Here is a 56,814-nt window from a genome sequence, read left to right on the forward strand (position 1 = left end):
CGACGTCCCTATCGTGGTCCTGTCCGCCCGGCACGGCTCCGATGACAAGATCCAGGCTCTGGACGCGGGTGCTGACGATTACGTCACCAAGCCCTTCGGGATGGACGAACTCCTGGCCCGTCTCCGGGCTGCCCTGAGAAGGGGATCTTCCGGTGATGTCCCGGTCATCGAAACCGAAGGCTTCACAGTCGATCTCCCCGCCAAGCAGGTGACGCGCCGCGGAGTTCCTGTCCGGCTGACCCCCACGGAGTGGAACATCCTGGAGCTGCTGGTCAGGAACAGCGGCGCCCTGATCACGCACGAGGAGATCCTCCGGCAGGTCTGGGGACCGGCCTACGCCGAGGAAACCGGCTACTTGCGGGTCTACCTCGCACAGTTGCGGCGCAAGCTCGAAGCCGATCCGGCGAATCCGCGGCACCTGCTGACTGAGGCCGGACTGGGATACCGCTTCCGGGAATAGCTGCCGCCCGAAAGACCTGCTGGGGGCGTTAAGAAAGCATTAAAATCCGTGGAAACGCCCCGGATACGGGATGAACCCGGTGCTACGCTCCGGTGGTTATCAGCACAGCGTAGCGCCTGAAACGGGGGCTGTTTGCGCCCGTCCCAGGCAGTATAGAAAGACACGTCCTTGACGGCTTCCACCCGGTTCTCCATCCCCGCCACCGTTCCCAAACCTGAACAAAAATCGGCACCAGGCAGCCCGCTGGTTCGGTGGCTGCTCGAACACCGGGTCAACCAGCCCGTCGGTCCGGAAACCTCGGACGCCCACGCGTCCCGGCAGAGCTGGTGGAAAGTCATGTGCCTGACCGGGGTGGACTACTTCTCCACCCTGTCCTACCTGCCCGGCATTGCAGCCCTGGCGGCGGGGGCGCTGTCCCCGCTGGCCACGCTGCTGATCGTGGCTCTGACGCTGCTCGGGATGCTGCCCATGTACCTGCGCGTAGCCAAGGAAAGCCCGCACGGGCAGGGTTCCGTGGCGATGCTGGAACGGCTCCTGCCATTCTGGCGTGGAAAGATCTTCGTGCTGGTCCTGCTCGGGTTCGTCGCGACGTCGTGGATCATCACCATCACCCTCTCAGCGGCTGACGCGACAGTGCACCTGCTCGAAAACCCTTACCTGCCGCCCTTCCTGGAAGGGCAGGCGGTGGCAATCACCGTTGTCCTGCTCCTGATCCTGGGCGCGGTGTTCCTGCTTGGGTTCTCGGAAGCGGTGGCCATCGCCATCCCCCTCGTCGCCGTCTTCCTCGGCATGAACGCCATCATCATCGGCACCGGTATCGCGGAAATCCTCGCCACACCCGCTGCGCTCACCGGTTGGACCGACGCGCTCACGTCGTCCGGCGGCGGTTTGAGCGGGGTCATTGGGCCGGCGTTGATGGCTTTTCCCCTGCTGGTCCTGGGCCTGTCGGGTTTTGAAACCGGCGTCAGCATGATGCCCCTTGTGTCGGCCCGAGGAGCCACACCCGAGGAAAAGCTGGCCAGCAGGGTCAAAAACACCCGCAAGCTTTTGACGACGGCGGCCGTGATCATGAGCGTGTACCTGCTGGGCAGCAGCTTCGTCACCACCGTGCTGATCCCCGCCGAGGAGTTCCAGGCAGGCGGTGAAGCGAACGGCAGGGCCTTGGCCTACCTGGCCCACGAGCACCTCGGCAACGGCTTCGGATCCGTTTACGACGTCAGCTCCATTTTGATCCTCTGGTTCGCCGGAGCCTCCGCCATGGCCGGACTCATCAACATCGTCCCCCGCTACCTGCCGTCCTACGGGATGGCTCCAGACTGGTCCCGCGCCGTCCGCCCGGTGGTGCTCGTATACACGGCCATCAGCATCCTGATCACCATCGGCTTCAACGCCGACGTCAACGCCCAGGCCGGCGCCTACGCCACCGGCATCCTGGCCATGATGGTCTCCGGTGCAACCGCCGTCACCATCTCCGCCATCCGCCGTAAGCAACGCGCCGCTGCCATTGCCTTCACGGTCCTGACGCTGGTGATGCTCTACGCCCTGGCAGCCAACGTGGTGGCCAAACCGGACGGCATCACCATCTCCGCCTTCTTCATCCTCGGCATCATCGCCGTCTCCCTTGTCTCCCGCGTCAGCCGCACCACCGAACTGCGCGTTGACCGTATCGAGTTGGATGCCGCGGCCCGCCGGTTTATTAGCGACACCCTGGATTTCGACGGCCGGATAAACCTCATCGCCCACCGCCCGGAATCCGGCACTGCAGCAGAATACGCGGGAAAGGAAGCCGCCCAGCGCAAGATGAATCCGGTGCCCGGAACCGCCGACGTCATCTTCCTCGAAGTGGACATCACCGACCCCTCCGAATTCAGCGACACCCTCGAAGTACACGGCATGGAAGTGGGGGGCCACCGGGTGCTCCGGGCCCATAGCCCGGCCGCCCCGAACGCTATCGCCGCGATCCTCCTGGCGCTGCGGGACGCCACCGGTGTCAGGCCGCACGCCTACTTCGAGTGGTCGGAAGGAAACCCCCTCGTCCACCTGATGCGCTACCTGCTCCTGGGCCGGGGTGACACCGCCCCGGTGGTCCGGGAAATCATCCGCAAGAACGAACCGGATCCGGATCGTCGGCCCGGTATCCACGTGGGATGAACGGATACCGCCTCCCTGAAGAACGCCCCATCATCGGCTAGACCGTCTGACCCAGCCTTCTGCTGAAACCGCCCACCTCAACAGGTAGCTCCAGCGCAAAAGACAGGTACCGGCCAACGGTGACCGTGAGTTCGCCGGGTCTATAAACTCCGGCTTACGCCGTCTGTTTCGGCCCGCCGTTATAAGGGGAAATCTGATGCAGCTAATAACTACAGGGTCTCGGTGGCGTGCGGCCGTCGTCGTCACAATCATCGCGGCGCTCACGCTGGTCGGCAATATCCCCGCCACCGCTGCAACCCTGGTGACCTCCACGATCCCGGTCGGGTCGAGCCCAAGCAACGTTGCGTTCACTCCGGACGGGTCCAAAGCCTACGTCGCCAACTGGGAATCCAACACGGTGTCGGTCATCGCTGTAGCCTCGGGCACGGTGACCTCCACGATCCAGGTCGGGCCGCTTCCGATTGGTGTTGCGTTCACCCCGGACGGATCGACGGCCTACGTCACCAGCGTCAGTTCCGACACCGTGTCGGTCATCGATGTGGCCTCCGACATGATGACCTCGTCGGTCCCCGTCGGAGAGTCTCCGACCACCGTCGCGTTCACCCCCGACGGGTCGACGGCCTACGTCAGCAGCGCCAGTACTGACACGGTGTCGGTCATTGAGGTGGGCACGAGCAGGATGACCTCTTCGATCCTGGTCGGGCCGCTTCCGGGCTCCATTGCGTTCACCCCGGACGGAGCGAAGGCCTACGTCACCAACGGGCAGGATTCGAACATGGTGTCGGTCATCGATGTGGCCACGAACATGTGGATCTCCACCATCCCGGTCGGCGCGTCTCCTGGCAGCATTGCGATCACCCCGGACGGGTCCAAGGCCTACGTCGCCAACAACGAAAGTGACACGGTGTCGGTCATCGATGTGGCATCCGAAGATGAGGTCGCCACCATCACGGTCGGGTGGAGCCCGGACAGTGTGGCGATCACCCTTGACGGGTCCATGGCTTACGTCACCAACTCCGGTTCCAACACAGTGTCTGTCATCGACGTGCCGTCGGACACAGTGACGTCCACGATCGCGGTTGAAACGCCTCCGGGCGATGTTGCGGTCACCCCGGATGGGTCGACAGTCTACGTCACCAACACCTTTGACAACACGGTGTCGGTCATCACCGTGAATGCAGCAGCGCCGGTGTTCACCGCGGCGACACCTCCGACAAAGGCGACCACGCGTGCCGCCTACAGCTACACGTTTGCCGCAACAGGTGTCCCTGCCCCGACCTTCCAGGTTTCCTCTGGTGCACTGCCCGCAGGCTTAACCCTGGACGCCGCCACGGGAGTCCTGGCCGGAACACCGACCAAGGCCGGCAGGTTCACGTTCAGTGTGACCGCAACCAACGGTGTCAGCCCCGATGCGGTCACTGGCCCCATCACAATCACCGTGACCAAGGCGAAGGTCCGCTGAACCGAAACCGCGGACAAGCAGCACCGCCAACATCAGCGCAGAACATGCGCGCAGCATGACGCGCAGTTCGTGAAGCACAAGGACAAGTCACGTGTGGACCAAACAGCACCAAACCTTCTGCAGTGTCTGCGGAAGGACAACTAACCACTTCACGCACTACCTCAAGGATGAGGAAAGAGGCGGGATAGTTCCCGACGTGCACTGCGCCGAGCACCGTGAAGACCTAGTGGGTGAACAGTCTCAGACTTAGCAGCAGGGCCGTCGCAATCAGCTCATCTAAGTTCCGGTTGACCCGTTAGTTCACCAGCTCGTCGATCTCTACTTCCTCGACGACTGCTGCGGCGTACCCGCTGGCATGACCTTCGGCAGTTGGGTGGAAGTTGGTGCCGAACAGGGGGTCTGCCGGATCAAAGTTGATCCAGGGCTCGGGCGAGCCAATGCCGTGACCGGCGAAGTCGTCGGTGACTTCAATATAGACAGCGCCGGAGGACTTGGCGGCGTCCCGAATGACTTTGTTGAGGGTGTCAGTACCCGTGTTGAAGATCTCGATATTCTCGACGAGTGCGCCGCCGGCAAACTCCGGAGCGAACAAATACGGATACCCCACTGCGGCAATCGTGGCGTTGGGTGCCTGGGCTCGGATAGCTCCGTAAGCCTGGGCCCTTACCTTCCTGAAGGCTGACCTTCTTAGGCAACCTTTGTTGGCGTTACTGCTGCGTTACCGGCCCCGCAAGTGCCGGAGGAAGGGGGTACGACGGCGGGTGCGCGCCGCCGTCGTACGCTTGCCTTGGCGGATCGGTACGGCGGCGCAGGCTCAGGACGGGAGGTGTCCCAGGTGGCTACACCGGAAGAGTTCTATGACCGCCTGGCATCCGAATACCACCTGCTGTTCGGCGACTGGTGGGCGGCCGCCCAATGGCATGGGCGCGTGATCGCCGACGTCCTGGCGCAGCGGGGAATCACTGCGGGCCGCCTGCTGGACTGCACGTGCGGCATCGGAACCCAGGCCCTGCCGCTTGCGAAACTTGGGTATCTCGTGACGGCCACCGACGTGAGCCGCGCCGCCGTCCACCGGGCCCGGGCGGAGGCAACTGCTAGGGAAACCGACGTCGACTTTGCCTGCTGCGACGTCCGGAACGTGCGTGATCACGTCTCCGGCAAGTTCGACGTCGCTATCTCCTGCGACAACGCCCTGCCGCACCTGCTGACTGACCGGGACCTGCGCCATGCCTTGCGCAGTGTCCGTGCGTGCCTGCGGCCAGGCGGGCTCTTGCTCGCCTCTCTTCGGGACTACGACGCGTTGCGGGCCCGCTCCGGCACCACCCGCTACCGGGCGCTGCGGCGCGGGACACTTGAGGGTCTGCTTGCATCGGCCGGGTTTACCGCCGTCGAATGGCTCATGCCCGACGTCAGCGGCTACTACCAGCCGATGGTGCTGGCGAAAGCCTGATGCCCGTTGGTGCTCCGCCATCTAGAACGTCTCCGGGACGGGACGGCCGGGGAAGAGCGCCGCGTACTGCTTGCGGTACATCCTGCGTCCGATCAGCCGGTAAGCGAGGCGCACCGGGGCGGGCATTTCGTCGAAGAAGATTCTCCGCCGGTCTTCCGGCGGATTCGTGGCCAGGACCAGGCCGAGGAAAGAGACCAGGAACTTCTTGTCGTACTGCCGCACCCCATGCTTGGGTACTGCCATCAGTTCCTCCTCGGTCATCACCCGGTCCACGACGGGCATCACTTCCGTGACCTCACGACGCAGGTGCTCCTTAAGGACCGGCTGCAGGTCTTCGTAGCGCTGCGCGAGTTCCGCCCTGCTTTCTGCGTCCGCCGTCTGCATCCAGCGTTCAAGGACGGGTTCGATGCCCTTCACGTGGTCCCGGATCTGTCCGTGGTGGCTGAGCATCTCCTCTATGTGCGGTGTGCTCGCCGGTGCCCGCTCGGCCAGCTGCGGGTACATCAGCAGGTCCTGGCCCTCCTGGTGGACAAGGAGCACCGTGTGGAAGTTACCCAGCATTTTTCCCACGTAGGCGGCGCGGGCAGTGTCGCCGGGGTTGGCGGAACGCACTAGGCCGGGCGCCTCGTCATAGGCCCAGAGCAGGAAGCGGTGGACCCGCTGGATACCGGTTGACCCGGTAGACAGGACCGGCCCCGGCGGCAGGGGTGCCGCGGTTTCGCCGGGACGCATGGTGAAGAAATCAGTCATGGCTGGCTCCATTGGAAAATCTGGCGATACCCGCCCGGACGCCGCCACGGCGGTTTCCGGGCCGGTCCGGATTAGGTTGTGGCCACGTAGCCAGATTACTACTTTTGTAGTGGGCTGTCACTACTTTTATAGTGGTGCTAGAGGGGTCCCTTGGCAGCGACGAAACGGATCGGCGAAGGCGTTAGAAGCCGAGTAGTTGGGCGGCCAGCGAATACATTCCCCATAGCCCTGCTGCCAGGAGGGCGCCCAGGTAGGCCAGGACCAGCCTCGTATCCCGGAGGTAGCACTTCGACTTCGTCAGGCCCCGCCGACGGGCTTTCCAGTAGCCTGCGAATCCGACGGCGGCGAACACGGCCAGTGCCACCGGGCCGGCTGCCCAGCCCAGCAGGGCGATGGTGGCGAAGATGCAGAGCCGCAATGGATCGAAGGCCGGCGGTGACTGCGGACCGGCGTCGGGCTCTGGCCGGTGACCCTGCGGGGCCGCATGCCAGGCGCGCACCAGATGTGACGGCGGTGGCCCCGCGGCAAGGCGCCGGGCGTCAGAAGCGGAACTCATCATTTTCCCTATTCCTGGCTCAGACCTGGCGGACCGGGAGGAGTCGGGTGCCCGTGGCTGTGCTCATCCGTTGCCTGGCCAGGGCCGGCCAGGCCTGGACAGCGCAGAACGGGGCGCACTGGTGATCGCCGGCGTCGCTCTTGGTGCCCACGTGGACGCAGCATTGGGTGAGCCGTTCCTCGATCATGGTGGAGATGTCCATGAACGGCTTGACCATGATCCGGGTGATCCGTTCGCCGAGGAGCCGGCGCAGGCGCTGCTGCTGCCCTGGGAGCTTGCCGGCAGCCAGCGTGGTGAGGGTGCCGATGCCGAGGTCGCATTGGGTGCAGATGTTCTTCCAAAGATCCATTGTCCGCGGGTGGGATAGGGAGGACTGCTCGCTGAGAAGGTCCAGGAGTGAGGTCTTCATGAGGTTTCGCAGCTCGAGCGGGATGGCGCTGTCGGCGATCCGGTTGGCGATGGTGTCGGGGTTGAGTTCCAGCCAGGCGAGCAGCTGGTCGTGCCCGATGAGGGCTGTCAGTGAACGCCAGACTCCGGCGTCGTCCTTCAGCATGTAACCCACCGAGGCGCAGTGCGGATGAGAGCAGGGGAGTGCCGTCAGGTCGTGCCACGAGACCACCCCGTTCGTTTGCTCCGCGAGCCTGTCCAGGACGCCTGTGTGGGTGAGCCGGTCCAAAGGGTTGATGCCGTGGCCGCGCCCTGAACCGAACACCGGCTGCAGCGCAACCCCGCCTACGAACGGGGTTTCCAGAGCCCGCATGACGACGGCGCCGACCTCTCCGTCGTTGACGCCGAGGGCCGCCGTCATGGTCAGGGTGGTGAACACGCCGCCCTCGGACAGGCGAGCGATGGCCAGGTCTTTGAAGCGGGTCAGGTCTCCGCCGCGGTGGTGGATGGATGCTGCTCTGGACGGGCCGTCGTATTGGAGGTACACCTCCACCCGGTCCCGGTGCCTGGCCAGCAGTGCGAGCAGGTCCTCGTCGGTGGCAATGAGCATGCCGTTGCTGTTCACCATGATCCGGACGATCGGCCGGGCGACGAGCTCATCCAGAAGTTCGGCCAGATGCGGGTAGAGCGTGGGCTCGCCGCCGGAGAGCATCAGCACATCCAGCCGCCCGTTCTCGCGGGCAAGCCGGGTGTCGATATTAGCCAGCACCTCACTGAGCGGCGCAACTCCCTGCAGTTGGGGGCCGGAAGCGGTGAAGCAAGTGGGGCAGCGCAGGTTGCAGTGCTCGATGATGTCCTGCAGGAGGATGCACGTGTGCTGCGTCTGCATAGCGGGAAGCCCGTATGAATACGCCTCCGGGACCTGGCGGTAATTGCCGGCCTGGTCCGGGACGTGTTGCTTGGTAGGGGCCTGCCATCTCTCCAGGTAGCGCAGAATTTCGGGGGACTCGTCGTACAACGTGCTGATGAGTCCGTGGTCCTGGCAGCCGCGTTCAAGCCAGACCCGCCCGTCGCGGATCAGCAGCGCGCCGGAGAGGCGCCGGACCTGCGCAAGCGGGGGGTTCGCCTCGTGGCAGCGGGGACAGAAAGCTGTGACATAGCGGTGGATGCGGTCCCCGCGAAGAGGCTGGCCGGGGCCCGGCAACGGCTGCCGGGATGTGAACGGGTTCATATCCGGCTACTCATCTGCGAGAGGGCCATGACGCAGATCCCGCCCCCGACCAGTATGAAGACCCCCAGGCCAATCAACAGCCCCGCGCCCAACCGGGACGTGCGTGTCCAGATTGCCAGACCACCGGCTACCGCCAGATACACCCCGATTGGTATCAGCGCTGCCGGCCCGGCGAGAGGAGTTTTATAGCCTTCGTCCGGAGCGATACCAGCTGTTGTCCCGAAATAGAGGACATAGAGACCAGCAGCTCCGAGCAGGATTCCAAGCATCATGGAGCCGCGTCTTGGTTCCTGGGGCTCCTTTTCTTGGCGCGATGGCGGGGGGCTCCAGGGTTCTTTGGAATTGTCATCGGTCATGATGCTCGCTCCTTCAACATCGGGCGGAGTGGTTTCATGTCAGGGGCCTCATCTGCGCGAGGAGTCCGACGCAGATCCCGCCGCCGAGCAGGGTGAAGATCCCCAGGCCAATCAGCAGCCCCGTACCCAGCCGGGAGGTGCGCGGCCGGACCGCGAGAACAGCCGCTACCAACAGATAGACGCCGATCGGAATCAATGCTGCGGGCCCGGCGAGGAAATGCATGGAGGAGAGCGCAAAGAAATAGAAGAGATAAAGGGCAGTAGCCCCCACCAGGATTCCCAACCCCATGGGGCCCAGACCTGGTTCGGGGGGATCCTCCTCATCCTCCTCCTCCCTTTCCTGGCGCGGCGGATAGTCCTCACTCATGCTGCTCTTTCCTCCATCCTGGGGTTGAGGGGTTTCCCGAAGACCCGCAGCATCCGCCAGAGCAGCAGGGGGAAAACCACCAGGAGGAACCACTGGGGACGGCTCATCCCCAGCCAGAGCAACTCGTTGCCGCGGACAAATTCGACGCCGAAGCGGAAGAGGGCGTAGGAGGTTACGTAGCAGATAAAGAGGTCGCCGGACCGGGGCAGGCGGTCCCGGTAACGCCACATGAGTGCGAATGCGGCCACATGGAACACGATTTCATAGGCAAAAGAGGGGTGGAGTCCCGCCCCGGGAACTCCACCCAACATTGCAGCCTGCGCGGGCGTGAGAACAATTCCCCACGTCCCCCCGGTGGGGGTGCCAGGCAATTCGGTGAGGAGGCACCCGACGCGCCCGATCATCAAGGCCAAGGCGACAGCGGGCGCAAGCAGATCCCCGGTGGAGTCGCGGTAACCTGTCATCCGCTTGGCCAGATGGACGCCGAACCATGCGCCGACCAGTCCGGCCAGGATGCTGCGGTCGCCGTTGCCCCACCAGTCAACTAGGGAAATCTGCCGGGAAAAATCCCAGGTCAGCAATCTGGAGCCGATGGCACCGAAGGCGATGGCGAAACCTGCAATCGGCCACAGCCGGGGATCGGTAAGGCCTCTGCGGCGCTTCTCGTAAGCGTAGAACAGCAGGGCTGCAAGGATGCCCAGCCCCAATAAGCCGGCGTGCACCAGCCCGTCTCCCGCGAAGGGAAGCCCGATCATGAGCAGAGTGTAACAGCGACCCTTCCTGCCCGCCCCTGCGACTTCGACCGGAACAGGAAGAACGCCGGGCAATTGTGTCCGGGTGAAATTGCCGGGAGACGGGAATGCCATAACGCGGACGATCGAGTCGGCCCGCAGGTTCTGGCTTGGCATTCAAGTGGTGGTGCTCGGGCCGTCGCGCCCAGCCGCTGGCTGAGACGCTCCGCGCCGCGAGCAGCGCCATCCGCGACGGGGCCGCGGCAGCCGCGCTCCATTCATTGACACCACCGAGACCGGCTGGTTCACGGCAGCCAACAGCCCGGAACTGAACTTCGCCTTGAGGTGACTAGGAGGAATTACGACGGCGGGGCGCGCCGCCGTCGTACATATCGCCTACGTGCCTCCGCACTCGCTCACCTAATGACCACGAAACCGGAAATTCCCCGCAAAACAATTTCGGATCAAGGTCTGCCTGGATTCATTGTTTCCCTGCTAGCGCGGAGGTACGATCACGGCAACCTTTCGGCCAGAACGAGACGGCGACGTGATCTTCTGAGGAGTTTTGTTGAAGGTTCTAATAACCGGCGGAGCAGGCTTCATTGGTTCTAATCTCGTGGCCTACTTCAATCATGAAAACCCTGATATCGAGCTGCGGGTCATTGATGATTTGAGTACCGGCAGAATCGAGAACCTTCATGGCCTCGATGTTGCCTTTACGAAAGGATCCATCCTTGACTACGAGCTGCTCCGTGAGGTCGTGAGCGGAGTCGACGCCGTCATTCATCTGGCGGCGATTGGAAGTGTCCCACGTTCCATCGGTGCGCCCCGGCCCAGTCATGACGCGAACGCCACCGGCACCCTCAACGTACTCGAAGCCGCTCGAGAAATGCGGACTGCCCACGTAATTGTGGCGTCCTCAAGTTCGGTGTATGGCAGCAATAAAGCGCTCCCCAAGTCCGAGTTCGACTGGACCCGGCCCATGAGCCCCTACGCAGTGAGTAAGCAGGCAACCGAGGGCTACACGATCGCCTACGGCCACTCCTATGGGATGCGGACCCTGGCGTTCCGTTTCTTCAATGTCTTCGGGCCAAGGCAACCGGCGGACCACGACTATGCGGCAGTCATACCGCGCTTCCTGGACGCAGCGATCAACGGCCAGCCAGTCACTGTGCACGGGGACGGGCTGCAGTCCCGGGACTTCACCTATGTCAAGACGGTATGCGCGACCATTTACGACGCCTTCCGGCGAGGCATCTGCTCCCTGGATCCGGTCAACCTTGCCTTTGGAACGAACACCACGCTCCTGGATTTGATTGGACGAATCGAAGCAGCACTGGGCCATAAGATTGACGTGCAGCACGTTGAGTCCAGAACCGGTGACGTCCGCGCCTCACAGTCTGACGGGTTGCGAGTCAGGGAACTCTTTCCGTCGATTACTCCCGTGGGTCTGGACGAGGGTCTGGCCAGTACCCTTCAATGGTTTCGGGACAAGCAGGTGTGCTAGTGAAGCCGCGCAAACGCAGGATCGTGCTGGGAATTACAGCCGACATGTCCCTCAAACTCATGGAGGGGTTTCCGCAGTATCTCGCCAGCCGTGGTTGGGACGTCCATGTCGTCTGCTCGCCAGGCCCGCTTTTCGACGAGATGGATGACGCGCCAGGAGTCACGTGCCATCGCATCGAGATGGCACGAAGGCCAGCGCCTATTGCGGACCTCGCAGCCTTAGGCCGGTGGGTCCTTCTCTTGCTGCGTCTCCGGCCTGACGTTACGTCTGTGGGAACTCCGAAGGCCGGTCTCCTCGGCGGAATTGCGGCATGGCTGACCCGGGTCCCCGACCGGATCTACCTGCTGCGCGGCCTTCCGTTGGAAACTGCTACTGGGGCCAAATTCCGGGTGCTCATGATCCTGGAGAAACTGGCGTTCGCTACCGCGCACAGGGCATTGGCCGTAAGTCCGAGTCTGCGTGCGCGGGCCGTCGGGCTCGGCATGGTGCGGCCCGAGAAGATCGTCGTGCTGGGCGCAGGAAGCTCCAACGGCGTAGATCTTTCGCACTTTAAGCCTGCAAACCATGATCTCGAGCACCGTGATTGCCAGGCCAGCCACGACCTTGCTGCCGAGCTCGGACTCGCCCCGGACGTGCCGGTTATAGGATTTGTTGGCCGGTTGAACGAGGACAAGGGCCTGAGGCACCTGGCCAGGGCCCGGGAGATGTTGCACAACAGGGGGATAGACCACCAGTTACTGGTCGTCGGAATAATTGACGGTTCCGCCGCTCCCGCCATTATGAAAGAGCTGGAGCGCAGCGGCCGGTTGATTCAGACCGGCCAAGTTCTCGATGCTGCACCCTTCTACCGCCTCATGGACCTGCTGTGTTTACCGACCCGTCGGGAAGGATTCCCGAACGTGGTTTTGGAAGCATCCGCTACCGGCGTCCCGACGGTGACAACGGATGCCACCGGGGCGATCGATTCAGTCGTGGACGGCGAGACAGGGTTTGTAACCAAAGTGGACTCGGCTTCAGCACTGGCTGAGGGCCTGGCCATGTTGGTCGAAGATCCAGGTCTAAGGAGGAGGATGGGAGAAGCCGCCAGGCAACGGGCTCACGACCACTATCGCCGGCCTCTTGTCTGGGGCCTTCTGGAGGAGTTTTATGCCCAGTCGCTGCATCAAGAACACAATTCCGAGGCGGTGACTATCACTGAGGCACGCTGACTATTAAAGGCTCCGATCGCAATCGAGTACATAGACAGGCAGGGTTAGGGCACCGATGTGCGGAATCAGCGGATTCTACGAAAGATACCCAGTCCAACCGCGGGCTGACGTGGCAGCAGCAATGATCGCGCGGATCCGTCACCGGGGCCCGGACGATAGCGGAGTCTGGGTGGATGAGTCGGTTGGCGTCGCACTGGGGCATCAAAGGCTGTCCATCTTGGACCTTAGCGACGCAGGGGCCCAACCCATGGTCTCAGCTGATGGAGACTTCGTAATAGTGTTCAACGGCGAGATCTATAACCATGCTGATTTGCGCACCGCGTTGGACGCACAGAAGCCTATTGCTTGGCGAGGCCACTCGGACACGGAAACGATTCTCGAGTGCTTTGCCGCTTGGGGAATTGAGCGGACACTAAAGGCCTGCGAGGGCATGTTCGCCCTCGCCCTCTGGGACAGAGCAAACGGTGCTTTAACGCTGGCACGCGATCGATTCGGGGAGAAACCTCTCTACTTCGGTTGGCAAAGAGGGGCATTTCTTTTTGGTTCAGAGTTGAAGGCGCTAAAGGCTCACCCCGCTTTCGAAAACGAGGTTAGTCGAGACTCCTTATGCCTCCTGCTTCGGCATGACTGCATCCCTGCTCCCCATTCAATTTTCAAGGGCGTACATAAGCTTCGCCCAGGCCATTATTTTACTTTGACGCGGGCCGCTCTGAATGGGGGGTTGTCGCCCGAACCGGTTCCATACTGGCAGTTAAGGGAACCTGTCGATCAGGGCCGGCTTGAGCCATTCGCTGGCAGTGACGCCGAGGCAGTGGACGCTTTAGAACGCGTTCTGGGGGCCAGCGTGCGTCGGCAGATGGTGGCCGACGTGGCCCTGGGAGCGTTTTTGAGCGGAGGAGTGGATAGCAGCACGGTTGTTGCGCTCATGCAGGCCTCCGCGTCGCAGCCCGTCAAAACATTCACCATCGGCTCGTCCAGCTCGCACTACGACGAATCCGCACATGCCAAGGCCGTGGCCCGGCATTTGGGAACCGACCACACGGAGCTCATTTTGCAGCCCGCGGATGGACTGAACGTTATCCCGGCCCTGCCTACCATGTACTGCGAACCATTCGCCGACAGCTCACAAATTCCGACGTTCTTGGTCAGCAGGCTTGCCAGCAAGGAAGTGAAGGTGGCGCTAACTGGCGACGGCGGGGACGAAGTGTTCGGCGGTTACAACCGTTATCTGGACGCTCGCGCGGTCTGGTCCAGGGTCGCCAAATTCCCTGCGCCACTCCGGCGGGTTGCTGCCGCGGGGCTTATGGCGGTGCCGCCCCACGCGTGGGACTCCCTTTTTGAAACCTCCAGCAAGGTACTGCCCAAACGGCTGCATCTGAACGCCCCGGGCGATAAAGCCCACAAGTTAGCCGGAGTGCTGGATACCGCCAGTGAGACCAACTTCTACCGCCAGCTCACCAGCCACTGGGATGATCCCGCTAGCGTGGTTCTTGGGGGTGTCGAGCCGCCGACGATAATGACCGATCCACGGCAGTGGCCTGAGACCTCAGGCTTCGTGGAGTGGATGATGGCGATGGACACCCTGACCTATTTGACTGACGACATTCTGGTGAAAGTCGATCGGGCGGCCATGGCTGTGAGCCTCGAATCGCGGGTGCCAATGTTGGACCCGTCAGTTATTGAGCTTGCCTGGCGTATGCCCTTGGATAAGAAAGTGAGAGCGGGAGAAGGAAAATGGTTGCTCCGGCAGGTGCTTTACCGGCATGTCCCTAAAAGCCTTATAGAACGTCCCAAGATGGGGTTTGATTTTCCCCTTGACAGCTGGCTCAGGGGCCCTCTTCGCGACTGGGCCGAGCTCCTGCTGAACGAGGAACGACTGGGACGGGAAGGATACTTTCGCCCCGAGATAGTCAGGGGAATGTGGTCGGACCACCTCGGGGGCAAGCGCAACCGCCAGCACCAGTTGTGGACCATCCTCATGTTTCAGGCCTGGCTGGAAGAGCAGGAATTGACCAGCCACTAAACCACCGCTGATGCGCCGATAATTCAGAAATGAAGGGAAACTCGCCGATGTCTCACGAGCAGGAAAAAGTCGTTATCGTCGGTCAGGGCTACGTAGGTTTGCCTGTGGCCATCCGGGCGGCGGAAGTGGGTTACGACGTCGTCGGGGTGGACATTGACAAGCGCCGAATCGATGAGTTGTTGGCGGGTAGATCGTACGTGGATGATATCGATCAAGAAACCTTGCATGCAGCACTCACGTCGGGCCGTTATCTGGCAACTACGAGCTATCGCGACGCTGCACACTTTGACATTGCGGTGATCAGTGTTCCTACGCCTCTGCGTGAGAGGCTTCCAGACTTGACATTCATTGAGGAATCTGCGCGTTCATTGGCCGTTCACGTAAGGGCAGGTGCCACAGTAGTTCTCGAGTCCACGACGTATCCAGGCACGACGGAGGAGCTTCTCGTGCCGATATTGGAGGAGGGCTCTGGTCTGAAAGCAGGGAAAGACTTCTACGTCGGCTATAGCCCGGAACGAATCGATCCGGGCAATAAAGTCTGGGGCTTCGTCGAAACGCCAAAGGTGGTTTCCGGCATCAATGCCGAATCCTTGAAAAGAGTAGAGGCTTTCTATGGAAGGCTCGTCAATCAGACGGTGCCCGTCAGCGGTACAAAAGAAGCCGAGCTGACAAAGCTTCTGGAAAACACCTTCAGGCACGTAAACATTGCCTTGGTAAACGAGCTGGCCATTTACGCGCACCAGCTCGGCGTGAACATATGGGAGTCCATCGAAGCAGCGTCGTCAAAGCCGTTCGGATTCATGAAGTTCACTCCCGGTCCTGGCGTTGGTGGACATTGCCTGCCGGTGGACCCCAGCTATTTATCCTGGCAGGTCCGCCGCAAACTGGGACAGAACTTTCGATTTGTCGAACTTGCCAATGACGTCAATGACCATATGCCGGACTACGTAGTCCAGCGACTGATGCTGATGCTTAATAGGGAACAGCGCTCCATTTCTGGGTCCACTATTCTGCTCCTTGGATTGGCTTACAAGAAGAATACCGGCGACATTCGCGAGGCCCCTTCGCTCCGCCTCATCGAGCTCCTTTTGGACGCGGGTGCCCGCCTCATCGCTGTGGATGACCACATCGAGGCTCACCGCTGGCCCCCAGGAGTCACGAGAGCGACCTTGGATGAGGCTGTGATCTCAACGGCAGACATCGCTGTCCTCGTTACTGATCACGATGATCTTGACTTAGCGTTGTTAGCCTCTCCTTGTCTTCCTGTGCTCGATACCAAGAACAAGCTATTTGCCGATCACATCGAGACATTGTGAATGCCGACGGGATTCACGCGTTATGCGACAGGGAAATCAACGTCGCTCCGGCGAGCATGCGCCATTCATTCCGCGCCTACGCAATATGAGGGGAAAGTCCCTTGGCAATAAGAGAAGAAAACCCTCTCGTTACTGTTACCACTTACGGGGTCACCGGTAGTAGTGCAAGAGTTCGAATCCATGACTGGTTGGAATTCCTAGATATTAGTGCCGTTCATCACGATTACTTGGGTGGCAGCGAAAACGGGTTGAGAACGATTGTGCGCGGGCTGCCAAAACTGCTCCGTGCCGAGTCAGATTTGCGGCGTCTCGCCAGGGAAGTATCGAAGTCGACCTTATTCATGAGTCGGGAGGCATCGCCATTCAGCAATGGAAGACTCGAATTTGCTCTGTTGTCGGGTGCAAGTCGTAGTATTTATGACTTTGACGACGCGGTCTTTGACACTAACCCGCGTGGGCTTAAGAGACTTTGGAGCAAAGCCAAGGTGTGGTCTGCTGCTATGAGATCAGCCGACGTGGTCATCGCTGGCAACGAATATTTAGCTGAACATGCAGCGAAGCTTCGCAATGATGTCGTCGTTATTCCGAGTTGTGTGAATCCGGCAGACTATGTTCCGAAATCTGACTATGCATTGGCGGAAGTCCCGACCTTGGTGTGGATGGGAACACCGGCAACCGAGCGCTACTTGCAACAGCTAACTCAGCCCCTACTGGCGATCCATAAGGAACGGAGCATACGCCTTCGCGTAGTCAGTGCAGGAGCTAGGTCGCTTGGTGAACTGGATCAAATTGTGGAACGGGTCAACTGGTCGGCGCAGACCTTCGGCTCTGTCCTGGCGCAAGCAGACATAGGCATTATGCCGCTGGATAACTCCTTATACTCGCGAGGTAAATGCGCGTACAAGCTGCTTCAGTACGGGGCGGCAGGCCTGCCGGCCGTTGCAAGTCCGGTGGGAGCGAACCGCACAGTTTTGGAAGCCACGGGTGGGCATTGCGCGACTACCACACAGGAATGGGAGCGGTCTCTCCGAGACCTCATAGCGTCCTCGGATGCGGACCGGGCACAGTTGGGGCGGCGCGCGCGGGACGTTATCAGCAAGGAGTACAGTTTTGATCGCTGGTCGGAAGTCTGGCGGAGCTCGACGGGCATTTAGCCGCTTCAAGGGCACCTCGGCGAAAACCAAGGCGGGCTCCTGATCAGCGCGAATAACATCTTCCCCCGGAGGGCGAGCAGCGTCTTGTGGCCTACCCGGCTGGCAACTCAGGCAAGCATCTCAAGTTAGGGGTGCGCAAGCATCAGCTTAGGGGTGCGCAAGCATTAGCCATACTCGATAATGAAGCATGACAAGGGACCTATCTTCGTATCCCGGACATCCTCCACACGCCGGGGGCAAGGCTTGAAGCGCCATCCCATTGCCAGGTATGTCCTTTGCAGCCGCGTTCCCCCTGTGTGTTATTCCAAAGGAGAATAGGATGCGTCCCAGCACTTCAGCGCCCGATCCCTCGTCAAAGCTTCCCCGCCGCATAGTCCTTGCCGGAGCCGCCGCCCTCGCCGTCGTCTCCGTGGCTGGCCTTGCCGCCCAACTCAATGGTTCCCTGACCGGCGACGACGCTGATGACGGGCCCGTGGGCGGGGGCGAACTCGTCCTCAACGTCAAGGACTACGGCGCCACAGGCGGCGGAGCGACCGACGACACGGAATCGATTCAGGCTGCTCTGAACGCCGCTGGTCCTGGCTCTACCGTCTACTTTCCCCCCGGAACTTACCTGTGCCGCAGGATTGTGGGTACGGGAAAGTCAAACGTCACTTTCCGAGGCGTCCAAGGGGCCTCAACCTTGCTGTACAACCGCGCGGGCGCTGGCGCGGTGGATCCACTGATCGGTTGGAACCTGACCGCCAACCCGTCTGTGAATGACAGCAGCATTACCTTCAGGGATCTCGTGTTCAAGGGTGCCGGGACGCTTAGCGAGAATCAGGCACTCTTGCACATGTCCGCCGTCGATGGACTTGTTGTGAGCAATTGTCAGTTCCTCAATATGCAGGGCGATGCTATCAACATCGCCCGCACTGCCGTTGGCGGAACGGACACCGGGGTTCGTAACCGCAACGTGCGCATCCTTAACAACCTTTTCGACGGCGTGAACTACGCCGGACGGAACGGTGTAACTGTCATTGCCGGTGAGGACGTCCTCATCGAGGGAAACACCTTCACGCGGCTTACAAGCCCAAACATGCCCGGTGCTGTCGACGTGGAACCGAACGCATTCGACACCACCGCAATCTGCAACGACATCCGAATCGTCAACAACACTTTCAGGGACTGCGGCGGCTACATGGCAGATGTGGGCGCTTCGCTGGTGCCGCCGACTTTCACATCGAAGCGCTGGGAAATTGCGGGGAACACTTTTTCAGGTTCGAAGGCTGCGGCGTTCTACTTTCTTTGGCACAACCACGCCGCTGCGGACAGTGACCCCTACATCGATATCAACGTCCGCGACAACATAATCAGCGCCCCCGACGCGGCCAACACTGGCCCCGCGTTCGTCATAGAAGGCTTGCGGGGCGTCCGGATCGATGGGAACAGCTTTCACTCGTGGCCCGGCGAAATTGTCCTAATGGGCTACGACAACACCAGCACGGTAAAAGACATCAACATCTCGAACAACGTCTTTGTGGAGTGTGGCACAACTCCCGGTTATGTCATCAACTTCAATGTGGGCGACCGCGTTACTATAGATGACAACAGCGTGACAAAAAAAGGGGCGGCGCAAAACGCATTCATCCTGGTTGCCGGCACCGGCCCCACCTCGGCGCTGATTGTGCGGAACAACGTCGGCAGGAACGTTAGCCGGCTCGTAAGCTTTGGCGCTGGCACTACCACTCCATCAACGAACAGTTTCGTTGGAAACATCGGTTTCCCGATTGATGGGCCAGGTCCCGGTACCTAGCTAGGGCACGTCGATGGTATAGAAATTGTGATTCCGCCTTGAAAACACGGACGTCGTTTGTCACCACAGCACTTTCAGCCGAAAGCCTGTCGATGGCTTTTGCATCTCCGTTTTCTTCTAATACTTGTGGTGTATGTTGACAGGCAAATAGGTGTCCCTGCCACGAGATCGGCTGTCACTGTTGTTACGGCAACGTGGCATGCTTCAATGGGAAATGGGCGTGGCGAGCGTCTCAGGGGTTGGTTGACATAAGCTGCCTTCGTAGCGGACAGGGCTGGGAAACTAATGGAGTTGAGAGACTACCTACGTGTCATACGGCTACGCTGGTTAGCAATTGTAGCCTTCACCCTCATTGGGTTGGGGCTGGCGTCGGCATACACGTTCTTGCAAACCCCGTTATACGAAGCCAAGAGCCAAATTTTTGTTACCGTAAAGGCAGGGACTTCGGCGTCTGAACTGTATCAGGGCAATGCATTTGCAGAAGCGCGGATCAAGTCATACGTGAGCCTGGCAACGAGCGACAGGGTGCTCGAGGCAGTTGCCCGGGAACTAAACCTGACCGGAGGAGCGAAATCACTCGAAGGCAGAGTCTCGGCCACTTCGCCTGCAGGTACTGTCCTTATTGAGGTAACTGCCACCGACCCGGACCCCCAACAGGCTGTCAGGATTGCGAATACTTCGGTGAAGCAAGTTATCACGGGTGTGTATGCAGTCGAAGACGTGAGCTTTGTGAGCCTCAACGTTTTTGAGGAAGCCACGGCCCCCAGTTCCCCGTCATCGCCGAACGTGCCCGTCAATCTTGTCCTGGGGGTTCTTTTGGGACTTCTTTTCGGACTTGGCTATGTATTTTTTCGCGAGGTGCTTGATGGCAGGAACTTGAAACCAAGCTGATGTGGAGCGGGCCGTCAAAGACATCCTTGCGATCCTGGTTGCCGGAGTGGTACCAACCACGTCAAGGTTCAAACGAGTTTGAGATCGGCTGAGAAGGTGGGTATTGGCAGTTAGGGTGCAGGTACTTCTGTCTGCTGGCCTCGGCGCCTTGTCAAGTATTGCGCCAACAGTGGCGGCGCTTTTGCTGCTCCCGGTCCACGAGTTCGGGGTATTTGCGTTCCTCTACGCAGTTTTCGCGTTTGGCTGGTCGGTCTGCCTGTCCGTCGTTTGCGATACTTTCCTGCGGGCAGTAGGGGACCGCATTACTTGGGCGGAATTTTCGTCGGTTCTTGTTGGCTTTTCGTCTCTCGTTGCTGTTACCGCGCTTGGCGTGTCCTTGTTTATATATCCGGACGTTCTCTCTGCAGTGTCGGCTTCCGGCGCCATAGCGCTGGGGGTTTATCGCCTCGGTGCGCGCTTTTTCCGGTCGCTCACGTTCGGTGCTGCGTCGGTGCTTTGGGCAGAGGTTTGCAACCTCCTATTTTTCCTGGCGCCATTATTTGGCGCTATGGCGATCGGGGTAATCAACCTGACGTCGCACTCTGTTGCTTGGCTTATCGCCGGCATAGCAAGCATCAGTATCTCACCCCCTCTCTTATCGAATCCGTTCAGGGCACTTTTGGGGTGGTGCAGGCTTAGGTGGGGCACGATCCGTATGCTGTTGTCGGATTCACTTCTCATGGATTGTGGAGCGATCATCGGTCCACTGCTGCTACTGCCCGGCTTGAGCGCTCAAGGATTTGGAATTTATCGCGGCGTTTCCAGCGTCGCGTCACCCGTGCAGCTTGTCCTCGAACCGATTAGGCCACTCCTGGCACATATGGCGGACGCTCGTCGGACTGGACTGAAATTGCTGCTGGGAGTCGTCGGGTCTGGGCTGGTGATGTCGATTGCCTGTTTCGTCGTACTTCTGTCACTGGACCGCTTTGATCTGGTCCAAGGAACACTTGAGGCGCTGACCGCGTTTGCCGTGCCCTGTTCAATTTTTGTCTTTAGCAATTTTTTGGGCCATTTCTACTACTTGCTGAACAGGGCGCACTCGCCCGCTAAGAGAATTCGTGCTGGCCGATTTGTTCAAACCGTCCTCGTTGTCGGGTGTCCATTACTCGGCGCAGCGCTCTTTGGGTTGCCGGGTGCGATCTGGGGATTCGTCGGAGCCACCTTGGTTTCTTCAACTACGTGGGTGTCGCTCATGTTGGCGCCTAACTGAATCTGCGGTAGCTCCGGTACGTGGCAGGCGGTGCCTTATTTCAAGGTCGAAGGTTGGGGCAGGAGGGTCTTTTCGACGTCTCGAGAAGCAGGGTCGCGGAGCATGACGTTTATGACTGCGAGGGGCAGGAAAATTGCCCACAGATGTGCGGGTGCCTGGAGGTAGGGATTTGAGGCGTTGGCGATGAGCATTGCAATGCCAGCGCAGAGAGTGACAGTCAGCGTGGGGAGCATATCCGGGCGGAGGCTGGCCGCCCTTCGGATCGCGGCCACCACGAATACGGCGATTGTTAGGACCAGGAGCACACCTATCACGCCCGTCTGCATAAGGAGTACGTGATACTGCAGCTCAAACTGCCAAGGCTGTGTATCGCTTCGCGAGTAGCCGGGGATGACAGCCCCTAAACCGTGTCCCCAGATAGGCGACTGCGACCATGCCCTCAAGAGCTGGTCGGCTTGCTCGTTGCGTTCCGTCTGGCTGGTGCTTACGTCCGACGACTCGCCTGAGAAGAGGGATACGACCGCACCCCAAGTATTGGCTACGAGCGGGTGGGCAAGTATGGCCGGCGAAGCAAAAATAACGGCGATAAGCGCAGCCATCGCCCCCAGCGCTTTAAGGGGAGATACAGTCAGGGGACCTCGGCGCATGGTGCTGCGCTTCACTACCCAAGCAACCAAAGGAATCAGCACCAAGACCACGATGATTGCACGGCGCCCACCCACCATGGCTCCCGCGATTCCAGCCGTTGCTGCAGCCGCACGCAGGGACATCCTTGGTAACAAGTCGTCGCGTTTTACCAAGAGTGATGCCAGCCACATCGGCGCGGAGGCGACGAGCGTTGAAAGACCGTAAAAGCGGATCTCTGTCGCGTCGCCCGTTCTACCAAATCCTGCCCCGGTAAGTTCGAGGACTATGTCCGGGATGAACTGCGGAGTCACGCCCAACTCGCCGCCCACATACACAAGAATGTAGGTGCCGGCTATCACCGTCATGACTGCGCATGTAGTGAGGAGTGCCTTGAGGGAGGAGTGGCCGAGAGCAGCGATGCTTACGAAGTAGACCATCGGGGCGATAACATACACGCCGGCTGAATTGACCAGACCCGGGTTTTCCGCCCCGACCAGGAGCCCAAGAATCCCCAGCAGGAGAGTGAAGAACGCCACCCCCATGACGGGCAAGGTCAGGACTTTCCGCTGAACCAGGCTCGTCATGAGCGCGGCTGTGACCATCACGGCGAAAACTGCTATGAGCAGAAGTCCCTGCGACACCGGCATCAACAGTATGTATGCGAAAGACGCCGCTGCTAGGAACCGCATGAGTGCCGCGCCGGCGGGTTTCTTCTCGGTCATGAACCAATGATAGGTACCAGTCTTACTGGCTACTCGTCCTGGTGCAGGTATAGGACGTTCAAAACTCGAGTAGCCACTGCGGTGGCCTCGTCCCTCCCAGCGCCGATAACGTTCCACGATGAGGTAAGGCTCAAGCGCTGAACGGACTTCTAGAAGTCGAGGCCGAAGTAGCGGAATGGGTAGGTGCGTTATGCAGAAGCTTAAGGTCGCGGTCCTCACCGATTTCGCGCTCGTTCCCCTATTTGGGCTGGAGGCTGTTAACGCGCTCGAAGGCTGTGAGGAAATCGCGGTCTTCTCCTGCACCAACACGGAGCCGAAGCGGCGGCCGTGGAAGCACCTTGGTTGGTACCTGCTGAACCTGGTCTCGATCCGAAACCCGATGACGCGGGTGGTCTCCCTGCGTGAGTGCAACAAGCGCATCGTTTACGAGAAGGCGTTCGAATCCCGCTATCGCGGCATGTGGCAGGAGCTTCCGGACGAATTGATCGCCGAGCTCGATGCCTCGGGCTTCGACGTGATCATAAAGCTCGGCATGGGCCTGCTCACGGTTCCGCCCAAGGATCGGCTGAGAGCTCCGATCCTGTCCTACCACCATGGTGATCCGGACACATATCGCGGCCGTCCGGCGGGCTTCTGGGAGATGCTGCACGGGCAGCAGACGATGGGACAGATCGTGCAGGTGCTGAGCAACGAGCTTGATGCGGGCAAAGTCGTGGCGTTCGCCGAGACCAAGCTCCAGCCGCATTCCTACCGGCGCTCGCTGATCGAGGCCTATCGCCATTCGCCGCTGCTCATCAATTGCGCCATCGCCAACGCTGTTGCCGGGGAAGCGTTGCACAAGACATCGAAGGGCAAGAATTACCGCCTCCCCTCCAACGGGCAGGTGCTGAAATTCGTAGCAGGAATGGCGGCGGCGTTTCTCAGACGCGCCGCCTACGGTGCGATGTTCGAAAAACGTTGGCAGGTGTCGCACGCGCCCGCAAAACCGGCAGCGGCATTAACGGCGAGCGCCTTTCCGGAAGCGGCAACCTGGCAGACGCTTCCGATCCCCAGCAACTATCTCTTCTACGCGGATCCCTTCTTTATCCGGGATCCGCCGGGCATCCTGGTGGAAGCGCTCAGCCGAAAGAACGCGCTCGGCGAGATCGTGCTGGTCGCCGGCGACCAGCATCGACGGGTATCGCCCGACGGCGGCCATTTTTCCTATCCGGCACGGTTTCGAGCCGGCGGCGAAGAGCTGATCGTCCCGGAAATCGCGCAATGGTCGGAACTGAAGGCCTATCGCATGAGCCCTTCGGGAATGACCGAGGTTTTCCCGATTCGGGTCGAAGGAAGCCCCCGCGTCGCCGATCCCACGCTGCTGGAACATGGCGGTCGGATCTACCTGTTCGGCAATACCGAGACTGTCGGAACCAACAGTCTCCTCCTCTGGTCGGCCGACGATATCGGGGGCATGTTCGTGCCGCACCCCAAGAGCCCTTTGCGAATCAGCCCGCGGGGCGCCCGCATGGCCGGGGCGTTGGTGCGGGATGGCGAGCGTTTGATCCGTTTCGGCCAGAGCTTTCTCGGCGATTATGGCAACGGCATCTTCGCCTTCGAAGTGACGGCGCTCAGCGACCGCGATTTTAGCGAGACACCGATCGGTGAGATCCGCTTTCCGGACCGGAAGGGACCCCACACGCTCAACTTTGACAATGGCCGGATGGTTTTCGACTGGTATCGGGATTGCTTCTCGCCGCTAGCCGGGGTGAGAAGATTTCTGGCACGGTTGAAGCGGAAATCAGCAGACTAGCATCCCGGCACGCCCTTGACGGAACCTACAGCCTGTCAGGTCACGGGCTCAGCACGAGGGATTGAGGACAACTGTTACGAGTGCGGCGCTCTCGTAGAGAAACCGAAAGGCCCAGCCGGAGGGTGAGAGCTCTCGCCTGGAAGCGGACATGTTGAGCTCTTGGGAGTAGCACCTTGCGATTAGGATCCGAGCCCTTGTGACGTGGGAGTCGTCTGTTACAACTGTGATTTTCTTCCACCCGTTTTCTTCGCTCAACTCCTGGATAGCCCTGGCTTCTCCTTGCGTGGTCACTGGATCTGGGCTGAAGCACACGATTCTATAAGGCCGATCTGCTCCGCAGATGCTGCTCTCATCGTCCGGCGCCGAAACAACGAGTGTCTCACTGTAGCCTTCGGACATGAGACCTAACGCGTAATCCAGTCGGCCTGTGCCAGCCGCTGGCGCCAAGACTATGACGGCGTCCGATTCCGTGGCTTGATCGACTGCCGGATTTGCAAATAGGAAAGCCCCGGCAATTACCCATGCGACCAGGAAGACGTCGCAGCACACGAGGGTGGCGATAAAGCTGTTCCGAACTCGGTGTCTTCGGCGACCGTGGGCTCTTCCTGACGGGAGATGGCCTTCCCCTGCGGTCAGTGAGGAATCCATAGTGGCAATAGTACGCACGGATATATGCCCCTGCCGGGTTCGCGCCTAAAGTCCTTCCTCAACTGGTGAATGTACTCCGGGCAGATATGAGTTGTGTCGGTCCGCGGCCAGCCCTGCCCGTCCATTAGGCGCGCCATGGAGTCTCCGCATCCAAATGGTCACGTTGCTCTAAAGCTCCATGTTGCTCCATCCATGGAGGTACGTTTCATTCTTTGGCTTCTTTCAAGGAGCCGTAGCGGATGATGAGTCTCGTTCGAGGGCGGCGTTGCGCTGGATCACCTGGTTGCGGCCCCCCAGAATGATTCCTTGGGCAAGCAGCCGGGCCAGCCTCGGGCGCATGAGGACAGCCCGGAAGGGGTACGGCAGTCCCGGGTAGCCGAAACTCACGTAGAACCGGGTCGCCGCGCCCGCTTGTAGGGCCACCTCCAGTGCCCGCCGGACGGGTAGGCCGAGCAGCAGCTCCACCTCTCGCGGCGCGCCCGTGGCCGTCGGGCGGGCGAGAGCTTTTTCTAGCAGGACGACATCGTGGGTAGCCACAGCGGTGCGCACGTTGAGCCCGTCCAGCCGGTCAATCAGGCGTAAGTACCATGAGCGCAGCGCGGACTCAGTGTCTACCCTGCCGCCGGGGATATCGTCCCGCCACTGGCCCTTTACTACACGCACCGAGATATTGCATTCGGATGCCATGACCGCGTCGTCGATACTTCGTTGCCAGCGTGCGGGCAGGACTACCCCGGTCAATGCCCCTTCACTACGAGATACTCTGGCCAACGCCAAGGTACGGTCAGCTTCGGCGGGGGAATGCGAGTCAAAGACGAGCCGCGTGTTTTGTTCCATGGCCAGCCTCGCCAGTTGGCGTACGACGTCGGCGTCGAACCCAAGCCGTGCGGCCTTCAGTGAAAGATCAGCCCGATCTCCAACAGCGCCCAGTTGGCTGAGGGCCTTGAGGGTGGAGCGCTCCTCAGCCGCCACCTGTGCGGCCGGCTCGCCTTGGTGCGGCCAGTATCCGAGGGTTGCCGCCGAGCCTGCCGCCAGCAGGCGCTCGGTCAGGTCCAGCGCCGAGGCCCTTTCCCGGCCGGCCAGGTATGCGCTTCCAGCCCGCTCGTATATCGGCCACAAGAGCCTCATGCCAGCACTGTAAACGGCGCGCCGGGAAGTCGGGTGCTTGGCTGGCATGGGTCCTCCACTTTCGGGCTTCTCAGTGTGGTGCGGGTAAGCCTACTCCGGGGCTTTTCGCATGGATAGGGTTGAGGCCGCTGGTTGATGAGCTACTTTGGGTCAGCGCCGAGGGGCTACTGCGGCCGGCGCCATGGAGGAAAGAACCCGTCGGTGGCGTCTGTCCCGGCGAGCTTCCGGTACCGATCACGGTCGTGGACCAACTTTGCAACTTGGAACAGTCGTGGCGGGCTGGAAGGGTCGAAGCGCTGCTTGAAAGCATAAAGCGGAGAAGTGGTGTTTCCACCGACTCCACCACCCAAGTGGAAGCTGCTCAGCCCACTCGCCTGCGCCCATTCCGCAGCTGCAAGATAGCAGGCAGCGGAGGCGCCAATCGCTCGCGCCACGTCGTCTCCGGCCGAGAGGTGCGCGTGAAGCCAGGGCTCTGCCGCAAAGCACAGCAGTGCGCTGACCAGACGACCCGCCAGCCGACCTTCGACCAGCAGCGGTACCAGGAATTGGTCGTCAGTGAGCAGCGCCCGCCAGTACGCGTCAGGGAAGAAGAAGAAGTCCGCTGCCTGTTGGCGCCGCATCGTGGCGACGTACAGGTCCCGGAAGCCGTCCAGGCTCGTTGGGTGGGTTGCTATGGTGATTGTGAGACCCGCATTCTCCGCCTTCCGCACTGATCTACGTTGATCCGAGTGCAGGTTTCGCCGCAGGTCCCGACCTGGCGACAGGTCCCATGCCACGGTGGACGCGACGTCGAACAGCTCGGCAGTTGGCGGCACGAGCCTTCCGTTGCCGAGAAGCGGGTGCAGTCGGAGGAACGTGGACACGACTCCTTGCTCGTGCGCCCACGCGTCTACGGCGGTGCCGAAAGCGTTCAAATCCGGCGCTCCCCGGCCGATCGGACCCCCATAGCCGTACGCGCTGGTGGCATCCCACCCTTGACCCCCCGGTAGCGGACGCAACAACAGCGGAAGCGCCACTTCGCCGCGCTCGTCCTCGTAAGCCAGCAGGACTGGCTTGGTGCCTTCCGGTTCGATCAGGGCCGCCGCTCGGTGGTATGCAGCGCAGCTGTAGGTGTCCCTGATACCCAGTCGGGCGATGTGTGAGTCCCAAACCGCGGCGTCTACTACATGGATGACCCGCCTGGACGCTACCGGGGTGGTGGGGGCGGAGGAGGTCATGTAATGGGCCCTTCGCGCTCGTCAAGCGAGACCAGACCCTCCCCGCCAGTATGTTAGCGTTGCCCGGTCTGCTACACAATGGCTGCGTCGGCGCCAAGGCGATGCCGAAAAAAACAACGGCCCCGATGTGCGGTCTTTCCGGGTAGCCATGGTTTCTAAATCGAGTAGTCTCTACTGTGTTCTCCGCTGGCCTCTCGGATTTAGCGTTTTCACATGAGGTTTCGTCAGGCAGTTTTTGTACCTGCGAGCTCAGAGTGTGCGCGCTATAGCGGCTTTGTGGGTGTGCGGCAGCGTTGGATTACTAATTCTTGGGGCCTGCGGTGATTGGACACTTCAGCGGTGTCCGGTTACCCCATCCGGGACCCAACTTTGGCTTGGTGCGACGGCGCAAGTTTGATGCAGCCCGGGCGAGCGGCGCGGATACTACTTCAACGCCGGATCGGGTCTTTCGGTGGCGAGAGTTTCTGGTGGACAGCGGTGTCTGGGCCGCCGCACTTCCTGTTGGCACACTGATCCGATTGGATTTCGATGCTGCAAGGATTGATCCTGTAATTCTCGGTATAGCGATATCGTTTGCGGTTGTCCTGCAGGCACTGCTTGGTTGGGTCCTCGGCCTTTACAGATATCTTCATCCGTATGGTTCCCGGCACGATGCTTTGAACCTCATGTTGGTGGTGACCAGTGTCGGCGCCATTTTGACGATTGGTCGGCTTTTCGTTCCCGGGTCAGACCATTTCCCTCGAAGCGCACCCTCCATTGCGTTGCTCGTTGCTGCTGTTCTGATGGCAGGAGTGCGTCTAACGCATCGAGCGCTTAGCGAGCGGCGTCTCCGGCCGGGTGCAACTGCCACTCCCACCCTTGTCTACGGAGCGGGCCATTTGGGGCAACACGTCATACGGCAGATGAACGAGGACAAGTATTCGCCTTACCGTCCCGTGGGCATCATTGATGACAATTTCCGACTCCGGAATTTCCGGCTGGAAGGGGTACCAGTTCTGGGCCGCCGCGAGGATCTGGCCCGGGTAGCAGGGGCCAGCGGAGCGGAAGTACTCATCTTTGCGATCGCCCGGGCGGACGCCGAGCTACTCCGCGAAGTTTCAGATGCCGCGGATGAAGCAGGCCTTCGGTTGCTTGTTCTGCCCTTACTCGCCGATGTCCTTGAAGGCCGTACAGGGCTGAAGGACCTTCGGGACGTATCCATAGCCGACCTCATTGGCCGGCAGCCTGTTGACACCGAACTGGCTTCCATAGCTGGATTCATCGCTAACAAACGCGTCCTGGTCACTGGTGCGGGTGGATCGATCGGATCTGAACTCTGCCGGGAGATTACGCGGTTCGCACCCTCTGAGCTCATCATGCTCGACCGGGATGAGACAAATTTGCAGGGCACCCAAATATCCATCTCTGGACACGGGCTACTCGACACGGACGATGTTGTGCTTGCCGATATTCGCGATGCGTGCACAATCGAAGACATTTTCATGAAAAGACGCCCGGACATAGTGTTCCACGCCGCTGCGCTTAAGCACCTGCCCATGCTGGAGCAATACCCGAACGAAGCATGGCAAACAAATGTGCTCGGAACGCTTCATGTCCTGCGTGCAGCCAAGGCAGCGGGGGTTCAAAACTTCGTGAATATCTCTACTGACAAGGCGGCAAACCCAACGAGTGTCCTAGGTTATTCGAAGCGCTTGGGAGAACGGTTAACAGCTTGGTTTGCCGCTGATACAGAGAAGTCCTATTTGTCCGTACGGTTTGGCAACGTCATCGGCAGCCGCGGTTCTATGCTTCCTACCTTCAAACTACAAATTGAGGCAGGAGGTCCGTTGACCATAACTCACCCGGACGTAACACGTTACTTCATGACTATTCCGGAGGCATGCCAGCTGGTGGTGCAGGCAGGCGCGATCGGATGTCCTGGGGAAGTGCTGATTTTGGATATGGGAGAGCCAGTTCGAATTATGGATGTAGCTGAACGGATGATTGCTAAGTCCGGCCGTCACATCAGCATCTGTATCACCGGGCTTCGACAGGGAGAAAAACTGCACGAGGAGCTGGTAGGGGAGGGCGAAACGGACAGACGGCCGATCCACCCGAAGATTAGCCATACCGTGGTGCCGCCTCTTTCACCCGAGGATCTAATGGGAAACTGCTTCGACCCAGCCCTTGCCCAGGCAAGGGACGACATGCTGCGGTTACTCAGCCTTGAGAGCAGACAATGAACACCAGGATCTATCTATCAGCACCTGATGTCGGTGAGTTGGAAGAGAAGTTTGTTTTAAACGCACTCCGTTCGGGATGGGTTGCACCTATGGGCCCGGATGTCGAGGAATTTGAAGCTGAGGTGTCGAAGCGGGTTGGAGTTCCTTATGGTGTGGCGCTTGCATCGGGAACTGCTGCCTTGCATCTGGCCCTGCTGAGCCAGGGCATCGGACATGGGGACATAGTACTGACCTCGACTATGACTTTCGCTGCGACAGCGAACGCGATCCGTTACACAGGTGCTCGCCCTTACTTCATTGACAGTGATGCATCTGGCAACATCAGTACGGCGCTATTGGAAGAAGCAGCGGAAAAGCTGGCAGCGGAAGTTCGTCCCGCCAAGGCGGTTCTGCCCGTAGACCTACTGGGTAAGGTCTGCAACTTTGCCGAGATAGATCGCATTGCTGAACGGTTCGGAATGGCGGTGATTTCCGATGCAGCGGAGTCATTTGGCGCCACCCGTGGTGGGAAGGCTGCCGGCTCATTCGGCGATATGGCCGCCTTGTCCTTCAACGGCAACAAAATCATGACGACTTCTGGCGGCGGAATGCTTTTGACCAAAGACCCCAAGGCCGCATCCCGCGTGCGGTATTTGGCCACCCAAGCGAGGCAACCTGTGACTCACTACGAGCATAAGGACATTGGCTATAACTACCGGATGAGCAACGTCTTGGCTGCCTTGGGGCGGGCACAACTCCTGCGACTGGACGGGATGATGTCCATACGCCGCCGGCGTCGCGAAATCTATCGAGAGTTCTTCTCACAGGTGAAAGGTGCGGAACTGTTTGGGGCTCTCTGTGATCACGAGGACAACTGTTGGCTCACGTCGGTGGTAATTGACCCGGAGGCGGCCGGTTTCACAGCGCAGGATGTGGCTGCCTACCTTACTGCAGAAAATATCGAAACACGTCCTCTGTGGAAACCGATGCACCTTCAACCGGTATTCGCGGACGCTGAGTGTTTCGTGGACGGTACGTCGGAGCGGTATTTTATGACAGGTCTCACGCTTCCTTCGGGCTCTGCTTTGACGTCTGGTGAGTTTTCCCGCGTTATTGAGGTTCTTCAATCATTCCTAGCATCCCGAAATTGATGTTTGAGCGGAGGGAAGCCGGTGGATCATCATCAGACGTATTTGGCATGGCGCGCACTTTTTGACAGGGTCACGGCCGCACTCATGCTTGTGGCGCTCACGCCACTCATGGCATTAATCGCCATCCTGATACGCGTCCGCATGGGGAGGCCGATTCTCTTTCGCCAACGCCGTATAGGCCAGTTTGGCAAAGTTTTCACAATGGTAAAATTCCGAACCCTAATCAACAATGCGGAAGAGATCGGCGGCGGGTCTATTCTGCCGGAACTGAATCTCGTGCCACCGCTGGGCGTGAAACTGCGACAATACAGTTTGGACGAACTTCCCCAGCTGGTGAACATTCTTCGAGGAGACATGAGTTTCGTGGGGCCGCGGCCCGCACTGCCCGCCCATTACGCGCGATATACCCCCGAGCAGGCTCGTCGGGTTCTGGTGCCTCAGGGGCTCACAGGATTGGCGCAAGTAACTTACAGGGCCGAGGCGCCCTGGAGTCTCCGAATCAAAAAGGACCTGGAGTACGTCTCCGACGTGGGCCCTTTCTTGGACGCCAAGATACTGGTTGCCACGATATTCAAAGTTCTCAGAGCTGAGGGCGTCGTCGAAACGTTGAGTCAGGACGAGAACGACGACTTTGATACGGGCAATTTTGATACGGGCAATGCAAAGCAACTTTGATGGGAATTTCCAGCTTGGTCAACGGGAGCGGCGCCACGGAGGAAAGAATCCGTCAGTGTCATATGTGCCGGCGAGCTGCCGGTACCGGTCACGGTGCCTTCCAACTCCAGCATTGCGGATGCTCGGTGACGCGCCACGCAGCTATAAGTGTCCGTGATACCCAGACGGGTAACGTTGCTCGATCTGCTACACAATGGCTTCGCGAACCGGCTCCTGGTCGGGGGACTCACGAGTCCGCTCATGCCAGCCCCGTAACGGGTGATTGGAAGACGCGTACTAGTTACTCGGGCGACCTTTGCGTTAGGAGCCATAATCTGGAAACGGATCGGAGGCGAGGGCTTCCATTCGAAGCCGGCTACTCTCCAGCGGTCACCAATGCCCGACGTAGTCCATTGACGTAGCTGTTCATAGGAGGCACCCGTGCATACAACAGGGCATGTGACTGACAAGGAGCAGACGTTTCTCCTATCACAAGACCTGATTCATCATTTGGCGAAGGGTAGGCAATGGGCCACGCCGGGCGTTCAGGTTGCGCTGCAAAAAGTTGTGGCCGGGCTAGATGCCGGCCTTGAAACAGCTTCACCCCGTCTGCAGGTGACGTTACGTCAGCTAGCTGACGAGGTAGCAGGCGGAACGGAACCCATCTACCCCCGACTCCAAGAACATTGGAGACATGTAGCACCGAAAGTTGCAGCTCCACACTTCAAGTTGAAGCCGGCGGGAGGGCCGGTACCCCGAAGTTGGGGGTTGGTTGCAGGGTTGCTGTTGATGGCCGGCACGGGGCTGGTCCTTTGGCGTTACTTGCAGCAGCCAAGCAGTAATGGACCTGAAGCGTGGGCGCCGGCCAAGAAGCCGCTGACTGCAGAGTTCGATGCAAGCCACAGCCTCGCCGCTGCCCGTATGCATGGATTTAGACGGGACTGACGTCATTACGAGCGGAACGTACTGGAGCGCGTCGTCTGGAAAACAAGTACCTGCGCGAGAGTTGAATCGTAAATATGAGTACTCAGTACTCGTGACCTGCCACGGCACCCCTCTTACGCTGAAGCGAAAGGGGATGAGGCCGGGGCGCTCCGTTCTTGCCCGAAGTCCCCGGCCGGACCACGCTGGGAGGACACCATGGGAGACAGCCCGCGCAACTCCCGCTTTGCCTGGATGGGCGGGCGCCGGACGCCCCGGCACCTTGTCCCTGAGGATGGAGCGGCGCATTCAGAGACGGTCAAGCAGCGTGCCCACACCGGCGGCGTCCTCCTGATGGTCGTTTCCCTGGCGCTCACCATTGGCACGCTCAGCGTCGCAGCAAACAACCCGCGGAGCCAGACTGCCGAAGGGCAAAGTAGCGAGCCCGCGACCCAGGTGACTGAGTCTGCACAGCCCACCACTGATGCTCCTTCCCCGGAGCAGGCTTCCGAGCCAAGTTCCTCGCAGCCAAGTGCCGAGCCAAGCGCCGAGGCAACTGACGAGGCAAGCACCCCGACGGCTACGGCTGAAACCGCCTCCCCGGCACCAACAAAGGACGGCGGCTCCGTGCCGGCTCCCAAACCTGAGTTTCCGTCCTTCTACCAGTCCGTCCCGGTGGGCGACCTGCCCGGCTGGCGGCAGGTCTTCGTGGAGGACTTCACAGACGGGGACGTGCCCCTGGGCGGTTTTCCCGGCATCTACGGCTCGAGATGGCACGAGACCTACAAGGACGGCACGCCGGACACCCATGGCAAAACGCAGCCAAAGGATGCGAGAACGTCCGGGTACTACCCGTCCAAGGTCCTGAGCGTCCACGGCGGCGTCCTGGACATGTTCCTGCACTCCGAAAACGGGGTTTCCATGGGTGCGGCCCCCTCCCCGAGGTTCGCAGGTACAACCCAAGCGCCCTGGAACAGCCAGCTCTACGGGCGTTACTCAGTGCGTTTCAAGGCCGATTCCCTCCCGGGGTACAAGATGGCCTGGCTGCTCTGGCCCGTCAGCAAGCAGTGGCCGCAGGACGGGGAGATCGATTTCCCGGAAGGTGACCTGTCCAAAGTCATCTACGCCGCCCTGCATGGCTTGGACCCCAGCGGAAAGCATGTGACCGACGTCTTCCGTCCGAACGTCCCGTTTACGGACTGGCACGTGGCAACCACCGAGTGGACTCCCGGCCGCATCGAATTCTTCCTGGACGGCAAGTCCATCGGTGTTGCAACGTCCATGGTCCCGGACAAGCCGATGCGCTACCTCCTGCAGACCGAGTCCTGCCTGACCGGCTGCCCCGCACCCGAGACCAGCGGCCACGTGTACGTCGACTGGGTGGCCATCTGGGCCAGGAACTAAGTACGGTCCACCCCGCGGCCGGGTATCGGAACCCGCCCCGCAGGTAGCACCTGCCCATGAAGCGGGTAGGCGCTACTGGTGATCGGCTGGAAGCCCCATTGGTACGGTGAGGAATCGCCGTGGGCAGGGGGCACGCTCTAGCTGAAGTGGGTGGATTGTGTTTGACGCGAATCTGGGCAGCCGCCGGTACTTGCGGCTCCATGCACTCCTGGCAGTGCTGCTGCTTGCAATAACCGGTATTCTCGCGGTTCCGGTCGGGGCCTCGGCTGCCGAAGGTGATATCGGTGTGGAAGGTCCGTCGCATGCAGGGACGTCAGTGCCGACCGGCACGAAGCGGGCCACGAGCGGGTTGTGGTTCAACGACGGCATTTGGTGGGGGAACCTGTGGGACACGGCAAGCTCGAAGTTCCATATCTTCCGGTTCGACGCCGCGACGGGCTCATGGGCCAGCACGGGGGTGGTGACGGACGCACGGGGTAACACCCATCATGACGTGCTGTGGGACGGGACCACCTTGTATGTGGCTAGCTACCGGTTCGTCAACGACGGACTGCCGGCCGAGCCGAACTTCCCAACTACCATGCGGCGCTACAGCTACGACTCAAGCGCCAAGAAGTATTCACTGCTGGGTTCTTCACAGATCAACAACTCCAAAGTTGAGGTTCTGACCATCGATAAGGACTCCACGGGCAGGATGTGGGCCACGTGGCAGCAGGGCAACCGGATCTACCTGAACGTGACCGGCACGGACGGCAAGACGTGGGGGACCCCGTTCCCTCATCCAGCATCCTTGAGCAATGTGTCAGTGGACGACATTTCGGCGATGATCGCGTTCGACGGGAAAATCGGTGTGATGTGGAGCCGCCAGGTGGGCGACGCCACCGACGGCATGTACTGGAGCCACCACGTGGACGGGGCGCCGGACGCTGACTGGTCCGCTCCCGAAGCGGCGGTGTCGGGGCTACGAAGCGGTGACGACCATATGAACCTGAAGTGGCTGGATTCGTCCGGCGGCCGGGTGTTCGCTGCCATCAAGACCTCGTTCACGTCATCCACCCAGCCGCTGATCCAGCTGCTGGCGCTGAACGGCAACAGCTGGTCCGCGCACACGATCGCCACCGTGGCGGAGTGCCCCAACCGGGTGATGGTCCTGATCGATGAGAGTACCCAGCAGCTGCGGACGTTCGCCACGTATCCGAAGCCGGCCGGCACCACGAACGCCGGTACCTGCACCAGCTCGGGAGGCGCGATCTACGAGAAGTCCACACCCCTGGACAACATCAGCTTCACCACCACAAAGACCAACCGCATCATGGATGCCGACCAGTATGCCCACGACGTGACCTCCACCAAGCAGAACCTCAACAGTGAGGCGCGGGGCACCGCCAACAGCGGTCTGCTTGTGCTCGCCGATGTCAACGCCACCAGCCGGTACTGGCACTTCTACGAGCCACCCGCCGGCACAGGCGGTGGCACCGGCGATTCCACCGCCCCGACGGTGACGGGCACGTCCCCTGCCGCCGACACAACTGGTGTGGCAGTGACAGCTAACGTGACGGGACAGTTCTCGGAAACGTTGGATGCGTCCACGGTCACCGCGGACACGTTCACGCTGGCAGCGGGGACGACGGCGGTGCCGGCGGCTGTGTCGTTCAACAGCACGGGCAATGTTGCCACGCTGGACCCGGCCACGGACCTGGCGCCGGACACGGCGTACACGGCGACGATAAAAGGCGGTTCCGGCGGAGTGAAGGACGCCGCGGGTAACGCGCTGGCCTCGGACCGGACCTGGACTTTCAGAACGGCTCCCGCGCCCCCCGCAACACCGGAGACCGTCACGCTTACGGTCACCGCTGACAGCTACGTGTCCAGCCTGGGCGCCCGGACGAACTACGGCAAGAAACCCGTCATGTGGGTGGACAACAGCCCGGTGGAGGTCGTGTACCTGAAGTTCGACCTGTCGGCCTATGAGGGCAGGACGCTGGAGAGCGCCGTGCTGCAGCTGAGCGTTGGCGACAATGCCTCAGTGGGCAAGCAGAACGTCAAACTGGTCGCCGACGACAGCTGGACCGAAAGCGGGATCACGTATACCAACCGCCCCGCGCTCGCCGCCAGCAGCCTCGCCACGCTCGGCCCCACGGCGGTCAACACCGGCTACAGCATTCCGCTGACGGCCACAGACCTGGCCGGTGAGTTGGGCCAGCAGCTCACCCTGGGCGTGGATACCGGCAGCACCGACGGCCTGGCCGTGAGCTCGAAGGAGGCCGGCAGCACTGCCGCACCCAAGCTGGTCCTCACCCTCCGGTAGGTGCGCTTCCCCGGATCTCCAAGCAGTGCTGGGTACAATCGAGAGCCAGACGAACGAACACTGCTTTGCCGGAGGTACGGAGAAACAATGTCGGAATGGCTCGAAGTCGGCGCGGACAACTATGTGCTGGTCACCGAAGGATCGCTGCTGAACACCGGACTGATCGTCGGATCCGAACGGGCGATGGTGATCGATACCGGCTGCGGCCCCCGGCAGGGCAGGGAAATCCTGGACGCGGTGCGGGAAAAGACCCAGCTGCCGCTCGTCGTCGTCAACACCCACGCCCACTACGACCATTTCTTCGGCAACGCGGTGTTTGCCGAAGCCGGCGTCACGGAATTCTGGGCGCACCAGAACTGCGCCACCGAAATCGACGAACACGGGGACCTGCAGCGCCGCTTCGTGGGGACGCTGGAACCGGAGATGTCCGCCGGTGAGGGCGAGAACGTGGAACTGGTGGTCCCCAACGCCATCGTGAAGGACCAGCCGGTGCTGGTGGACCTGGGCGGCCTCACCGCCACGCTCTTCTACCTGGGCCGCGGCCACACCGACGGCGACCTCCTGGTGGGCACCCCCACCACCTTGTTTGTGGGCGACCTCGTGGAGCAGGGCGCGCACCCTTCCTTCGAGGACTCCTACCCGGAGGAGTGGGCGGACGCGCTGCGCCACATCTCAGCGCTGCGCCACCGCTACGAGTTCCTGATCCCCGGGCACGGGAAGCCGTGCAGCGACCAGTTCGTCAAGACCATGGCGGACACCATGACCACCGCCGTCCGCCAGGCGCGCCAGTCCATCCGCGACACCCCAAGCGACGCCACCAAGGCGATCCCCGTCCTGCCCTACGGGCCGGAGCAGTCGCGCTGGTTCATCAAGCGGCTCCAGGAGACCCGCCGGGAGCACTAGCGAAGTCCACGGTGAACTGCCGGCGGATAAGCCGGCGCCTGGCGCCGCGTTCCACGAGGATTGCGACGTAGTCCCGCACCCGGCAGCCGTCCAACAGGCTGTACTCCTCGCCCACCACGTCCTCGACGACGGAGCGGGGCTCATCGGGGAACCGCTCGGCGAGCAGGTCCACCACGGCCGCGATGGCCTGCGCTTCGGTCCTTTTGAGCATTACCGGTCCTCCCCTCGGGGGAGGGCCAACGACAACCTGTGCGTTCCTGAGCCGGGCTGCATCCTTGAATGATACGGACGGGCGGCGCCGGGGAAAGGGCCTGCGCGGAAGTCTGCGGAAACCCGCAACACGCATCGCGGGGCGGCAGTTAGCGGCCGGCTTCCTGCCCGGCACGTCCGGAACGGAAGCGTACGACGGCGGCCGCGCGCCGTCGTCGTACGTCCCGCCTTTGTGCCTGGTCAGACGGCTGTCGGCATGCCTCCCGCCGGCATCTCCTGCGCGTTCACGGCGTCCTTCTGCGCGCCGTCCATCGCCCCCGTGGGCATTTCCTGTGCCGCGGGGCTCTTCTGGCCATTGATAGTCACGCTCTCGGCCATGACGCCAAGCGGCATCTCCACCGTCTGGGGAGCGCCGGCGTCGGACGAGACGTCCGTGCCCCCGGCCATCGCCGCAGCCCCGGTGGACTCTTCCGTGAGGAAGGGCATGTTCTGCCACCTGTGCCACATGGCGTTGTCCGTGCCGCGGACAAAGACCTCCAGGCGGCCGTCGGCGTTGCTGCCCACCGTGATATTCGAGGTGAGGATGCCGCCCAGGGAGTGCCAGCCGGACCAGCCGCTGTTCGGCGCGGTCTGCCACATATGCCAGAGCGCGTTGTCGGTGCCGCGGACGAAGGCCTCAAGCCGGCCGCTCGCATTCCTGCCCACGGCGATATCGGAGGTGAGGATGCCGCCCAGGGACCGCCAGCCGGACCAGCCGCTGTTCGGCGCGGTCTGCCACATGTGCCAGAGCGCGTTGTCGGTGCCGCGGACGAAGGCCTCAAGCCGGCCGTCCTTGTTGCTGCCGATGGCGATGTTGGACGTGAGGATGCCGCCCAGCGAGTGCCAGCCGGACCAGTTGCCGTTGGGCGCGGTCTGCCACCGGTGCCACAGCGCGTTGTCCGTGCCCCGGGCGAAGACCTCGAGCCGGCCGTCCTTGTTCTTGCCCACGGTGATCTCGGAGGTGATGACGCCGCCCAGGGAGTTCCAGCCGGACCAGTTGCCGTTGGGCGCGGTCTGCCAGCGGTGCCAGACGGCGCCGTCGGTCCCGCGGGCGAAAACCTCCAGCCGGCCGTCGGCGTTGCGGCCGGTGGCCGGCGGCCCGGTGATGACGCCGCCCAGGGAGTTCCAGCCTGCCCAGCTCCCGTTAGGGGTTGTCTGCCAGCGATGCCACAGGGCGTTGTCCGTGCCGCGGGCAAAGATTTCCAGCCGGCCGTCCTGGTTGTTGGCTACGGCGATCTCGGTGGTGATGACCCCGCCCAGGGAGTTCCAGCCGGACCAGTTGCCGTTGGGCGCGGTCTGCCACCGGTGCCACACGGCGCCGTCGGTCCCGCGGGCAAATGCCTCCAGCCGGCCGTCCTTGTTGTTGCCCACCGAGACGTCCGAGGTGATGACGCCACCCAGGGAGTTCCAGCCGGACCAGGCCTGCGGGGCCGCCGGGTAGAGGGCGCGGAACCCGTCGATGTCGTCCTGGGTGAGGGCGCGCTTGGTGAAGTTGGAGGACACGGTGGGGGCCATCACGGCGTTCGCCACGCTGGAGTGCGCCAGCCCCACGATGTGGCCGAACTCGTGCAGGGCCACCGTCTCGATATCGAAGGCGCTCGCCGCGGCACCCACGCTCCAGACGTGCTCGCTGTCATCGAAGTGGACCGGCTTGGGCAGGGTGTTGGTGACCACGCTGCAGCCGGGCGGGAAGTCGGCGTGGGCCAGGACCCCGCCCACCATCGAGTGGTCCGGATCCGCTGCCGGCCGCCAGCCGATGCGGATGTCCGGGCTGGCGCCGAGGGCCACCTCGGTGAAGGTCAGTCCGCCCACGTTCTGCCAGGTCTGGATGGCGCGCCGGATTGCGTCGAAGTCAGCGGTGCCCGCAACGTCGTCGGTCCCGGTATCGAACGCGTAGGTCAGGGTCCGGTCCGTCCACGCGCACTGGGTGGCGAAGGCTATTGCGCCGCCGCGCATGTCCGGAAGGCCGCAGCGTGCCTGCATCATGACGTCGCGGGTGGCGTCGTCGAAGACGCCGGTGACGGGCAGGTGGAAGAATTCCTGGAAATTTTTCAGGGCCCCTTCGGTGGGGTCGTCCAGGACGCCGAGCTCCCGGGGCGTTGCTTCGCCCAGGTAGCCGAACCGCTCAAGGTAGCTTTGCACCTTGCTGAATCCCGGACTCCGTTCCCCCGCGGCGGTGTTTTCGACGGCGGCCAGGTACGGGGCCGCGCGGTACTGCTCTTCAGTCATCGGACTCTCCTTGATCTGTTCGGATACTTCGCAGGATCTGCAGTGCGGTGTCCCGTTCCGCGCCGGGGGACAGATGGACGACGGCGGTGGCGCGGCCGGGGAAGGCGGCGGCAAGGGTGCGGATTCCTTCCTCCTCGAACGAGACAAAGTCCGCGGTGCCGCTGCCCACGTTTTCCTGCCAGTGCTCGTAGCCGGGCTTGGCCGCGTAGCGGGTGAGGGGGTCGGCGAAGGGGCTTGCGTCCACGGTCAGCCTGATGCCGGCGCCTTCGAGGACGGCTGCGCCGCCCTCAATGGTGTGTTCGTGTGAGGGGGCCAGTTGTTCCGGGACGTCCAGTGCCAAACCGGCCACCCGGAGGGAACTCCACGGCTGCCCCATCATCACCCGTCCTCACCCGAGGGAACCACAGGAACCAGTCGATCAGACGGGCGTTACTCCACCGTTACTGCTCCATTACTGCCCCGGCGGTGGCCCTTCCGTGGGCGGCGACGCGGGACCGGTAGGATTTGCCGCGTGATGAGAAACGGCGGGCGCATGCAGGACTGGATGAAGTACGCTGCACTCGCGGTGCTGGCGGTCCTCGCCTTTGGGGTGGCAGCGCTCGCGCTGATGAATCCGGGCGGCCTGGGCGCGGCCGTGGAACCTCTTCCAGCCAGCACCCAGGTGTCCACGCCCGCAGCCTCTGTGGCCTCGAGTTCTCCTTCGGTTCCCACCGCCACCCCCACTCCCACTTCCACGGCAACTGCAACCGCACCGCCGGCGGGAATCGAGTTGCCGGCCGAGCCGGTGGTCCTGATCCTGGGCGATTCCTACACGGCCGGGGATGGTGCTGATGCGCCGAACCAGGGCTGGGCCTATCTGGTTGCCAACGCGCTGGGATACCCCACCAACATCGACGGCGTGGGCGGAACCGGGTTTGCCTGGGGCGGGGGAGCGCAGGACGAACTGGGCGGCGAGTACGAGCTCCGGCTGCAGGAGATTGCCGCCACCCCGTCCTTTGTGCCGAACGTCCTCATCCTGCAGGGCGGCCAGAACGACGCCCAGATCCCCAACGCCGAGGAGGTCAAGGCCGCCACCACGCAGACCATCCTGGCGGCGCGCCGGTTCTGGCCGGGGATCCAGGTGGTGGTGCTGGGACCCTCGGCACCCCAGCCGCTGGCGGAGGAGCTCCGCGCCACGAACAGCGCGGTTCGTGCCGGCGCCGAGGCCGCCGGTGCCCCGTTCGTTGACGCCATCGATGCCGGCTGGTTTACTCCTGCCAACAGCCCGGGGTTCGACGCCGACGGTGCCCACCCGAACTCCGCCGGCCACGCCTACATCGCGGAAAAGTTCCTGGAGTCCTGGGCCGGCCTCACCCAATAACCCCAGTGCGGATAGGCGAAAAGCCCGCTTCTGGTAAGCGGGGAGGCTCGTGCCGCCGTCGTAAGCCTTGTCCTCATGGGTGATGCGGCTGGGCGATGCCAAGGGGCAGTACAACGTGCACACCGAAACCCGGCCCTTCATGGCCGAAGGCGAGGCTGCCGCCGACGATGGCCACCCGTTCCCTGAGGCCGACCAAGCCGAAGCCGTGGTGCTGCTGTTCGGGGCGGCGACCATGACCGCCGTCGTCCGTGATGTCGATGGCCAGGGAACCCGGCACCCAGCGCAGGACCACGTCAACCTGGGCGCCAGGTCCCGAATGTTTTGCCACATTCGTCAGCGATTCTTGAATGACGCGGTAGGCGGTGTGGTTGACGCTGTCCGCGAGCACGCGAGGCTCTCCTTCCACACGCCAGTCCACTCTGAACCCGGCTTCCCGCAGCCACTCGAGCAGCGGACCGGCCATGTCGATGCCTGGCAGCGAGGAGGTGCCGGGAAACCTGGCATCGCCGGTGTGCAGAGCGTCCAGCAGCCTCCTCAGCTCATCCATCGCCTGCGTCCCCGTCGCCTCGATGACGTTAAGGGCCTGCTCCGCCCGTTCAGGATCATTCTTGATGACGCGCCGTGCTCCGGCAGCGTGAAGCGTCATCACGGTCACGGCGTGCGAGACGATGTCGTGCAGCTCGGATGCGATCAGGGCGTGCTCCCTGGCTATTGCTGCCTCAGCCTGTGCTTGTGACGTTTCCAGGGTATGAATCCGGCGCACGCTGCGGCCGGTGAGCGTGCCCACGAGCCAGGTCGCAAAGAACGCGGCGAGCATGACGAGCGCAAGATTTGGTACATTCAGCACACCGTTGATGACGTAAATCCCGAACCAGCCGGCCACGCCTGCCAAGGCGGCGGGCATCGACCACCGTAGGGGGCAGTCCGACGCCACGGCTGCAAGGGCAACGAGCATGATCGCAAACGGCGTGTACATGTGGGCCAGGGCCACGTACGCTTCGCCCAGGGACGGGTCCAAGGGTGTGCGCCAATCCTTGGTGATGGAGGGAAAGGCGAAGTGAAGCACGAGCGTGACTGCATAAACGGGAAGCGGATAGTGATGCCGCCAGGCAACAGGACCGCACATCAGCACGGTGTAGACCAGAACCAGCAGGGGCGGCTGGGGTATGTCGTCGCTGAGCCACGCGACCATAAACGCCCCAAAATCAAGGACCCCGGCACTCGCCGCCGTCAGAATGTCGCCTCGCGAGGGTAACGGCAGCACTGCTGTCCGCCCGCGGGCGATTAAAGGACCACGATTGACTTGTGACCACATTGCTGACTCCTTGATAGCCCTCCCCGCCTCTATCCCACTGTGCCGCGCATCCCGCCCCCGTGCATCGTCCTGGCGGTGTATGCCCCCACCCCATCCGGCGGTTGACGTCCGGTCAGTCGGAACGGATCAGACCTGATCTATAGGCCACGGCGACCGCCTGGGAACGGTCCGACAGGCCAAGCTTCAAAAGGATGCGGTGGACGTGTGTTTTGACTGTGGTTTCACTGAGGAACAGCCGCTCCGCGATTTGCGCGTTTTTCAGGCCCTCGCCCATTGCCCGCAGTACTTCCCTCTCACGTGCGGTGAGGACTCCAATGTCTGCATGGGGCATCATTTCGCCGGGAACTTTCGAGCTGAACTGACGCAGCAGCGACATGGTAACTGCGGGATCCAGCCAGCCTTCGCCCCGCGCCAGGGTTCGGATTGCGGTAGCAAGTGTTTGGGGTGCCGAAGTTTTCAGGAGGAAGCCGGCTGCACCTGCCCGCAGCGCGGTAGTGACGTTGTGATCCTCGTTGAAGGTTGTCAGGATCAGGACGGCCGGAGGGGTGCCGCCAATGAGGAAGTCCTTTGAGGTCATCCGTGCCGTGGCCTCAATCCCGTCCATGATCGGCATTCGGACATCCATAACCACAACATCGGGCCGCGCAGATGCCACGAGGGCAAGGCATTCGGAACCGTTTGACGCTTCGCCGACAACTTCCAGGTCCTGTTCGGCAGTGAGCAACAGGGAGAGCCCGGCTCGGACCAGCGCTTCATCGTCGGCCAGGACGATGCGCACCTTCGCCGCATCTGCTGGGCCGGGCCCATGCGCCATCGGATGTGCCCGCCGATCACCGTCCATGCCCGAAAGTATCCTCCGTGTGTTTGCGGATGTCAGCAGGAAAAGCCCCCTGCTACACCCGGGGGTGTACAGAGGGATGTCACACCGATGGTGGACGCGGTTTACGCCTGCCCGGGTGCAAGCTGGGCACAACTGAACGGTTGAGGAGCGTGATCCCGTGCCAAGGAACTTGCTGCGCAAGGGCGCCGTTTTGGTCCTGCTCATTCTGCTTATCACTGGAGGAAACGGATCCGCGGAGCCGGCTGGAGAGCCGGGCTGGAGCTGCAAACAGGTTTCGGAACAGCCTCCGGACCGCCAGCGCCTCAAAGACGGGAAACTGGCTGGCTCTCCGGAGCTCCGGAAATTCCGCCTTATAACTACACCGCTGGGAGGCAGGTGAACGCCTCGAAGATGACAAAGCACGCGAATCCAGAGTTGAAGCAAACCACGAGAAAGGAAGAACAATGGAAGCGCAGCATGAAACAAATGAGTCTCTCAAAGCGGGCAGGGGTGGCTCCGGTTCACTTCGTGTCAGTGGGATCGCGGGGATTCTGGGTGGTCTGTGCCTCACGGCCTCGGCCTACATGCAGGCACTCCAGCCGCCTGGATGTATTGCCGAGGGATGCGTGGGCATGGCGTACCGGACTGCGGGTCCGCTGGAGGCCCTGCTTTTCCTGGCAGGCGTACTGCTGATTGCTGGGGCGACCTTCGGGTTCCTTGCGCTCGTACCGTCTGGTTCACGTGGCGCCCGAGTTGTCCGGATCGGAGCTGCTGTGGCGGCGCCGGCAATGATCCTGGGCGTCCTTCTCATGGGCGTTGCGTACAGCATCGCGTTTCCCCTGGTTCTGGTTGCCGTGATCGCGTATGCGGTCCTCGGTGCGGGCCTGGCGATGACGCGAGTACTTCCTGCTTGGTCCGGAATCATCCTGGCTGCGTCGTCATTGCTTCTGTTCGGGGCGAACGACCAGAACGAACGCATCCTGTTCGTCGTACCCTTCGGCCTGACGTGGATGGTCCTGGGTGCCTTGCTGTGGGCCTCAGCCTCCGGCGTGAAAGGCCACAGCGGCCGCGTGCAACTGGCCTGAATCTTCCAACCGGCGGCAGCCCAGCATCGCCCGCCCCTTCAACCACACCAATCCGCTGGTGGCTGCTGCTTACGCCCGCAACACACGGGCGAACCTGGAAACCTTGGTTGGAATCCTCACAGAACACGAAAAATAGTCGCTAATTGGCATCCGGCTTGATGCAGCCGTCCGAAAAGATGGGACAGCAGATCATGGAAACGCGAACTCATGAGCACGTCCGGGATCCAACCCGCCCCGGGCCTGGGGTGAGTTGGGTGATGGCGGCGGGCGGAGCACTTTGGGCCGTTTTTGGCTTTTACCGCTTCTTGCTGCCCCACGGGCCGGGCGTTCAGTGGCGGGAGGACCTGGGCTATTCCCTCATTCTGAGCAATGGGTTGTTCGTTTTGTACAACCTGCCCGGTGTCCTCGCTCTCCTGATGACGTCCTCGGCGGCATTTCGGTATGTCGCTGCAGTCCATCCTGTGAAAGGGCGGCTTGGGAGCGTGTCCCGGGTGCTGCTGGTTATTGCGGCAGTTCTTGGGCTGATGGCCGCTGCAGGGCAGCTGGGGCAGTTCGATGCCTTGACCACCGGCGGCCTCAGCTTCGGTGTTCTGTTTCTTGGCCTGGCGCTTTTCTTGGCGGGAATGGCCATGAGCGGAGGCAACCACCGGACCGGCAGGTATCAGCGAATGCGGGGATCCGCGCTCATGCTGCTGGGTGCGACGGGGGATGTTGGTCCTGCTGCTGCGCCCCCTGATGTACGCCTTGCAACTGCTGCCCCTGGCCTTCGGCGCTGCCGCCTGCATCCTCTTTGGCTTGGGCTGGATCCTGCTGGCGATGATCCCAGCCTCGGCTCCCCGGCTGCCAATTGACCAGTGATTCCGCTGTGGCCACGATGGTGACCGGGGCCACGCGGACTGTACTTTCTGAACCTCATCACATCGAAAGGATCATCATGAATACCATCAAGACACTGGGCAGGACGGCAGCGGCGTCTGCTGCGGCAGCACTGCTGCTGTTTACCTCCTCCGGAGCTGCCGTCGCTAACCATACCCACGTCAAGGTGGTGGGCAACGGCGAGTGCGTGGTGATGGCAGAAGGCGCGGGGGAGGAGAACGTCGACCTCCCGGACGCCGTCTTCACCAACAACCCCAATGTGGACATCGCGCAAGCGGACTTCCGCACGCACCCGCTCCATGTGCTGGTGCACCAGGGCCGGGCAGGCGAAAACAACGCGCTGTACGTGTACGGCACCCCGGCTGCGAACGAAGCCTGCACGGCGGGCTACGTCAACCGCTAAAAGCGTGAGCCGACGATGATCACTGGCCGAAGCTGAGGCGTACGACGGCGGCACGTGCCGCCGTCGTACCTCCCACCTCGGTGTGTGGGCACCCGTGCCGGGGCACGGTGGACACCGTCACTACAGAAGGAGGCGCTATGGAAAACGTCAAAACGGCGGAGCGGAGCCGGCCGCTAACGGGCCGACTGCGACTCGTCCGCGTGGTGGCCTGGCTGATGGTGGCGGTGTGCGCCGTCGGACTCTTCGGCGTTGCCGACCTGATGACACTGCCGGGCTGGGTGGACCAGCGCTATGTCTGGGCCGTCTCACTCGAAGCCAGCTGGGGCAGCCTGATGACGTTTGTGCTGGCTGGCTCGTACGTCAGCATTGCACTAAACCCACCCGATCCCTGGCCCGGAACCATCCTGCTGGCCATCGCGGCGCTGTCGCTCATACTCTCCGCTATCCTCGGTGCGGATGCCCGGCCGCTGCCGCTGGCACCCATTGTGGCCATCCCGGCCATCGTGCTTGCCTGGGTTGGGCGGCACGATGTTCAGGGCCCAAGGTCCGCCCCCGCGCTGAGCTGGTGGCATCTCCTGGTGGCGGCCGCGGCGGTGCCACTGTGGCTGCCCTACTCTCTGTACGCTCTCCAAATGTCAAGGCTCGAACCGAATGCCGGGCACGTTACCTGGGGGATCGAGCACTGGCCGGTCCAGGGCGCAGCAGGCATCACCCTCCTGGCGGCGGCCCTGAGCATGGCCTGGTGGAGCGAAGGGCGCCCGCTTCTGCGGGTGAGTATCAGCCTGTCCGCCGTTTACATCGGGGTGGCCATGCTGGCGTATCCCGACCGCGCCGGCGCCATGGACAGCCCGATGTGGGGTGTTGCCATGGTCCTGTGGGGGACTGTCCTTGCGCTGCTGCCAGCGAAGTCGGGAGCTGCGAGCGAACGAGTCAAAGCATAAATGGCTTATTCATGTGAAGTTTGCCGTTAGGTGGCGGCTCTTTTGATCGCTCCCGGGCGCCGCAGGGGGCGGCTCTGTCCCTAGCTGCCACGGGTTCCATGTTGCCTGAATCAGGCGGAAAATTGCTTGTCATGAACAGCGTGATCGGCAGCCGGTGGCCTTGGCTGCTCTTCCTGGTCCTCGCCTACGGCATTACCTGGGCCGTGCAAATCCCCGCCTACCTCTATCTGGTTCCCCTGGGGACCGCTCCTACGAATGAAGCGAACTTCCTCTTGCTAAGCGGCGGCGGAATGGAGACCGGAACCGCCCTCGCGGTTTTCCTGTTGTGCTTCTCGTTCGGACCTTCGCTGGCAGGCGTTATAGTCGTTGCCCTGGAATCGGGGCGTCCCGGGCTGCGCGAGCTCTTCGCCCGCCTCGTCAAGGTTCGGATCCCGGGGAAGTGGATCCTGTTTGTTCTGCTCTTTCCCGCCGTCCTCAGCACGTACGCCAATGCATGGCAGTCATACATTGTGCTTTCCTCCGGCAGTTTTGCTGCACAGGTGGTCTACGGGGTCCTGCCTTGGGTCCTCGCGGCCTGGCTGCTGAAGAAGTACGACGTCCAGACACTGACTCACCGCTCTCCACCCACCAAGGCACCACAACAGGCACGGCCGGCATAAATTCTGAGGAGACCCCATGGCAGCGAAGCCACCCGCAATGTCACCGTCCGACCTTCCCGTGGCACAGGTCCTCGACCGCGCCACAGGCCCTCGGCGCGCCGAGGTCGACGAACTCCTCGGGATCCTCGGCGAAATCAGCGGCGAGCAGCCGGTGGTGTGGGCGGGCCGCATTATCGGATTTGGCGAGTATGAGTACCGCTACGAGAGCGGGCATACGGGCCGGTCGCCCCTTCTCGCCTTCGCACCCGGACCCGCGCAGCACACCATCTACCTCGCCAACGATTTCTCGGAGCGCTGGCCCGATCTCGTAGCCCGGCTCGGCAAGTACCGGGCAAGTAAGGCCTGCCTCTACCTCACGCGGCTAACAGGGGTGGACCGGAGCGCGCTGCGCGAACTGCTAGAGCTCTCACTCGCCGAGACCCAGTCTCCCGTCCGCTGAACGGGCTCTGGCTGGAGTGGAGACTGCCACTGGATAGCGTGAGCTGACGATGCTAGGTGCAGGAGCTGACTTCCTCGAGCGCAGATGAGGGCCTGAGCTGTTCACCATTGCCCGCCCAATTTGGTTACTCAACCGGGTTTCACAGCCTGTACCCAGACTTCACCCAGCGCAGTTACCGAAACGTTATATATGCTTGCTTAGTGGTTTTTAGGTCTAGCAGCGGAAATTCGTCAGTTTCGGAATGCCCCTCAAGCCCGGAAGGCGGGCTGATTTCAGGGCGCAAGCATGCCCTGGACGGGCTTCGCACCATCGCGGTGGCGGGCGTCTTCTTCTTTCACACGGCAACCGAACAGATGCCCGGTGGATTCATCGGGGTGGACGTGTTCTTCACCCTGAGCGGCTTCGTAATCACCCTGCTGATCATGAAGGAGTGGCAGGCAACCGGCAGGCTGCGGCTGGGGGTCTTCTACGCCAAGCGGCTGGCCAGGCTTTGGCCGGCGCTGCTGGCCCTGTGCACGGTCATCCTCGCGGTGGGCTTTGTCTTTCCCGCATCGGGCTGGGGAGGGCAGGCGGAGTTCGTCCTGCCGGCGGCGGGCTACGTCATGAACCTGGCGCACTTCGGGATGTTCGGCAACTCCATCACCGGCGAAACCCTCGGCCCCACCTGGACCCTCGCCGTGGAGGAGCAGTTCTACCTGGTGTGGCCGCTGCTCCTGCTGGTGATGCTGCGGTTCTGGCGGGTCCGCACCGTGGCTTGGGCTACGGCCGGCCTGGCCGCGGCCTTCCTGCTGGAGCGGTTCGTGCTGGTGATGGCCGGCGCGCCGCTGGGCCGACTGTACAACGGGCCGGACACCCGGGCCGATGAATTGCTGATCGGGTGTGCCCTGGCCCTGCTGCTGGTGTGCATCAGGCCGGGTTCCCGGGCCCACGTTTCCCTGCAGGCCGTGTCCCGCCGGGCCGCCCTGCCGGCCGCCCTCATCCTGCTGGCGGCACTGTTCCTGCTGGAGGAACCGCATACGTCCGGCCCTTGGTTCAGCGCCTTCTGGACCCTCGGGCCCACGGTGCTCTCCCTGCTGACAGCTGTGCTGCTCGGCTCCCTTGTCCTGCAGCCCGCCGGGTCCATGGCACGGTTCCTCAGCCACCCCTGGCTTGCCGGGCCCGGCCGCGACCTTTCCTACGGAATGTACCTCTGGCACATCCCCGTGTACCTGCTGCTGATGCCCCTGGTCCCGGAACTGCCGCTGCGTATCGCGCTCTCGGCGGCCCTCACCGTGTTGTTCGCCTGGGCGTCCTTCCGCCTAGTGGAGCGGCCGCTCCGGCGCTGGGCAAATGAAAGGCTGGAGCCCGCCGTCGTCCGTCCGGTCCGCAATGGCGCGCCGGAGCGAGAACTCGCTACTGCGGGGCGGGGCGCTTAAAGATGAGGGGACCGGTGACTTTTTGCGGATCTACGTTGATCCGCCGCCTCCGTCACCGGCCCCGAGTCTGTTTCTCAAGTAATCGAAGGGATGTTGATCCCGCAGGGCAGCCCTTCAGGCATCACTGTGCACCCAACAACTCAAGACGAGGCACAGATACGGTCAAGAATCCCTCAAGATTCAAAGGCCTGGGTTAGGCGGGTGGCGCGGGGAACATAATTGGAAGTGGGTGGACGGCGCGTTCTCGGAGAGGAGCGGCGGTGATCCAGGCCCCGTTGAGCAGGCTGTATGACGGGCACCACTGGAACGTGGCGGGGAGTCCCGCTGGCGCCTGGATGAAGACGCCCGCTGGGGTCCTGGCCCTGGTACTCATGCTGGCCGGCTGCACCTTCGGCACCCCTGATGAAACCACCACCACGCCAGCAGTGAAGCTTGCCCCCCAGCTGGAAGCCTTTGCCGAGGATGCCCTCGCCAATGGAGCGCCTGCCGTGGTCTTCCATGTGCGGAACGGCGACCGCGAGGAGCTGAGGGCAGCCGGCGTGAACGACCTGGAGACCAACCGGAAGGCCGTCCCCACGGACAAAATGTGGATCATAGGCGCCGGAACACCAATGGTGGCAGTGTCCGTGATGAAACTGGTGGAGGCCGGCACGGTGCGCCTGGACGATCCCGTCTCCACCCACCTGCCCGAGTTTGCAACCATCTTTCCGGGCTGGGACCGAGTTACTGTGCAGGACCTTTTGGGCAGCACGTCCGGCCTGCCCGACTACTTTCCACCCCTGATTGAAACCAGGACCCTGGATGACCTCCAGACCCGGGCCTTGACCTTCGAGGAACGGCTTCGGATTGCAGCGGGGGTTGACCTGCCGCCGGGGCCGGTGCGCTATTTTGCGTGGTCCGCCACGGACTGGGAAGTGCTGGGCTGGCTGCTGGAACGCAAACACAACCTGCCGCTCGCCGCGATCCTCGCCCAGGACGTGTTTGAACCTGCAGGAATGGGCAGCACACAGCTTGCCTCGCCTGGACAGCCACCGGAGCCGATGCTGCACGGGTATGTGCTGGAGGACGGAAACCGGCGCGACTTCACCCGGGTCGACGCGGTTGCGGGGTCGGCCGATTCCGGAGTCATTTCAACCGTCGAGGACCTCTCCAAATTCGTGGCCGCCCTCACCACGGGCCAGCTCGTCAGCAAGGAAACTTGGAAGAGCATGATCGGGGCCGAGCCGTCCCCCTTGGGAGGCATCCGGCCAAGCGACGACGTCTGCCCCGGCAGCCGCCATCTCATCGTGTCCGGCGGGGGAGGGCCATACAGCGTCCAGTCCGTTGCCTCCGAGGATGGCGGGCAGCAGGTAACGATGGCCGCGATACTCCCGCCCCAGGAACTGAAAATTACAGACGCACCTCCGCTCGTCCCCGAGATGGAGGATGCCATCCTTCAGACGGCCAGGAGCCTGTGCGACTAGAGCGTCTCGGGGATCGGCCGTCCCGGGAAGAGCGTTGCGTACTGTTTCCGGTACATGCGGCGCCCCACGAGTTTGTACGCGAGGCGGACCGGCGCGGGGATCTCGGCGAACAGTTCCTTGCGGTCCGCGGGCGGGTTGGTGGCCAGCACCATCCCCAGGTAGGCAACCATGAACTTCTTGTCGAACTGCTTGACGCCGTGCTGCCCGATGGCCTTGCTCTCTTCCTCGGTCATCACCCGGTCAGCCACGGGCATCACCTCCGTGACCTCGCGCCGCAGGTGCACGTTCAGGACGGCCGACAGGTCCTCATAAAGCCCTGCGAGCTCGCCACCCAAAGCGGCGTCCGGCGTCGCCATCCAGCGCATGCGCAGTGGCTCGATGGCCTCCAGCCGCTGGGTGACCTGCCGGTGCTGCTCAAGCATCTGCGCCACATGCAGCGCGCACGCCGGGGCCCGCTGCTCCAGCTGGGGATACATCAGCAGGTCCTCGCCCTCGTGGTGGATGTGGAGCACCTTGTCGAAGTTGCCCAGCACCTCGCCCACATACGCGGCACGGGCGGTGTCGCCGGCCGTGACGGAGCGGACCAGGCCCGGCGCCTCGCTGTACGCCCACAGGAAGAAGCGGTGGATGCGCCGCATGGCTGCCGATCCGCCGCACAGGACCGGCCCCGGAGGAAGGGGAGCTGCGGTCTCGCCGGGCTGCATGGTGAAGAAGTCGGTCATGATGGGCCCCTAACTCGTCGTGAGACCAAGCCCTCTCCCCGCGAGCATGGTATCGCTTGCCTTCCTGCCGGACAACGGTGACCGAAATGCGTCACTTACAACCTGCGGGGTGCCGGGGGCGCCTGGAGTTCCGGGACACGACGGGAACTGCAAGCCCATAAATCACGCATTCCGGTTTTCACGGCCGGCCGTTGCCCTCATGGCCGAGGGATGATTCGCTGGAGGGATGAGCGATAAGACACCACACACAGAAGATCTTCCGGACGACGAGCATCTGCGCAACGACGTGGTCCCGGCAACGCTGGACGAGCACGAGGCTTCCCCGGACGAGCATTTCACGCCCGGCCTGACCAATGCCGGCCAGCAGGTGGGAGGACTCGCTTCAGCTACGGGCTACGGCGACAAGCAGGACCCGGACGAGTTGGATTCCAACAACCCCGTCTGACCCGCCACGTGGGGCCGGCGGCCCATGGCCCCCAATGGTTGCTTGCTGTTTACCTGGAAGACGTTGTCCCGCGCCCGGGCATTGCAAGAAGATGATGCGACGGCGGGGCTTGCGTTGGTACCAACCGCGGCGCCTGCCAAGAAAGGCGGGGCTGGTTCTGACGGCAGCATTCCGGAGCCAGCCCCGCTGAAACCAGGAATAACGAAGAGCACGACTTTTCGGGGATTTGCTTGGCGGTGCTGTTTGCTCAACACCGCCAAGCGCTGAAACCGTCGGTTTCCCGACTCAAGGCTGCGGTACCACTGGACCCAGCTCCAGCTGCACCCCCATGCGCCGCGGCCTTTCAGGAATTACTTTGGACCGTCATCCTCAAGCGGACGCGAAGTTGCCGCCAAGAAACCGTCAAGGCTTGAGCAGGTTTTCACAAGCCGGTCACCGGACGAGGTGACGTACGACGCCGGGCGCGTCCCGCCGTCGTACGCCACCGCGGGTGCTACTTGGCCCGGGCGGCGAGGGCTGCAGCGAACGCCTGGGCGGACGCGGTGCTGCTGTTGATCCGCCAGTCGGTTTCCTTGTTGAAGTGGAACCAGATGATGGCGGTGATGTCCGGCTGGGCCGCGAGGTAGCTGATGAGCGCGGTGTTCCAGTCCGCCTTGGAGCCGCCCTGTTCGGCGGAGGCCGTCTCGGCGATCAGGATCTGCTTGCCCGGGGCCAGGGTCCGCAGCTGGGCGAGGCCGTCCCCGAAGAGCTGGGACGGCGACTGCCAGCTGCTCCAGGATGCGGAGGTGCCCCAGTTGTAGCCGTCCAGTGCCACCGCATCCACGTACGCATCTCCCGGGTAGAGGCCGGACAGCGGGATGGAGCCCCAGTAGGGGACATTGGGGTTCCACACCCAGGTGATATTGCTGGCGCCGGTTGCAGCCACCACGTCGCGGACGTGGCGCCAGGCCGCCACGTAGTCACCGCTGCCGTTGCCGTTGACCTGCTCGGACCACGGGTACCAGTTGCCGTTCATTTCATGGCCGAACCGGAGCATCACCGGGTGCCCCCAGCCGGCCAGGGCCTGGCCCCACTGCCGGAGGTAGGGGTCGAAGTCGCCGGCGGCGATCCGGTCCAGCGAGTAGGCGGGCTGCTCGGTGCCGCCGCCCCACGTCCACGGTTCCCAGGTCAGCAGCGTCTGCGCGCCGCGGGCCCGGACGGCCTCGAGCTCGCTGATGGGCGCGGCCTGGTTGAAGTCCTTGTAGGACAGGATGATGGACGGCGCCTCGCCGGCCAGGGCAGTCACGGCGTCGAGTTCCGCGGAGGCGAGCGGGCCTCCCGGCGTGCCGACGCCGAACCGCAGGACGGCGGGCGCCTGGGCCGGAGCCGCGGGAGCCGGGGCGGGGGCGGGGGCGGGGGCCAGGTTAGGGTCCTGCTCGGTGACGGAGGGGGAGCTGTAGGTGTAGGTGAACGTGGCGGCAGCGCTCGCCGTGCCAGAGGTGGCGCGGACAGCAAGCCCGGGATCGTCGGTCAGTGGCATGACCAGCTCCGCGGTGAAGTAGCCGGACGCGCTGGTTTTGAACGCGGCCGTGGCGGTGCCGGCGCTGACGGTTCCCGAACTCTTCTTCGGGAAGCCCGTACCGGTCACGATCACGGAGGTGCCCGCCGGACCGGTGTCCGGGCTCAGGGTGACGATAGCGGTGGCGGCGTGGACCGGCGTCGCTATCCATGCCGTGCCGCCCGCCAGCAGGGCCAGCACGGAGACCAGTGTTCTGAGTAGCTTCATGAAACCTTCCAAGGGGATCCGGCAGCGGCCTGCCTGTGGAAGGGAGGCTGCCGCTGCAGAGGACAAGGGCCGGACGGAAAAGACCCCTTATTAAGTGTCCGGATCCCCGGGAGCGCTCCTGACCAAAACGGCACAGGATCTGCGCAGCTTTGACCGAAGAAACACCCAGTGCCCGCGTCCGGGCGCCCTACTTGGCCGGATACTCCTGCCGCCGCAGCAGCCAGGCGAGGTGCGAGGCATTGCGGGCGAGGGCTGCGTTGGCGGTGGCGACGGCGTCCGGCACCTTGTCCAGGTCCTTGAAGTCCACCGTCTGCATGGCTTCGCCCACCCAGTAGGTGCCGCCCTGCGCGGGGATGCTGAAGCCGACGTCGTTCAGGCCCTGCATCATGTCCGCGACGCTCTTGCGAACCCCGTCCTCGTTCCCGACGACGGCGACCGTCGCCACTATGCCGTACATGACCGGCCGGCCCTGGTCATCCGTCTCGGACAGGTCCGCATCCAGCCGTTCCAGGACTTGCTGCGCCACGCTGGCGGGGTGGCGCATCCAGATGGGCGTGGCCAGCAGGAGAATGTCCGCCGCGAGGATCCGCTCCCGCAGTTGCGGCCACTCGTCCCCGTCGCCCATGTCCACTTGCACGCCGCGCTTTACGTTGTGGTGCACCACCCGCAGCGAGGACCCCTGGACGCCCTGCTGCTCGAATTCGTCCAGGATGTGCCGAGCCATCAGCTCACTGCTGTACGGCTCCGGCGAGGGGGTGAGGGTGCAGACGAGGGCGAGGGCTTGCAGGTCAGGCATCGTGGTGTCCTTTCACAGCTGCTGGGGACGGCACCACTTGCGGTGCTCCCAAGGGATTCGGGGACACTGCCCGTTCCGGATGGGCTTTCGCCTGCCTTTGGGGCAACGGGAAGGAGGCTTCAGCGATCCGCTGTGCCATTGACGGGGAGTCGCGGAATCAGTAGCTTATCGATAGTCGTTATTAACGAATGTCGATAATTGGGGGAGCAGTGAAACTCATGCGCGGGCAAGCAGAAACCGGTCCAAAGAAGGTTGTGTCGAGGGGCGATGCCATCTTCCTGATGGTGGCTTCGGCTGGTGCAGCTCTTGTGACCACAGCACTGACTGTGCTGAGCACTGTGGGGCTCTTCACCGGGCCGGTGACGCTGGTGCTTCCCGTGGCCACGAGGCATCAGACAGCTGCTGGCCTGTCGTTGGAGGCCACGGGGCATTTCACGTCCGTGGAAGCGACCGTACCTGTCCTGCCGTCAGGCCCAGCCGAGAGTCTCGCCTGGGCAGGCGCACTGAACCAGGTCGGGGTCCTGGCCGTCCTGGCGCTGGTGTTCCTTCTGGCCTACCGGCTTCAGGGCAGGATCCTCTTTACTGCGCGGTCTGCCCACATCGTTGGCGCAGCCGGAGTGGTTCTCGCCGTGGCGGGCATGGCTGGCCAGGTTCTCGGTGGGGTTGGCCGGAGCCGGCTTGCCGAGATGATCGGCGCCAATGCCCGCACGCCGGGTGAGTCAGTGATTTTCTCGGCGGAATTCAGTATTGCCCCGGCCATGGTGGGCACCGCCCTCCTCCTGATTGCGGGAGTCTTCGAGTACGGCCGCCGGCTCGAGAAAGACACCGAGGGACTCGTCTAGTGCCGGCCGAGGAGCCGTCGAACATCCACTGCCACCTGGACGACCTGCTGGCAGACCGGGGCATGACCCTGACGGAACTGAGCAAGCGAGTCGGAGTAAGCCTGGTAAACCTGTCGGTCCTCAAGAACGACCGCGCGAAGGCAATCCGGTTCTCGACCCTGACGGCGATCTGTGAAGCACTCGATTGCCAGGTCGGTGATCTGCTGACAACCGTTCGAAACCCGTGACTGAGGTTTCATCGGAATATCCGCCCAGGCGGAACTCCTGCTCAGATCTTGACCCAAGCCTCGGCGATCCTTCGGGCTTCCTTGACTTGCCCGGCGTAGCTTGGGCCCATCAGGCAGTTCGGGTTCGAAGGGGAGTGGAAGCAATGACACTTACTGAATACGTTGTAGCCCTTGGCAGCATGCTGGCCTCACTCGGCGCTGCCGGTCTCCTGGCAGCCGGTGTGATCCGCGCAAAGGCCCGCCACTGACCGTTTCCTTCACGGGACCCAGCGTGAAGGGCGGGGTGGGACGTACGACGGCGGCGCGCGCCGCCGTCGTACGTAAACCCCCCGCATGCCTGGCCGGGTAACGGGAGGATTAGGGACGGCGAACTTCCGGTGAAGTTTCTCTCCCAAACCCCTTTACGCGCCCGGTCCGGTGTTATTAACATCGTTCGTGTCATAGTCCGGATGGGCGCCGGGGGCGTCCGGGAAGGGGGAGTGCATCACCGCTGATCATTACCGAACGACAATTGACCACTACGTTGAAAGCCCCTCCTAGGAGGGGCTTTCCCCTTGCCGGGCGTTCCGCCTTCTGGCAGGGTGTTTTCCGGGCTAGGGGGTAGGCCGGATGGCGGTATCGGCGCTGTAGGAAGTGACCTTGGAAGCGGGGCCGCTGTCGAGCACCTTCGAGCGGACCGTGGAAGCGTCCAGGACGACGTGCTGTGCTTCGACGTTGCTCACCACATGGTTGGTGGCCACCACGTTGCTGTCGCCGCCTGCGATGAGGACCATTGTGGGCTGGGCGTTCGGCGGAACGATCCTGTCCGGCGAGACGTCATAGGCTATTAGGTTGTTGGAGAAAAGGTTGTTGTCTCCCGCAATGTGAACCACGCCGTACAGATCGTCCAGGCCGTTGGATGCTCCGAGGAACGGCGGGAAGCCTTCCATGCCCCGCCGGAAGTGGTTGCCAGTGATCAGGTTTTCCTTGCAGTTGTTGGTGAGCCTCATCATCCCGGGGAAGAAGCCCTGGAACCTGTTCGAGGTCACCGAGCACCTGTTGCAGCCGGTCAGCTCAACCAGGCTCCTGCCCCGGGGAAACAGGTTGTTACCGGTGATGAGAAGACCTTCGTGATTCTCCGCCAGCAGGGTGGCGCCCTCCGGCCCGGCGCCCATGAGGTTGTCACTGACGATCGTCGCCTGTCCCGCTCCGGTGAGTTCTACGCAGTTGCCGCATTCGGCGATCATGTTGTCGTGAACGCGCAGGGCGTCGGCGCCGCGGACTATGAGCGCGTGCTCCAGATACACAAAACCCATGCCGGTGATATGGAAGGAGTCGTTGTCCGAGGCGACCTCAATGCCGGTCCTGCCGTTCCTGTAGCTGTTGCCGTCCGGCGGGAACTCCACGCCATCGAGGCAGAAGTCGCGGAAAACGACTCCGGACAGGCGCGGACTCCCCGCCCGGCGAACCAGGAAGGCCTGCGGCGCTGTTGATTGGGTGAGGACACGGATGTGGCTGCCGCCGGGCTGCAGCTCGAGCCAGCCGGACGTGTCCGCATTGTCCTTAATGCTGCGGGAGAAGAACCCGTGGCCAAAGCCGGCAATGGTCAGGTAACTGATGTCCACCACCACCTGGGTCCGAAGATCGTAGTCGCCCGGGGGAATGGTGATCACGGCGCCCGGCCTGGTGTCTGCCGTGGTCTGGCGCTTCTTGATGTCCGCGATGATGTCATTGATCACGGCGCCAATGTCCCACTGTGCCGTCACCTCCGGCCGGCCCTTGATCTTCCAGGACGTGACATCGTAGATGTTCGTTTCTTCCGGGCTATCCGCGGCCTGTGCCGGTGCTGCAGTGCCGAAGGCCAGCGCTCCGGTAAGGGTGGCGACAGCGCCAGCACCTAACAACCTGCGTCGGCTTGGGTCCACCACTACCGAATTTTTGTAAGTCAACGCTTCTCTCCTCAATGCACCGTGAATGTGTGGGCTATCCGGGACCGCAAGGCATCGGTTTTTTGCAGCACAGAGCGGCGGGTCTTGATGGCCTCGGTGTAGGCGCCAGCAAATG

The 56,814-nt window shown here is 62.4% G+C and carries 51 protein-coding genes and 1 pseudogene (1 of these 52 only partly in view); 32 read left to right on the top strand and 20 right to left on the bottom strand.

From position 1 onward, the window contains the following. The 3 genes from AC5RUO_RS03460 to AC5RUO_RS03470 all read left to right on the top strand — a co-directional run. Positions 1-460, top strand: the 3' portion of a protein-coding gene (locus AC5RUO_RS03460) for a response regulator (protein ID WP_494010195.1). It extends 212 nt beyond the left edge of the window; the window shows 460 of its 672 coding nt (coding positions 213-672); the start codon falls outside the window, past its left edge; its stop codon occupies positions 458-460. Positions 461-628: 168 nt separating this feature from the next. Next, the gene (locus AC5RUO_RS03465; protein ID WP_494102829.1) at positions 629-2,611 is read left to right on the top strand and encodes an APC family permease; all 1,983 of its coding nucleotides are present in this window, start codon (positions 629-631) and stop codon (positions 2,609-2,611) included. Between the two features lie 196 nt (positions 2,612-2,807). Then, entirely contained in the window at positions 2,808-4,073 is a 1,266-nt protein-coding gene (locus AC5RUO_RS03470; RefSeq protein ID WP_494102830.1) for a beta-propeller fold lactonase family protein, read from the top strand. 295 nt (positions 4,074-4,368) lie between these two features. On the opposite strand, the pseudogene AC5RUO_RS03475 reads toward AC5RUO_RS03470, so the two are convergent. Beyond that, positions 4,369-4,722, bottom strand: a pseudogene (locus tag AC5RUO_RS03475) (SGNH/GDSL hydrolase family protein); the annotation flags it as partial. A gap of 186 nt (positions 4,723-4,908) precedes the next feature. On the opposite strand from AC5RUO_RS03475, the gene AC5RUO_RS03480 reads away from it, so the two are divergent. Continuing rightward, positions 4,909-5,523, top strand: coding sequence for a class I SAM-dependent methyltransferase (locus AC5RUO_RS03480; protein ID WP_494102831.1), 615 nt, complete (start codon positions 4,909-4,911; stop codon positions 5,521-5,523). A 21-nt stretch (positions 5,524-5,544) separates the two neighbouring features. Here the strand turns inward: AC5RUO_RS03480 and AC5RUO_RS03485 are convergent, their stop codons facing one another. The 6 genes from AC5RUO_RS03485 to AC5RUO_RS03510 all read right to left on the bottom strand — a co-directional run bounded on the left by AC5RUO_RS03485 (position 5,545) and on the right by AC5RUO_RS03510 (position 9,925). Beyond that, entirely contained in the window at positions 5,545-6,273 is a 729-nt protein-coding gene (locus AC5RUO_RS03485) for a hemerythrin domain-containing protein (RefSeq protein WP_494102832.1), read from the bottom strand. Between the two features lie 181 nt (positions 6,274-6,454). Beyond that, entirely contained in the window at positions 6,455-6,832 is a 378-nt protein-coding gene (locus AC5RUO_RS03490; RefSeq protein ID WP_494010199.1) for a hypothetical protein, read from the bottom strand. Between the two features lie 16 nt (positions 6,833-6,848). Continuing rightward, a complete protein-coding gene (locus AC5RUO_RS03495; RefSeq protein ID WP_494102833.1) occupies positions 6,849-8,447 on the bottom strand; it encodes a radical SAM protein in 1,599 nt (532 codons plus the stop codon). Continuing rightward, positions 8,444-8,803, bottom strand: a complete 360-nt coding sequence (locus AC5RUO_RS03500; protein WP_494010201.1) for a hypothetical protein — start codon at positions 8,801-8,803, stop codon at positions 8,444-8,446. The genes AC5RUO_RS03495 and AC5RUO_RS03500 overlap by 4 nt, the downstream gene beginning before the upstream one ends. A 34-nt stretch (positions 8,804-8,837) precedes the next feature. Further along, positions 8,838-9,170: a hypothetical protein gene (locus tag AC5RUO_RS03505; RefSeq protein WP_494010202.1), complete on the bottom strand. Its 333-nt coding sequence runs from the start codon at positions 9,168-9,170 to the stop codon at positions 8,838-8,840. After that, complete coding sequence (locus AC5RUO_RS03510) at positions 9,167-9,925, bottom strand: prolipoprotein diacylglyceryl transferase (RefSeq protein ID WP_494102834.1); 759 nt, start codon at positions 9,923-9,925, stop codon at positions 9,167-9,169. Before AC5RUO_RS03510 ends, AC5RUO_RS03505 begins: the two co-directional genes overlap by 4 nt. A 544-nt stretch (positions 9,926-10,469) precedes the next feature. Between AC5RUO_RS03510 and AC5RUO_RS03515 the strand changes: the two genes are divergently transcribed. The 8 genes from AC5RUO_RS03515 (at position 10,470) to AC5RUO_RS03550 (ending at position 21,044) form a co-directional block, all read left to right on the top strand. Beyond that, positions 10,470-11,408 (top strand): NAD-dependent epimerase/dehydratase family protein, encoded by a 939-nt coding sequence (locus tag AC5RUO_RS03515; protein ID WP_494102835.1) that lies wholly within the window; start codon positions 10,470-10,472, stop codon positions 11,406-11,408. Next, positions 11,408-12,616 (top strand): glycosyltransferase family 4 protein, encoded by a 1,209-nt coding sequence (locus AC5RUO_RS03520; RefSeq protein WP_494102836.1) that lies wholly within the window; start codon positions 11,408-11,410, stop codon positions 12,614-12,616. Before AC5RUO_RS03515 ends, AC5RUO_RS03520 begins: the two co-directional genes overlap by 1 nt. A 55-nt stretch (positions 12,617-12,671) precedes the next feature. Continuing rightward, positions 12,672-14,639 (top strand): asparagine synthase (glutamine-hydrolyzing), encoded by a 1,968-nt coding sequence (asnB, locus tag AC5RUO_RS03525; protein WP_494010206.1) that lies wholly within the window; start codon positions 12,672-12,674, stop codon positions 14,637-14,639. Between the two features lie 29 nt (positions 14,640-14,668). Then, positions 14,669-15,955, top strand: coding sequence for a nucleotide sugar dehydrogenase (locus AC5RUO_RS03530; RefSeq protein WP_494102837.1), 1,287 nt, complete (start codon positions 14,669-14,671; stop codon positions 15,953-15,955). A gap of 188 nt (positions 15,956-16,143) precedes the next feature. Then, on the top strand, positions 16,144-17,109 hold the full coding sequence (locus AC5RUO_RS03535) for a glycosyltransferase (RefSeq protein WP_494010208.1): 966 nt from the start codon (positions 16,144-16,146) through the stop codon (positions 17,107-17,109). Positions 17,110-17,428: 319 nt separating this feature from the next. Next, on the top strand, positions 17,429-18,904 hold the full coding sequence (locus tag AC5RUO_RS03540) for a glycosyl hydrolase family 28-related protein (RefSeq protein WP_494010209.1): 1,476 nt from the start codon (positions 17,429-17,431) through the stop codon (positions 18,902-18,904). Between the two features lie 285 nt (positions 18,905-19,189). After that, positions 19,190-19,795 (top strand): YveK family protein, encoded by a 606-nt coding sequence (locus AC5RUO_RS03545; protein WP_494010210.1) that lies wholly within the window; start codon positions 19,190-19,192, stop codon positions 19,793-19,795. Positions 19,796-19,910: 115 nt separating this feature from the next. Then, entirely contained in the window at positions 19,911-21,044 is a 1,134-nt protein-coding gene (locus AC5RUO_RS03550; protein WP_494010211.1) for a hypothetical protein, read from the top strand. A gap of 35 nt (positions 21,045-21,079) precedes the next feature. On the opposite strand, the gene AC5RUO_RS03555 is transcribed toward AC5RUO_RS03550, so the two are convergent. Next, on the bottom strand, positions 21,080-22,393 hold the full coding sequence (locus tag AC5RUO_RS03555) for an O-antigen ligase family protein (RefSeq protein ID WP_494102838.1): 1,314 nt from the start codon (positions 22,391-22,393) through the stop codon (positions 21,080-21,082). A 190-nt stretch (positions 22,394-22,583) separates the two neighbouring features. Between AC5RUO_RS03555 and AC5RUO_RS03560 the strand changes: the two genes are divergently transcribed. Further along, a complete protein-coding gene (locus tag AC5RUO_RS03560) occupies positions 22,584-24,185 on the top strand; it encodes a glucosamine inositolphosphorylceramide transferase family protein (RefSeq protein WP_494010213.1) in 1,602 nt (533 codons plus the stop codon). Between the two features lie 48 nt (positions 24,186-24,233). Here the strand turns inward: AC5RUO_RS03560 and AC5RUO_RS03565 are convergent, their stop codons facing one another. Next, positions 24,234-24,833, bottom strand: a complete 600-nt coding sequence (locus tag AC5RUO_RS03565) for a YdcF family protein (protein ID WP_494010214.1) — start codon at positions 24,831-24,833, stop codon at positions 24,234-24,236. A 20-nt stretch (positions 24,834-24,853) separates the two neighbouring features. Between AC5RUO_RS03565 and AC5RUO_RS03570 the strand changes: the two genes are divergently transcribed. Continuing rightward, on the top strand, positions 24,854-24,961 hold the full coding sequence (locus AC5RUO_RS03570; RefSeq protein WP_494010368.1) for a sugar transferase: 108 nt from the start codon (positions 24,854-24,856) through the stop codon (positions 24,959-24,961). Positions 24,962-25,055: 94 nt separating this feature from the next. On the opposite strand, the gene AC5RUO_RS03575 is transcribed toward AC5RUO_RS03570, so the two are convergent. Together AC5RUO_RS03575 and AC5RUO_RS03580 are read right to left on the bottom strand one after the other, a co-directional pair. Then, positions 25,056-25,961 carry an acylphosphatase gene (locus AC5RUO_RS03575; RefSeq protein WP_494010215.1) on the bottom strand — a complete coding sequence of 302 codons (906 nt, stop codon included), beginning with the start codon at positions 25,959-25,961 and terminating at the stop codon, positions 25,056-25,058. Positions 25,962-26,125: 164 nt separating this feature from the next. After that, complete coding sequence (locus AC5RUO_RS03580; protein WP_494010216.1) at positions 26,126-27,178, bottom strand: GNAT family N-acetyltransferase; 1,053 nt, start codon at positions 27,176-27,178, stop codon at positions 26,126-26,128. A 518-nt stretch (positions 27,179-27,696) separates the two neighbouring features. Between AC5RUO_RS03580 and AC5RUO_RS03585 the strand changes: the two genes are divergently transcribed. From AC5RUO_RS03585 to AC5RUO_RS03610, 6 genes are all read left to right on the top strand, one after another. After that, entirely contained in the window at positions 27,697-29,400 is a 1,704-nt protein-coding gene (locus tag AC5RUO_RS03585) for a polysaccharide biosynthesis protein (RefSeq protein WP_494010217.1), read from the top strand. Continuing rightward, entirely contained in the window at positions 29,397-30,530 is a 1,134-nt protein-coding gene (locus tag AC5RUO_RS03590) for a DegT/DnrJ/EryC1/StrS family aminotransferase (RefSeq protein WP_494010218.1), read from the top strand. Before AC5RUO_RS03585 ends, AC5RUO_RS03590 begins: the two co-directional genes overlap by 4 nt. 21 nt (positions 30,531-30,551) lie before the next feature. Continuing rightward, the gene (locus tag AC5RUO_RS03595) at positions 30,552-31,205 is read left to right on the top strand and encodes a sugar transferase (RefSeq protein ID WP_494010219.1); all 654 of its coding nucleotides are present in this window, start codon (positions 30,552-30,554) and stop codon (positions 31,203-31,205) included. A 1,119-nt stretch (positions 31,206-32,324) separates the two neighbouring features. After that, a complete protein-coding gene (locus tag AC5RUO_RS03600) occupies positions 32,325-33,509 on the top strand; it encodes a family 16 glycosylhydrolase (RefSeq protein WP_494102839.1) in 1,185 nt (394 codons plus the stop codon). A 316-nt stretch (positions 33,510-33,825) separates the two neighbouring features. Further along, entirely contained in the window at positions 33,826-35,817 is a 1,992-nt protein-coding gene (locus tag AC5RUO_RS03605) for a CBM96 family carbohydrate-binding protein (RefSeq protein ID WP_494102840.1), read from the top strand. Between the two features lie 87 nt (positions 35,818-35,904). After that, positions 35,905-36,720, top strand: coding sequence for an MBL fold metallo-hydrolase (locus tag AC5RUO_RS03610; RefSeq protein ID WP_494102841.1), 816 nt, complete (start codon positions 35,905-35,907; stop codon positions 36,718-36,720). On the opposite strand, the gene AC5RUO_RS03615 is transcribed toward AC5RUO_RS03610, so the two are convergent. The 3 genes from AC5RUO_RS03615 to AC5RUO_RS03625 all read right to left on the bottom strand — a co-directional run bounded on the left by AC5RUO_RS03615 (position 36,686) and on the right by AC5RUO_RS03625 (position 39,577). After that, complete coding sequence (locus tag AC5RUO_RS03615) at positions 36,686-36,931, bottom strand: three-helix bundle dimerization domain-containing protein (RefSeq protein WP_494102842.1); 246 nt, start codon at positions 36,929-36,931, stop codon at positions 36,686-36,688. The two genes, AC5RUO_RS03610 and AC5RUO_RS03615, sit on opposite strands and share 35 nt — an antisense overlap. A 239-nt stretch (positions 36,932-37,170) precedes the next feature. Beyond that, positions 37,171-39,198 (bottom strand): DUF8189 domain-containing protein, encoded by a 2,028-nt coding sequence (locus AC5RUO_RS03620; RefSeq protein ID WP_494102843.1) that lies wholly within the window; start codon positions 39,196-39,198, stop codon positions 37,171-37,173. Next, positions 39,191-39,577, bottom strand: coding sequence for a hypothetical protein (locus AC5RUO_RS03625; protein WP_494010225.1), 387 nt, complete (start codon positions 39,575-39,577; stop codon positions 39,191-39,193). The genes AC5RUO_RS03620 and AC5RUO_RS03625 overlap by 8 nt, the downstream gene beginning before the upstream one ends. 135 nt (positions 39,578-39,712) lie before the next feature. On the opposite strand from AC5RUO_RS03625, the gene AC5RUO_RS03630 reads away from it, so the two are divergent. Then, positions 39,713-40,558: an SGNH/GDSL hydrolase family protein gene (locus AC5RUO_RS03630; RefSeq protein WP_494103372.1), complete on the top strand. Its 846-nt coding sequence runs from the start codon at positions 39,713-39,715 to the stop codon at positions 40,556-40,558. Between the two features lie 73 nt (positions 40,559-40,631). On the opposite strand, the gene AC5RUO_RS03635 is transcribed toward AC5RUO_RS03630, so the two are convergent. Both AC5RUO_RS03635 and AC5RUO_RS03640 read right to left on the bottom strand, forming a co-directional pair. Further along, positions 40,632-41,750, bottom strand: a complete 1,119-nt coding sequence (locus tag AC5RUO_RS03635) for a sensor histidine kinase (protein ID WP_494010226.1) — start codon at positions 41,748-41,750, stop codon at positions 40,632-40,634. Between the two features lie 235 nt (positions 41,751-41,985). Beyond that, complete coding sequence (locus AC5RUO_RS03640) at positions 41,986-42,714, bottom strand: response regulator transcription factor (protein WP_494010227.1); 729 nt, start codon at positions 42,712-42,714, stop codon at positions 41,986-41,988. Positions 42,715-43,325: 611 nt separating this feature from the next. Between AC5RUO_RS03640 and AC5RUO_RS03645 the strand changes: the two genes are divergently transcribed. The 8 genes from AC5RUO_RS03645 (at position 43,326) to AC5RUO_RS03680 (ending at position 49,974) form a co-directional block, all read left to right on the top strand. After that, positions 43,326-43,778, top strand: a complete 453-nt coding sequence (locus AC5RUO_RS03645; protein WP_494010228.1) for a hypothetical protein — start codon at positions 43,326-43,328, stop codon at positions 43,776-43,778. 143 nt (positions 43,779-43,921) lie between these two features. Further along, entirely contained in the window at positions 43,922-44,629 is a 708-nt protein-coding gene (locus AC5RUO_RS03650; protein ID WP_494102844.1) for a hypothetical protein, read from the top strand. An 83-nt stretch (positions 44,630-44,712) separates the two neighbouring features. Continuing rightward, positions 44,713-45,057 carry a hypothetical protein gene (locus tag AC5RUO_RS03655; RefSeq protein WP_494010230.1) on the top strand — a complete coding sequence of 115 codons (345 nt, stop codon included), beginning with the start codon at positions 44,713-44,715 and terminating at the stop codon, positions 45,055-45,057. A 137-nt stretch (positions 45,058-45,194) separates the two neighbouring features. Next, a complete protein-coding gene (locus tag AC5RUO_RS03660) occupies positions 45,195-45,998 on the top strand; it encodes a hypothetical protein (protein ID WP_494010231.1) in 804 nt (267 codons plus the stop codon). Positions 45,999-46,129: 131 nt separating this feature from the next. Beyond that, complete coding sequence (locus AC5RUO_RS03665) at positions 46,130-46,657, top strand: hypothetical protein (protein WP_494010232.1); 528 nt, start codon at positions 46,130-46,132, stop codon at positions 46,655-46,657. A 16-nt stretch (positions 46,658-46,673) separates the two neighbouring features. Then, entirely contained in the window at positions 46,674-47,096 is a 423-nt protein-coding gene (locus tag AC5RUO_RS03670; protein WP_494010233.1) for a DUF1801 domain-containing protein, read from the top strand. 200 nt (positions 47,097-47,296) lie between these two features. After that, positions 47,297-48,511, top strand: a complete 1,215-nt coding sequence (locus AC5RUO_RS03675) for an acyltransferase family protein (RefSeq protein ID WP_494102845.1) — start codon at positions 47,297-47,299, stop codon at positions 48,509-48,511. 260 nt (positions 48,512-48,771) lie between these two features. Continuing rightward, positions 48,772-49,974: a serine hydrolase domain-containing protein gene (locus AC5RUO_RS03680; RefSeq protein WP_494102846.1), complete on the top strand. Its 1,203-nt coding sequence runs from the start codon at positions 48,772-48,774 to the stop codon at positions 49,972-49,974. Here AC5RUO_RS03680 and AC5RUO_RS03685 read toward each other — a convergent pair. Further along, positions 49,971-50,696 carry a hemerythrin domain-containing protein gene (locus AC5RUO_RS03685; RefSeq protein ID WP_494010236.1) on the bottom strand — a complete coding sequence of 242 codons (726 nt, stop codon included), beginning with the start codon at positions 50,694-50,696 and terminating at the stop codon, positions 49,971-49,973. The genes AC5RUO_RS03680 and AC5RUO_RS03685 overlap by 4 nt on opposite strands. Positions 50,697-50,922: 226 nt before the next feature. On the opposite strand from AC5RUO_RS03685, the gene AC5RUO_RS03690 reads away from it, so the two are divergent. Continuing rightward, positions 50,923-51,141: a hypothetical protein gene (locus tag AC5RUO_RS03690; RefSeq protein ID WP_494010237.1), complete on the top strand. Its 219-nt coding sequence runs from the start codon at positions 50,923-50,925 to the stop codon at positions 51,139-51,141. Positions 51,142-51,634: 493 nt separating this feature from the next. On the opposite strand, the gene AC5RUO_RS03695 is transcribed toward AC5RUO_RS03690, so the two are convergent. Together AC5RUO_RS03695 and AC5RUO_RS03700 are read right to left on the bottom strand one after the other, a co-directional pair. Beyond that, complete coding sequence (locus AC5RUO_RS03695) at positions 51,635-52,906, bottom strand: glycoside hydrolase family 26 protein (RefSeq protein ID WP_494102847.1); 1,272 nt, start codon at positions 52,904-52,906, stop codon at positions 51,635-51,637. Positions 52,907-53,093: 187 nt separating this feature from the next. Next, positions 53,094-53,702, bottom strand: a complete 609-nt coding sequence (locus AC5RUO_RS03700) for a flavodoxin family protein (protein WP_494102848.1) — start codon at positions 53,700-53,702, stop codon at positions 53,094-53,096. Between the two features lie 218 nt (positions 53,703-53,920). Between AC5RUO_RS03700 and AC5RUO_RS03705 the strand changes: the two genes are divergently transcribed. Next, on the top strand, positions 53,921-54,544 hold the full coding sequence (locus AC5RUO_RS03705; protein ID WP_494102849.1) for a hypothetical protein: 624 nt from the start codon (positions 53,921-53,923) through the stop codon (positions 54,542-54,544). After that, entirely contained in the window at positions 54,544-54,771 is a 228-nt protein-coding gene (locus AC5RUO_RS03710) for a helix-turn-helix domain-containing protein (RefSeq protein ID WP_494010240.1), read from the top strand. Before AC5RUO_RS03705 ends, AC5RUO_RS03710 begins: the two co-directional genes overlap by 1 nt. A gap of 593 nt (positions 54,772-55,364) precedes the next feature. Here AC5RUO_RS03710 and AC5RUO_RS03715 read toward each other — a convergent pair. Beyond that, the gene (locus AC5RUO_RS03715) at positions 55,365-56,699 is read right to left on the bottom strand and encodes a NosD domain-containing protein (RefSeq protein ID WP_494102850.1); all 1,335 of its coding nucleotides are present in this window, start codon (positions 56,697-56,699) and stop codon (positions 55,365-55,367) included. Between the last annotated feature and the right edge of the window lie 115 nt (positions 56,700-56,814).

The organism is Arthrobacter sp. Y3221087 (genome assembly GCF_059089905.1).

What these genes read in the sequence shown, in the direction of transcription:
- AC5RUO_RS03655 (WP_494010230.1), top strand. Translation starts at nt 44,713, where the DNA reads ATGAATACCATCAAGACACTGGGCAGGACGGCAGCGGCGTCTGCTGCG.
- AC5RUO_RS03700 (WP_494102848.1), bottom strand. Translation starts at nt 53,702, where the DNA reads ATGCCTGACCTGCAAGCCCTCGCCCTCGTCTGCACCCTCACCCCCTCG.
- AC5RUO_RS03635 (WP_494010226.1), bottom strand. Translation starts at nt 41,750, where the DNA reads ATGGTCGCGTGGCTCAGCGACGACATACCCCAGCCGCCCCTGCTGGTT.
- AC5RUO_RS03485 (WP_494102832.1), bottom strand. Translation starts at nt 6,273, where the DNA reads ATGACTGATTTCTTCACCATGCGTCCCGGCGAAACCGCGGCACCCCTG.
- AC5RUO_RS03470 (WP_494102830.1), top strand. Translation starts at nt 2,808, where the DNA reads ATGCAGCTAATAACTACAGGGTCTCGGTGGCGTGCGGCCGTCGTCGTC.
- AC5RUO_RS03565 (WP_494010214.1), bottom strand. Translation starts at nt 24,833, where the DNA reads ATGGATTCCTCACTGACCGCAGGGGAAGGCCATCTCCCGTCAGGAAGA.
- AC5RUO_RS03660 (WP_494010231.1), top strand. Translation starts at nt 45,195, where the DNA reads ATGGAAAACGTCAAAACGGCGGAGCGGAGCCGGCCGCTAACGGGCCGA.
- AC5RUO_RS03645 (WP_494010228.1), top strand. Translation starts at nt 43,326, where the DNA reads ATGGCGTACCGGACTGCGGGTCCGCTGGAGGCCCTGCTTTTCCTGGCA.
- AC5RUO_RS03620 (WP_494102843.1), bottom strand. Translation starts at nt 39,198, where the DNA reads ATGACTGAAGAGCAGTACCGCGCGGCCCCGTACCTGGCCGCCGTCGAA.
- AC5RUO_RS03615 (WP_494102842.1), bottom strand. Translation starts at nt 36,931, where the DNA reads ATGCTCAAAAGGACCGAAGCGCAGGCCATCGCGGCCGTGGTGGACCTG.
- AC5RUO_RS03540 (WP_494010209.1), top strand. Translation starts at nt 17,429, where the DNA reads ATGCGTCCCAGCACTTCAGCGCCCGATCCCTCGTCAAAGCTTCCCCGC.
- AC5RUO_RS03555 (WP_494102838.1), bottom strand. Translation starts at nt 22,393, where the DNA reads ATGACCGAGAAGAAACCCGCCGGCGCGGCACTCATGCGGTTCCTAGCA.
- AC5RUO_RS03590 (WP_494010218.1), top strand. Translation starts at nt 29,397, where the DNA reads ATGAACACCAGGATCTATCTATCAGCACCTGATGTCGGTGAGTTGGAA.
- AC5RUO_RS03705 (WP_494102849.1), top strand. Translation starts at nt 53,921, where the DNA reads ATGCGCGGGCAAGCAGAAACCGGTCCAAAGAAGGTTGTGTCGAGGGGC.
- AC5RUO_RS03495 (WP_494102833.1), bottom strand. Translation starts at nt 8,447, where the DNA reads ATGAACCCGTTCACATCCCGGCAGCCGTTGCCGGGCCCCGGCCAGCCT.
- AC5RUO_RS03530 (WP_494102837.1), top strand. Translation starts at nt 14,669, where the DNA reads ATGAAGGGAAACTCGCCGATGTCTCACGAGCAGGAAAAAGTCGTTATC.
- AC5RUO_RS03690 (WP_494010237.1), top strand. Translation starts at nt 50,923, where the DNA reads ATGAGCGATAAGACACCACACACAGAAGATCTTCCGGACGACGAGCAT.
- AC5RUO_RS03695 (WP_494102847.1), bottom strand. Translation starts at nt 52,906, where the DNA reads ATGAAGCTACTCAGAACACTGGTCTCCGTGCTGGCCCTGCTGGCGGGC.
- asnB (WP_494010206.1), top strand. Translation starts at nt 12,672, where the DNA reads ATGTGCGGAATCAGCGGATTCTACGAAAGATACCCAGTCCAACCGCGG.
- AC5RUO_RS03670 (WP_494010233.1), top strand. Translation starts at nt 46,674, where the DNA reads ATGGCAGCGAAGCCACCCGCAATGTCACCGTCCGACCTTCCCGTGGCA.
- AC5RUO_RS03625 (WP_494010225.1), bottom strand. Translation starts at nt 39,577, where the DNA reads ATGATGGGGCAGCCGTGGAGTTCCCTCCGGGTGGCCGGTTTGGCACTG.
- AC5RUO_RS03580 (WP_494010216.1), bottom strand. Translation starts at nt 27,178, where the DNA reads ATGACCTCCTCCGCCCCCACCACCCCGGTAGCGTCCAGGCGGGTCATC.
- AC5RUO_RS03490 (WP_494010199.1), bottom strand. Translation starts at nt 6,832, where the DNA reads ATGATGAGTTCCGCTTCTGACGCCCGGCGCCTTGCCGCGGGGCCACCG.
- AC5RUO_RS03545 (WP_494010210.1), top strand. Translation starts at nt 19,190, where the DNA reads ATGGAGTTGAGAGACTACCTACGTGTCATACGGCTACGCTGGTTAGCA.
- AC5RUO_RS03500 (WP_494010201.1), bottom strand. Translation starts at nt 8,803, where the DNA reads ATGACCGATGACAATTCCAAAGAACCCTGGAGCCCCCCGCCATCGCGC.
- AC5RUO_RS03640 (WP_494010227.1), bottom strand. Translation starts at nt 42,714, where the DNA reads ATGGACGGTGATCGGCGGGCACATCCGATGGCGCATGGGCCCGGCCCA.
- AC5RUO_RS03600 (WP_494102839.1), top strand. Translation starts at nt 32,325, where the DNA reads ATGGGAGACAGCCCGCGCAACTCCCGCTTTGCCTGGATGGGCGGGCGC.
- AC5RUO_RS03510 (WP_494102834.1), bottom strand. Translation starts at nt 9,925, where the DNA reads ATGATCGGGCTTCCCTTCGCGGGAGACGGGCTGGTGCACGCCGGCTTA.
- AC5RUO_RS03685 (WP_494010236.1), bottom strand. Translation starts at nt 50,696, where the DNA reads ATGACCGACTTCTTCACCATGCAGCCCGGCGAGACCGCAGCTCCCCTT.
- AC5RUO_RS03610 (WP_494102841.1), top strand. Translation starts at nt 35,905, where the DNA reads ATGTCGGAATGGCTCGAAGTCGGCGCGGACAACTATGTGCTGGTCACC.
- AC5RUO_RS03665 (WP_494010232.1), top strand. Translation starts at nt 46,130, where the DNA reads ATGAACAGCGTGATCGGCAGCCGGTGGCCTTGGCTGCTCTTCCTGGTC.
- AC5RUO_RS03505 (WP_494010202.1), bottom strand. Translation starts at nt 9,170, where the DNA reads ATGAGTGAGGACTATCCGCCGCGCCAGGAAAGGGAGGAGGAGGATGAG.
- AC5RUO_RS03575 (WP_494010215.1), bottom strand. Translation starts at nt 25,961, where the DNA reads ATGAGGCTCTTGTGGCCGATATACGAGCGGGCTGGAAGCGCATACCTG.
- AC5RUO_RS03560 (WP_494010213.1), top strand. Translation starts at nt 22,584, where the DNA reads ATGCAGAAGCTTAAGGTCGCGGTCCTCACCGATTTCGCGCTCGTTCCC.
- AC5RUO_RS03630 (WP_494103372.1), top strand. Translation starts at nt 39,713, where the DNA reads ATGAGAAACGGCGGGCGCATGCAGGACTGGATGAAGTACGCTGCACTC.